Annotated in this window: 60 protein-coding genes and 1 riboswitch (2 of these 61 only partly in view); of the genes, 21 read left to right on the top strand and 39 right to left on the bottom strand. The window is 44.1% G+C overall.

The annotated features are described in order from the left end of the window. Both ASG85_RS19475 and ASG85_RS19480 read right to left on the bottom strand, forming a co-directional pair. Nucleotides 1-1,276 carry the 5' portion of a helix-turn-helix domain-containing protein gene (locus tag ASG85_RS19475; RefSeq protein WP_060647534.1) on the bottom strand. 1,052 nt of this gene lie to the left of the window's left edge, so 1,276 of the gene's 2,328 nt are visible here — the first part of the coding sequence; it begins with the start codon at nt 1,274-1,276; the stop codon falls past the left edge of the window. 285 nt (nt 1,277-1,561) lie between these two features. After that, nucleotides 1,562-4,726, bottom strand: coding sequence for an ATP-binding cassette domain-containing protein (locus tag ASG85_RS19480; protein WP_060647535.1), 3,165 nt, complete (start codon nt 4,724-4,726; stop codon nt 1,562-1,564). A gap of 483 nt (nt 4,727-5,209) precedes the next feature. Here ASG85_RS19480 and ASG85_RS19485 point away from each other — a divergent pair, with 483 nt between their 5' ends. The 3 genes from ASG85_RS19485 (at nt 5,210) to ASG85_RS19495 (ending at nt 8,912) form a co-directional block, all read left to right on the top strand. Then, a complete protein-coding gene (locus ASG85_RS19485) occupies nt 5,210-6,025 on the top strand; it encodes an SDR family oxidoreductase (protein WP_060647536.1) in 816 nt (271 codons plus the stop codon). A gap of 16 nt (nt 6,026-6,041) precedes the next feature. Beyond that, a complete protein-coding gene (locus ASG85_RS19490) occupies nt 6,042-7,802 on the top strand; it encodes an alpha-glycosidase (RefSeq protein WP_060647537.1) in 1,761 nt (586 codons plus the stop codon). A 150-nt stretch (nt 7,803-7,952) separates the two neighbouring features. Beyond that, complete coding sequence (locus ASG85_RS19495) at nt 7,953-8,912, top strand: cation diffusion facilitator family transporter (protein WP_060647538.1); 960 nt, start codon at nt 7,953-7,955, stop codon at nt 8,910-8,912. A gap of 66 nt (nt 8,913-8,978) precedes the next feature. Here the strand turns inward: ASG85_RS19495 and ASG85_RS19500 are convergent, their stop codons facing one another. Next, complete coding sequence (locus tag ASG85_RS19500) at nt 8,979-10,037, bottom strand: LacI family DNA-binding transcriptional regulator (protein WP_060647539.1); 1,059 nt, start codon at nt 10,035-10,037, stop codon at nt 8,979-8,981. An 83-nt stretch (nt 10,038-10,120) separates the two neighbouring features. On the opposite strand from ASG85_RS19500, the gene ASG85_RS39245 reads away from it, so the two are divergent. Both ASG85_RS39245 and ASG85_RS39250 read left to right on the top strand, forming a co-directional pair. Next, nucleotides 10,121-10,690 carry an EamA family transporter gene (locus ASG85_RS39245; protein WP_235550180.1) on the top strand — a complete coding sequence of 190 codons (570 nt, stop codon included), beginning with the start codon at nt 10,121-10,123 and terminating at the stop codon, nt 10,688-10,690. 60 nt (nt 10,691-10,750) lie between these two features. Beyond that, the gene (locus ASG85_RS39250) at nt 10,751-11,008 is read left to right on the top strand and encodes an EamA family transporter (RefSeq protein WP_268796129.1); all 258 of its coding nucleotides are present in this window, start codon (nt 10,751-10,753) and stop codon (nt 11,006-11,008) included. A gap of 402 nt (nt 11,009-11,410) precedes the next feature. Here the strand turns inward: ASG85_RS39250 and ASG85_RS19510 are convergent, their stop codons facing one another. The 3 genes from ASG85_RS19510 to ASG85_RS19520 are packed head-to-tail and all read right to left on the bottom strand — an operon-like array spanning nt 11,411 to nt 14,088. After that, complete coding sequence (locus ASG85_RS19510) at nt 11,411-12,220, bottom strand: ABC transporter ATP-binding protein (RefSeq protein WP_414858761.1); 810 nt, start codon at nt 12,218-12,220, stop codon at nt 11,411-11,413. Between the two features lie 3 nt (nt 12,221-12,223). Beyond that, nucleotides 12,224-13,042 (bottom strand): ABC transporter permease, encoded by an 819-nt coding sequence (locus tag ASG85_RS19515; protein WP_235549489.1) that lies wholly within the window; start codon nt 13,040-13,042, stop codon nt 12,224-12,226. Between the two features lie 23 nt (nt 13,043-13,065). Next, entirely contained in the window at nt 13,066-14,088 is a 1,023-nt protein-coding gene (locus ASG85_RS19520) for an ABC transporter substrate-binding protein (RefSeq protein ID WP_060647540.1), read from the bottom strand. A gap of 64 nt (nt 14,089-14,152) precedes the next feature. Next, nucleotides 14,153-14,261: riboswitch (guanidine-I (ykkC/yxkD leader) on the bottom strand. A 158-nt stretch (nt 14,262-14,419) separates the two neighbouring features. Here ASG85_RS19520 and ASG85_RS19525 point away from each other — a divergent pair. Further along, complete coding sequence (locus ASG85_RS19525) at nt 14,420-14,605, top strand: hypothetical protein (protein WP_057307530.1); 186 nt, start codon at nt 14,420-14,422, stop codon at nt 14,603-14,605. A 671-nt stretch (nt 14,606-15,276) separates the two neighbouring features. Here ASG85_RS19525 and sdhB read toward each other — a convergent pair. Genes sdhB through ASG85_RS19540 form a run of 3 tightly spaced genes read right to left on the bottom strand, consistent with a single transcriptional unit; the run spans nt 15,277 to nt 18,477 of the window. Then, complete coding sequence (gene sdhB, locus ASG85_RS19530) at nt 15,277-16,041, bottom strand: succinate dehydrogenase iron-sulfur subunit (protein ID WP_047680827.1); 765 nt, start codon at nt 16,039-16,041, stop codon at nt 15,277-15,279. A gap of 2 nt (nt 16,042-16,043) precedes the next feature. After that, the gene (gene sdhA, locus ASG85_RS19535) at nt 16,044-17,807 is read right to left on the bottom strand and encodes a succinate dehydrogenase flavoprotein subunit (protein ID WP_057307531.1); all 1,764 of its coding nucleotides are present in this window, start codon (nt 17,805-17,807) and stop codon (nt 16,044-16,046) included. Nucleotides 17,808-17,823: 16 nt separating this feature from the next. Beyond that, a complete protein-coding gene (locus ASG85_RS19540; RefSeq protein ID WP_029197341.1) occupies nt 17,824-18,477 on the bottom strand; it encodes a succinate dehydrogenase cytochrome b558 subunit in 654 nt (217 codons plus the stop codon). 288 nt (nt 18,478-18,765) lie between these two features. On the opposite strand from ASG85_RS19540, the gene ASG85_RS19545 reads away from it, so the two are divergent. Further along, a complete protein-coding gene (locus tag ASG85_RS19545) occupies nt 18,766-19,662 on the top strand; it encodes a LysR family transcriptional regulator (protein ID WP_057307533.1) in 897 nt (298 codons plus the stop codon). 80 nt (nt 19,663-19,742) lie between these two features. On the opposite strand, the gene ASG85_RS19550 is transcribed toward ASG85_RS19545, so the two are convergent. The 4 genes from ASG85_RS19550 to ASG85_RS19565 all read right to left on the bottom strand — a co-directional run bounded on the left by ASG85_RS19550 (nt 19,743) and on the right by ASG85_RS19565 (nt 23,853). Further along, nucleotides 19,743-20,480, bottom strand: a complete 738-nt coding sequence (locus tag ASG85_RS19550; RefSeq protein ID WP_057307534.1) for a response regulator transcription factor — start codon at nt 20,478-20,480, stop codon at nt 19,743-19,745. Nucleotides 20,481-20,573: 93 nt separating this feature from the next. Then, nucleotides 20,574-21,824: a cation:proton antiporter gene (locus tag ASG85_RS19555; RefSeq protein ID WP_057307535.1), complete on the bottom strand. Its 1,251-nt coding sequence runs from the start codon at nt 21,822-21,824 to the stop codon at nt 20,574-20,576. Further along, the gene (locus ASG85_RS19560; protein WP_060647541.1) at nt 21,824-22,486 is read right to left on the bottom strand and encodes a potassium channel family protein; all 663 of its coding nucleotides are present in this window, start codon (nt 22,484-22,486) and stop codon (nt 21,824-21,826) included. The genes ASG85_RS19555 and ASG85_RS19560 overlap by 1 nt, the downstream gene beginning before the upstream one ends. Nucleotides 22,487-22,500: 14 nt before the next feature. Beyond that, nucleotides 22,501-23,853, bottom strand: coding sequence for a TrkH family potassium uptake protein (locus tag ASG85_RS19565; protein WP_057307537.1), 1,353 nt, complete (start codon nt 23,851-23,853; stop codon nt 22,501-22,503). Nucleotides 23,854-24,127: 274 nt separating this feature from the next. Between ASG85_RS19565 and ASG85_RS19570 the strand changes: the two genes are divergently transcribed. Beyond that, nucleotides 24,128-25,699 carry a CPBP family intramembrane glutamic endopeptidase gene (locus ASG85_RS19570; protein WP_162257277.1) on the top strand — a complete coding sequence of 524 codons (1,572 nt, stop codon included), beginning with the start codon at nt 24,128-24,130 and terminating at the stop codon, nt 25,697-25,699. Here the strand turns inward: ASG85_RS19570 and uvrC are convergent. The 3 genes from uvrC to ASG85_RS19585 form a co-directional block, all read right to left on the bottom strand. Further along, nucleotides 25,659-27,617, bottom strand: a complete 1,959-nt coding sequence (gene uvrC, locus ASG85_RS19575) for an excinuclease ABC subunit UvrC (protein WP_060647543.1) — start codon at nt 27,615-27,617, stop codon at nt 25,659-25,661. The genes ASG85_RS19570 and uvrC overlap by 41 nt on opposite strands. A gap of 584 nt (nt 27,618-28,201) precedes the next feature. After that, entirely contained in the window at nt 28,202-28,516 is a 315-nt protein-coding gene (gene trxA, locus ASG85_RS19580) for a thioredoxin (RefSeq protein ID WP_057307540.1), read from the bottom strand. A 142-nt stretch (nt 28,517-28,658) separates the two neighbouring features. Then, the gene (locus tag ASG85_RS19585) at nt 28,659-29,042 is read right to left on the bottom strand and encodes a MerR family transcriptional regulator (RefSeq protein WP_057307541.1); all 384 of its coding nucleotides are present in this window, start codon (nt 29,040-29,042) and stop codon (nt 28,659-28,661) included. A 209-nt stretch (nt 29,043-29,251) separates the two neighbouring features. Between ASG85_RS19585 and ASG85_RS37050 the strand changes: the two genes are divergently transcribed. Then, nucleotides 29,252-29,395 carry a YqzM family protein gene (locus ASG85_RS37050; protein WP_082562634.1) on the top strand — a complete coding sequence of 48 codons (144 nt, stop codon included), beginning with the start codon at nt 29,252-29,254 and terminating at the stop codon, nt 29,393-29,395. 137 nt (nt 29,396-29,532) lie between these two features. Here ASG85_RS37050 and dnaI read toward each other — a convergent pair whose 3' ends face one another. From dnaI to ASG85_RS19600, 3 genes are all read right to left on the bottom strand, one after another. After that, on the bottom strand, nt 29,533-30,483 hold the full coding sequence (gene dnaI / locus ASG85_RS19590) for a primosomal protein DnaI (protein ID WP_057307542.1): 951 nt from the start codon (nt 30,481-30,483) through the stop codon (nt 29,533-29,535). Between the two features lie 118 nt (nt 30,484-30,601). Next, entirely contained in the window at nt 30,602-32,122 is a 1,521-nt protein-coding gene (locus ASG85_RS19595) for a hypothetical protein (RefSeq protein ID WP_057307543.1), read from the bottom strand. Between the two features lie 171 nt (nt 32,123-32,293). Then, nucleotides 32,294-32,650, bottom strand: a complete 357-nt coding sequence (locus ASG85_RS19600; RefSeq protein ID WP_057307544.1) for a winged helix-turn-helix transcriptional regulator — start codon at nt 32,648-32,650, stop codon at nt 32,294-32,296. A 126-nt stretch (nt 32,651-32,776) separates the two neighbouring features. Between ASG85_RS19600 and ASG85_RS19605 the strand changes: the two genes are divergently transcribed. Beyond that, the gene (locus ASG85_RS19605; protein ID WP_235549490.1) at nt 32,777-33,811 is read left to right on the top strand and encodes a zinc-binding alcohol dehydrogenase family protein; all 1,035 of its coding nucleotides are present in this window, start codon (nt 32,777-32,779) and stop codon (nt 33,809-33,811) included. Between the two features lie 61 nt (nt 33,812-33,872). On the opposite strand, the gene ASG85_RS19610 is transcribed toward ASG85_RS19605, so the two are convergent. Together ASG85_RS19610 and ASG85_RS19615 are read right to left on the bottom strand one after the other, a co-directional pair. Next, a complete protein-coding gene (locus ASG85_RS19610; protein WP_235549504.1) occupies nt 33,873-34,733 on the bottom strand; it encodes an alpha/beta fold hydrolase in 861 nt (286 codons plus the stop codon). Between the two features lie 90 nt (nt 34,734-34,823). Continuing rightward, on the bottom strand, nt 34,824-35,108 hold the full coding sequence (locus ASG85_RS19615) for a YuiB family protein (protein ID WP_057307545.1): 285 nt from the start codon (nt 35,106-35,108) through the stop codon (nt 34,824-34,826). 191 nt (nt 35,109-35,299) lie between these two features. On the opposite strand from ASG85_RS19615, the gene hemQ reads away from it, so the two are divergent. Then, a complete protein-coding gene (gene hemQ / locus ASG85_RS19620; RefSeq protein ID WP_057307546.1) occupies nt 35,300-36,046 on the top strand; it encodes a hydrogen peroxide-dependent heme synthase in 747 nt (248 codons plus the stop codon). Nucleotides 36,047-36,367: 321 nt separating this feature from the next. Here hemQ and ASG85_RS19625 read toward each other — a convergent pair whose 3' ends face one another. Both ASG85_RS19625 and ASG85_RS19630 read right to left on the bottom strand, forming a co-directional pair. Next, nucleotides 36,368-36,649, bottom strand: a complete 282-nt coding sequence (locus tag ASG85_RS19625; protein WP_057307547.1) for a hypothetical protein — start codon at nt 36,647-36,649, stop codon at nt 36,368-36,370. Between the two features lie 32 nt (nt 36,650-36,681). Beyond that, nucleotides 36,682-37,872, bottom strand: a complete 1,191-nt coding sequence (locus ASG85_RS19630) for an NAD(P)/FAD-dependent oxidoreductase (protein ID WP_047681609.1) — start codon at nt 37,870-37,872, stop codon at nt 36,682-36,684. A gap of 411 nt (nt 37,873-38,283) precedes the next feature. Between ASG85_RS19630 and ASG85_RS19635 the strand changes: the two genes are divergently transcribed. Continuing rightward, complete coding sequence (locus tag ASG85_RS19635) at nt 38,284-39,285, top strand: NAD(P)/FAD-dependent oxidoreductase (RefSeq protein WP_057307548.1); 1,002 nt, start codon at nt 38,284-38,286, stop codon at nt 39,283-39,285. Between the two features lie 311 nt (nt 39,286-39,596). Here the strand turns inward: ASG85_RS19635 and sda are convergent, their stop codons facing one another. Next, nucleotides 39,597-39,761: a sporulation histidine kinase inhibitor Sda gene (sda, locus tag ASG85_RS37055; RefSeq protein ID WP_373460170.1), complete on the bottom strand. Its 165-nt coding sequence runs from the start codon at nt 39,759-39,761 to the stop codon at nt 39,597-39,599. 330 nt (nt 39,762-40,091) lie between these two features. Between sda and ASG85_RS19640 the strand changes: the two genes are divergently transcribed. Beyond that, nucleotides 40,092-40,253, top strand: a complete 162-nt coding sequence (locus ASG85_RS19640) for a hypothetical protein (protein WP_057307549.1) — start codon at nt 40,092-40,094, stop codon at nt 40,251-40,253. Between the two features lie 48 nt (nt 40,254-40,301). Here the strand turns inward: ASG85_RS19640 and ASG85_RS19645 are convergent, their stop codons facing one another. From ASG85_RS19645 to ASG85_RS39255, 5 genes are all read right to left on the bottom strand, one after another. Then, the gene (locus ASG85_RS19645; RefSeq protein WP_060647544.1) at nt 40,302-40,982 is read right to left on the bottom strand and encodes a glycoside hydrolase family 73 protein; all 681 of its coding nucleotides are present in this window, start codon (nt 40,980-40,982) and stop codon (nt 40,302-40,304) included. A 149-nt stretch (nt 40,983-41,131) separates the two neighbouring features. Beyond that, nucleotides 41,132-41,410 (bottom strand): hypothetical protein, encoded by a 279-nt coding sequence (locus ASG85_RS19650; protein WP_057307551.1) that lies wholly within the window; start codon nt 41,408-41,410, stop codon nt 41,132-41,134. 80 nt (nt 41,411-41,490) lie between these two features. Next, nucleotides 41,491-41,838, bottom strand: coding sequence for a VOC family protein (locus tag ASG85_RS19655; RefSeq protein ID WP_057307552.1), 348 nt, complete (start codon nt 41,836-41,838; stop codon nt 41,491-41,493). Nucleotides 41,839-41,973: 135 nt separating this feature from the next. Continuing rightward, nucleotides 41,974-42,345, bottom strand: a complete 372-nt coding sequence (gene erpA, locus ASG85_RS19660; RefSeq protein WP_029194777.1) for an iron-sulfur cluster insertion protein ErpA — start codon at nt 42,343-42,345, stop codon at nt 41,974-41,976. 132 nt (nt 42,346-42,477) lie between these two features. Continuing rightward, nucleotides 42,478-42,669, bottom strand: a complete 192-nt coding sequence (locus ASG85_RS39255; RefSeq protein ID WP_235549491.1) for an aspartyl-phosphate phosphatase Spo0E family protein — start codon at nt 42,667-42,669, stop codon at nt 42,478-42,480. A gap of 413 nt (nt 42,670-43,082) precedes the next feature. Between ASG85_RS39255 and mqnE the strand changes: the two genes are divergently transcribed. Next, on the top strand, nt 43,083-44,186 hold the full coding sequence (gene mqnE, locus ASG85_RS19665) for an aminofutalosine synthase MqnE (protein ID WP_057307553.1): 1,104 nt from the start codon (nt 43,083-43,085) through the stop codon (nt 44,184-44,186). A 44-nt stretch (nt 44,187-44,230) separates the two neighbouring features. Then, nucleotides 44,231-45,295, top strand: a complete 1,065-nt coding sequence (locus ASG85_RS19670) for an NAD(P)/FAD-dependent oxidoreductase (protein WP_057307554.1) — start codon at nt 44,231-44,233, stop codon at nt 45,293-45,295. A 2-nt stretch (nt 45,296-45,297) separates the two neighbouring features. Here the strand turns inward: ASG85_RS19670 and ASG85_RS19675 are convergent, their stop codons facing one another. After that, a complete protein-coding gene (locus ASG85_RS19675) occupies nt 45,298-45,552 on the bottom strand; it encodes a YuzB family protein (RefSeq protein WP_057307555.1) in 255 nt (84 codons plus the stop codon). A gap of 95 nt (nt 45,553-45,647) precedes the next feature. Between ASG85_RS19675 and ASG85_RS19680 the strand changes: the two genes are divergently transcribed. Further along, the gene (locus ASG85_RS19680; protein ID WP_029194781.1) at nt 45,648-45,893 is read left to right on the top strand and encodes a NifU family protein; all 246 of its coding nucleotides are present in this window, start codon (nt 45,648-45,650) and stop codon (nt 45,891-45,893) included. A gap of 65 nt (nt 45,894-45,958) precedes the next feature. Here the strand turns inward: ASG85_RS19680 and ASG85_RS19685 are convergent, their stop codons facing one another. From ASG85_RS19685 to ASG85_RS19705, 5 genes are all read right to left on the bottom strand, one after another. Beyond that, nucleotides 45,959-46,750, bottom strand: a complete 792-nt coding sequence (locus tag ASG85_RS19685; RefSeq protein WP_057307556.1) for an SDR family oxidoreductase — start codon at nt 46,748-46,750, stop codon at nt 45,959-45,961. Between the two features lie 7 nt (nt 46,751-46,757). Continuing rightward, entirely contained in the window at nt 46,758-47,468 is a 711-nt protein-coding gene (locus ASG85_RS19690; protein ID WP_060647545.1) for a Cthe_2314 family HEPN domain-containing protein, read from the bottom strand. Nucleotides 47,469-47,504: 36 nt separating this feature from the next. Beyond that, the gene (locus tag ASG85_RS19695; RefSeq protein ID WP_057307558.1) at nt 47,505-48,458 is read right to left on the bottom strand and encodes a DMT family transporter; all 954 of its coding nucleotides are present in this window, start codon (nt 48,456-48,458) and stop codon (nt 47,505-47,507) included. Next, nucleotides 48,455-48,898: a UbiD family decarboxylase domain-containing protein gene (locus tag ASG85_RS39610; RefSeq protein ID WP_060647546.1), complete on the bottom strand. Its 444-nt coding sequence runs from the start codon at nt 48,896-48,898 to the stop codon at nt 48,455-48,457. Before ASG85_RS39610 ends, ASG85_RS19695 begins: the two co-directional genes overlap by 4 nt. A gap of 134 nt (nt 48,899-49,032) precedes the next feature. Next, nucleotides 49,033-49,932 (bottom strand): COX15/CtaA family protein, encoded by a 900-nt coding sequence (locus ASG85_RS19705; protein ID WP_057307737.1) that lies wholly within the window; start codon nt 49,930-49,932, stop codon nt 49,033-49,035. Nucleotides 49,933-50,177: 245 nt separating this feature from the next. On the opposite strand from ASG85_RS19705, the gene ASG85_RS19710 reads away from it, so the two are divergent. Beyond that, nucleotides 50,178-50,699 carry a general stress protein gene (locus ASG85_RS19710; RefSeq protein ID WP_057307560.1) on the top strand — a complete coding sequence of 174 codons (522 nt, stop codon included), beginning with the start codon at nt 50,178-50,180 and terminating at the stop codon, nt 50,697-50,699. A 94-nt stretch (nt 50,700-50,793) separates the two neighbouring features. Here the strand turns inward: ASG85_RS19710 and ASG85_RS19715 are convergent, their stop codons facing one another. After that, a complete protein-coding gene (locus ASG85_RS19715) occupies nt 50,794-51,138 on the bottom strand; it encodes a thioredoxin family protein (protein WP_057307561.1) in 345 nt (114 codons plus the stop codon). Between the two features lie 164 nt (nt 51,139-51,302). Between ASG85_RS19715 and ASG85_RS19720 the strand changes: the two genes are divergently transcribed. From ASG85_RS19720 to ASG85_RS19730, 3 genes are all read left to right on the top strand, one after another. Next, nucleotides 51,303-52,142, top strand: coding sequence for an SPFH domain-containing protein (locus ASG85_RS19720; RefSeq protein ID WP_057307562.1), 840 nt, complete (start codon nt 51,303-51,305; stop codon nt 52,140-52,142). A 13-nt stretch (nt 52,143-52,155) separates the two neighbouring features. Then, entirely contained in the window at nt 52,156-52,347 is a 192-nt protein-coding gene (locus ASG85_RS19725; protein WP_060647547.1) for a hypothetical protein, read from the top strand. Nucleotides 52,348-52,460: 113 nt separating this feature from the next. Beyond that, nucleotides 52,461-52,823 (top strand): hypothetical protein, encoded by a 363-nt coding sequence (locus tag ASG85_RS19730; protein WP_060647548.1) that lies wholly within the window; start codon nt 52,461-52,463, stop codon nt 52,821-52,823. A gap of 170 nt (nt 52,824-52,993) precedes the next feature. Here the strand turns inward: ASG85_RS19730 and ASG85_RS19735 are convergent, their stop codons facing one another. Together ASG85_RS19735 and ASG85_RS19740 are read right to left on the bottom strand one after the other, a co-directional pair. Beyond that, nucleotides 52,994-54,220, bottom strand: coding sequence for a hypothetical protein (locus ASG85_RS19735; protein ID WP_060647549.1), 1,227 nt, complete (start codon nt 54,218-54,220; stop codon nt 52,994-52,996). Between the two features lie 12 nt (nt 54,221-54,232). After that, entirely contained in the window at nt 54,233-54,715 is a 483-nt protein-coding gene (locus ASG85_RS19740) for a hypothetical protein (RefSeq protein WP_162257278.1), read from the bottom strand. 228 nt (nt 54,716-54,943) lie between these two features. Between ASG85_RS19740 and ASG85_RS19745 the strand changes: the two genes are divergently transcribed. Next, the gene (locus ASG85_RS19745; protein WP_156396695.1) at nt 54,944-56,212 is read left to right on the top strand and encodes a DUF2515 family protein; all 1,269 of its coding nucleotides are present in this window, start codon (nt 54,944-54,946) and stop codon (nt 56,210-56,212) included. A 16-nt stretch (nt 56,213-56,228) separates the two neighbouring features. Here ASG85_RS19745 and ASG85_RS19750 read toward each other — a convergent pair whose 3' ends face one another. After that, nucleotides 56,229-56,558: the final stretch of a polysaccharide biosynthesis protein gene (locus ASG85_RS19750; protein ID WP_060647552.1), read on the bottom strand. Its footprint extends 1,344 nt past the window's final position; 330 of the gene's 1,674 nt are visible here — the last part of the coding sequence; its start codon lies off the right edge, out of view; its stop codon occupies nt 56,229-56,231.

Consider the following 56,558-nt stretch of genomic DNA (forward strand, 5'->3'; position numbering starts at 1 on the left):
GAACAACCGCGACCCGATAGGACATTCCTTGCAAATCCATACCAACATACTTTAAAAGTGCATCTGCATCACGTGCCGAAATAAATTGCCCGTTCAACAGCCGCTGAAAATACGCAGCCCGCAGCAAAGGAACCTGCTGCTCGATCTCGGACTTCAATCTATAGTTATTATGGAACAAACCGGTTACCGTTTCTCCGATTAATCCAAAGGCGTCTCTCTGGTGCGAAATTACGTCCGCTTTTTCCAGAATCAAGTTTACGATATTCCGTAATGGTTTACTGTTGCGATAAGCCAGCACATACGCGATGAAGACACCCACGACAAGAAAGACGAACGTCAAAGAGAAAATGATTTTCTGAATATAACGAACCTTCTCCAGTACAACATAGGTCGGCTGTCCCACCAGATACGTCCAACCGTTATAGGAGGATTTCGTATACGTAATCATCATCTGCTTCGATTGCAGCGATTGCTCGATTACGCCTCTATCGCCAATCAGATCGCCGATCTCGATCGGTAAGGGGGCTTTACTCGCCGAAAGCTCACTAACGATCTTCCCCTCGCCATCCACAATATAAGCCCATCCCCCTTCGGAAATGTTCAGCCCTTGAAACAGCTTCTGGATTTCCTTCTGGTCAATCATGACAGCAATGGCACCCTGGGGATTGCCGGGGTACCCCAGCGATTGCATATACGTCAGCATGGAATAGGGCACACCCTGTACGATAACTTCCTCAGACGCAAAGGTTTTGCGTGTATGAAATTGCTTGGCGACGAAGTCATACCATGAATCATAATCATACTTGCTGTATTGAGCTACCCGATCAAAAAAATGCTGAAAAGAGTAACTAGCCCCCGGAGTTAACACCATTTCACTATTTTTGAACAAGACATAATAATCAAATATGAAATTGTTAGACATCCTGTAATCGTACAAGCTTTTATTCGTATCCAAAACCCGGTACGTATTCGTCCCCTCAAAAGGATCAGTGACAGACAGAAACCGCATAATTCTTGTATCTGCCGCTAACTGCTGGGTAATGGAGGCGATTTCCTCCAGTCTTCGATCGAGGATATCTTTACTCTGCTCCAACAGGTTCATATGGCTCGCGGTTGCTTCGCTTTCGATCAGCGCAGTCGTCTTCTGATAAATGACCCAGCCGATAATCATCGGCAGCATCAGAAAAACAAGATAAGGAACTAGAATACGCGCAAACACGCGGTGCCTTCCTTTGTTCACGTTAACATTAACGCTTCTCTCTCTCTTGAACAGCATAGTAAATGTCCCCATTTCCTTTACGATTCCCTGTTTCGATCATATCGAGAGTAATCCTTGCGCATGATTTGCATTTATGTATGCGTTTGCAATCTGTTGCGGCGTTCATCCCAAAAGGATAAGCTGTTACCTTAAGTATACCTTGCTAAGCGGGTAATCGGAAGCTTGAAATACATCGCTAGATATGCAATGAGACTTTTTTGTGCTTAACAAAAAAAAGGAACCCAGCCAACGGGGCGTGGGTTACAGATTTTGATGATTTTTAAAGGCTTGAGCTAGCGTATTTCACTTCAGGCAATGATAAACCGCCATCATATCTCGTTTATTCAACTCACGAATACGATTGAAGATAGGAATATCTGCAACTGCCTCAGTTAGTAAGTTTTCAGCAACAACATCACTTACTTTGCCAGTAAGCCATGTTTGTACATCTATACCATCGACGATTTCCTTGCGCCCTTCATCATTGATGCCACTTACATAACAGCTAACACATGGCACCGATAACTTAAATACGCCGTCATGAAGACCATCTTCTGAAATGACTTTCTTCCCGCCACAGAATGGGCATGGATGACTTGCTTTAATTTTATTAATCTGTGTAACAATTTTATTGTAACCAAACACTTCATAGACATAAGTTAGTTTTTTATATTTTCCATTGGTGAAATACTTATCAATAATGGTTTCTCTAGTTTCAGCAATATTGGCAAAGTCACAGATGGTAATCAAGTTATTACTGCTAATCGCCTCGAGGTTACCTTTAATCTTGTCCCAAAATGGTACGGCATTTTGTAAAACCACTTCATAGCCCACAAAGCTTGCAAGCTCCAGCTCCAGCATCTTCAGCGCAACTTGTGTTTCCCTTGGAAGTAAAGAGACATCTTCCGTAAGTGCAAGATCGCTGCCAACAATTGATTTTAGTTTTTCTAGTTCAGGTAACTTCCCTACGGTTTTTATCACCTGATCAATCGGCTGCTGAATAATCTCACGAATATCCGTGTCACCAAACTTTAGCTTTTTATGATGGTTTAACACGGTTCCATGACAAACTGGGCAGGTAATCATTTCTTTTGAGGCTTTCATTTGCTCTTTAAGAGGAATGTTCTTCGAAATAACCATATAACGCCCAAGGATGAGATTAAAGCCTTCCCATGTTCTCGAAGCCTTCCCTGCTTTATCATAAAATGATTTTTCCCAATAACCAAATAAGAAAGTACGCTTTTCTGCTTCTGACATCTCATTATAGCTTTTACTCATATCGTGACCCAGTTCATTCTTTATCTCTTCAAATAGGAAGTGCAATTTGGCATGTTGATAGTATTTCAAGACATCCATGACTTCTGGAAGTAACATACCATCCCAGAAAGGGACTGTTTTATCTTGAATGAGAACATCCATATCAAATTTCTCAATGACACGACGCCCCGAACAACTCGGACAGTGATTGTCTTGATAATAGAAATCGAAGCTTCTTGTATCTTTATTGGTCGGATGAGCAGCCACAATATGGTTGATCAGTCCACCTATTTCATAGAGAAAACTATATTGACTATACAGATGTCGTTCAAGATCAATGGCGATGACAGGTGCAATCTTTTCAGATTCATATTCACCATAAATCACATGGGCAATTGGCGATAAGCTCTTTAAGATACCACCCTTATAGACGTTTTCTGCCTTTTTAAAATAGTCCAGCTGATTTTCTTGTAAGTAGTGAATACCGTTTTGGGGCTTGAGTGTGGAAGAAATATGCATGGAGGCCTTGCTATCTTCCTTATCTTTTTGACGATAATAATCATCATGACTGACAACATCAAGCTGCTTCACAGGTTCAGGCTGCCTTTTTCCAAAATCAATGATAAAATCAGAGCTTTCCATCATATAGGCATTATGTTCAATCATCAGGATAGAGACAGATTCATCTACCAGAATGTCCCTAACACTATCAATGAATTGGTTTAAAATATTTTGTGATAAACCTTTTGAAGGCTCGTCAAAAATAAAAAGGGTATGTGGGTTTCTCGAATTAGCAAACAGCTCAGAAACTAAATGAACACATTGAAATTCACCCGTCGATAAGGACTGTGTTTTTCTTTCCAACGTCAAATAACCAAGTCCAAGTTTAATCAATAAACTCAATCGTTTATGAGCGATGTCTTCATTTGGCAGTTCATCAATAATTTCTTCAATCGAGCGCTGAAAAATATCATCAATATCCTCGCTATATTTGGTGAGTTTCTTTTTAATATCAAGAAAAGTCGCAACGGTCGACCTACTGGAAATCGATTGATTTCGATCTTGCCCAACCACGACCAGTTTATCTTTGGGATACCGCTTCTGAAAATCTTTAACCATACACTCATTGACAAGTGTAGATTTACCGCATCCCGACTCACCCGTAAAGGTTACAAGTCTATTCTTGGGAATCTGAATTTCAGCCATTTGAATATTACGGCAGTAAAGATCATGAAATTGATAGTATTCTGTTGGCATTGCCTTATTTAGATCACAATGGATTGGTTGTGGACGTGGTGATTCTTCAACAATTTTCCCACCGTATTTACCACTACCAGGTCCAAAGAACAATTGCTCATCCGCTGTGCCCAGCACGGTGTCAGAATGGTCAATCAGCCAAATTTGATTCTTATACCCCAATTGTTTAATCTCATCTAAAATTTTCAATAATGTTTGGTGATCAAGACCCACGGAGATTTCATCAATGATAATAACCGTATTTTCACTAGTTGCCATGAATTCGGCCAAGTAAAGTCGTGTTATTTCCCCACCTGACAATGTACCCATAATGCGATTTATTGTTAAGTAACCCATATTCATATTGATTATATTTTGGAGAATATGCTGCTTCGCTTCACTAATTTGTAATTCCTTTGCAAGAGAAAGGATCGTTTCAATGCTTAAGTTATTCATATCGGAAATACTATGTGGTTGATTTAACAATTCCATCTTATATTGCTCAACTTCTTGATTGTAGCGCCTACCCTTGCACTTGGGACAATCGACATTTTGGGTCATACTGCGCCCTTTACAATCTGGACACCAGCCTAAGGCATTATTAAAGGAAAAAACTTCTGGAGAAAGATTAAATTTTTCGGCAAGCGTTACACGAATCTCTTTAAACACACCCGTATGTGTGCCAATGGTTGAACGAGGATTGGATGAAATCGATGATTTTCCGAGAAAAAGGACTAAAGGCATTTCTTCCATCTTGATGGCACTGAAATTAGTTTCCATAATTTCAGGAAATAAATACTGATATTCAGCCTTTGGCAATAAAGAAACGAGACGCTTCTTGGATTCTTCACCAATGGTTTGACAAAATGTTGTTTTACCAGATCCTGATAAACCAGCAATTCCTAACGATTTATCTACCGGTAGTTCTGCATCTAATAGGTTAATATTGTTCGAAATTAATCGATTTATTTTCATACGTACATCCTCTCTATTCTTTTAAACTTAGTCTTTCCATGTTATCACAGAGTTAAATGTATAAACTGCTTTTTTTTCGAATCAAGAACTCGGCAGCTCCATTCTATTATTCTTTCACATTCTACCTTTTGTATTAGCAATTCATTGTGGTATGCGTATGGGTGAAATTCGTGCGTTGAGGTTCTTAGATATCGATCTGAAAAGGGGGATATATCCGTGAGGCATATTTTATAAGGGTTATTTGTCATACACAAAAAAAAGGAACCCAGCCAACGGGGCCGGGTTCAAAAGTTTATATTAAAAAGGGGGTCTTGGTTATTATAATACCTCACCAACATTATGAAACCATAACAGAAACATTTCAATTATGTTACAAATTAGAAAGCGCTTTATTCACTTCCCTTCTAACCTCTAAGATTCGATCCCTCAACGCGAGGGTAATGACCTTATACATGTATTCCATTCATTTAGGAGGCCTTTCCAATGACCGTACAAGAACAAAACCATCCAGAATCATACGATATTTCTAAGAAAGTCGCCATTGTAACCGGCGCATCCTCCGGCATTGGCTTAGCATCCGCTATACGTTTAGCTGAATCAGGGTTCAAAATCGGGCTGCTCAACCGCCCAGGCAGTGAGCTTAAAGCAGCAGTAGCCAAAGTGCAGGCTGCCGGTGGAGAAGCGATCTCCTTAGAAGCCGATATTTCCGTCGAAGAAGAAGTGAAACAGGCCGTTCAAACCGTCATGGACCAATGGGGTCGTCTCGATGTTCTGGTAGCCAACGCAGGGATTAACGGCGTTCTCTCTCCCATCGCACATATGGGACTAGAGGATTGGAACCAAACGATTAATATCAACTTAACCGGCACATTTTTGTGCGTCAAACATGCTATTGAGCCTCTTAAACAGCATGGTGGCAGCATCATCATTACTAGCTCCGTTAACGGCAACCGGGTTTTCTCCAATTTTGGGATGAGCGCTTACAGCACTTCCAAAGCCGGACAAGTGGCTTTCATGAAAATGGCTGCGCTTGAATTGGCGCGTTATAAGATTCGTGTAAACGCCATCTGTCCTGGCGCGATCGAAACGAATATTGATGAGAATACGGATCGCAGACCCGAGTTGGAAGAAATCACGATCCCTATTGAATTTCCCGAAGGAGATCATCCACTGAGACACAAATCCGGAACCGCTAGTCAAGTCGCGAATCTGGTGCTTTTTCTCGCTTCGGATCAATCCGACCATATTACCGGAACTTCCGTCTTCATCGACGGCGCCGAATCGTTAATCCACGGATGATAAAGGAGAACTTCCCATGCAGATCGAGAGCTTTTACCATTCCCCCCATACCAAATGGGCTTATTCCTATAACAAGGATACGTTTCATCTCCGAGTCCGTACCAAAAAGAATGATGTAGACCAAGTAACCGCGGTGACGGGCGATAAATATGATTGGGCGAATTATCACAATGATTATGCTATGAAGATAATAGCTACGGATCGCTATTTCGACTACTGGGCAACGGAATTGTCGCCGGCACAGAAAAGGTTCTCTTATGCATTTCAACTGCAATCTGGCGAAGAAACATTATGGATGAGCGAAGCCGGTATTTTCGAAGAGCAGCCGGGCCCGCCCGCAGGCTATTATGAAATGCCCTATATGCATGAAATCGATGGATTTAAGGCGCCAGAATGGGCAAAATCCGCTGTATTTTATCAAATTATGCCGGACCGATTTGCTAATGGTAATCAAAGCATTGATCCCGATGGGGTAATCGAATGGGGCGAACAGCCAACGCATGATTCTCATTTCGGAGGCGACCTACAGGGCATTATGGACCATCTCGATTACTTGACGGAATTAGGCATAACGGCCATCTATCTCACCCCGATCTTTGAAGCACCGAGCAATCATAAATACGATACGATCGATTATAAAAAGGTAGACCCTCATTTCGGAGACACTGCCTTATTAAAAAAGCTGGTTGAGGCTTGCCACGCAAGCAATGTGAAAGTTGTTCTAGATGCGGTCTTTAATCATTCGAGTGTAGACTTCCCTCCCTTCAAAGATGTGCTAGCTAAGGGTGAAAATTCTGCCTTCGTCGATTGGTTTCACATTCGTGATTTCCCGGTTGAAGTGAAGGAGGGTCCGCTCAACTATGCTACGTTCGGATTTTTCGCTTCGATGCCCAAACTTAACACCACGAATCCGGAAGTAAAGCAATATTTGCTGGATGTGGCTGAGTATTGGTTGAAGAAAGTGAACATAGACGGTTGGCGTCTCGATGTTGCCAATGAAATAGACCATTCCTTCTGGAGAGATTTCCGTAAAATGGTCAAATCGGTCAATCCTGAAGCCTACATCATCGGTGAAGCTTGGAGCGATTCGCTGCGCTGGCTTCTTGGTGATCAATTCGATTCGGTCATGAATTACCCTTTCTCTGAACGGGTAATGGCATTTTTCCAGTCAGATCAACCGAACGGTCTCTCTTTTGCCGAAAATATGAATCATATTCTTATGCGCTACCCGCTGCAAACGAATGAAGTTTTGTTTAATCTGCTTGGCAGTCATGACACACCGCGTGTATTGACTATGTTTAATGAGAATAAGGACAGACTAAAGCTTGCTGTTATTTTCCTTCTCACTTATATTGGAACTCCCTGCATTTTCTACGGCGACGAAATCGGCTTGAAGGGTCAGCAGGACCCAGACTGCCGACAATGTATGGAATGGGACAAAGCTAAGCAGGACAGGGACTTATTCGAATTTTACAAGCAGCTTATCCAGCTGCGCAACGACCATGATGTGCTTCGTTTCGGCCGATTCTCTTTCCTTCGGGCGGACGCCGAGGATGGCAGGATCATTTATGAACGTAAGAATGAGCAGGAACATTTTACAATCTGGATGAATCATTCGGAAAATACGGCCATTCTTGCCCATCCCGCGGACGCGGAAATGGAAGATTGGCAGGATGCGTTCAGCGGCGGGTCCCTGAAGCCTGTTGATGGTTTTATTCGTATGGAAATCGAGCCATTCGGCTATCGGATTTTATACAGATCCCTGCTGGAAACATAGATAAATAGAAGCCTAAGAAATCAGGCTTTTACTATGCCCGATGCGACCTCTCACACTCTTCATATACTCTTTACACAAAATCAGTTGCGCCTGACGAAGGTCTAGCATATAATAGTTTAATTAGAATAATTATAAATAAGGAGGAACCGTATGAGTATCGAATACGACTATCACCATCTCCATCATGTTAAAGAACAGAGCAAATCCAGAAAAACGTTATGGGTGACTCTCATACTGACCGCCTTTTTTACTATTGTAGAAATTGTTGGCGGGGTGCTTTCGAATTCCCTTGCTTTGCTATCCGACTCTGCGCATATGATCTCCGATGTTATCGCTTTAGGACTTAGTATGGTTGCTCTGAAGCTGGCTACTCGTCAGCCTAATGCGCGATTCACCTTTGGTTTCCTGCGGTTTGAGATTATCGCTTCGTTTCTAAATGGATTAGCCCTATGTATCATTGCTTTGGGAATTTTCATCGAAGGGATTCAACGTATCATTGACCCGCAGCCAATTAAATTGGCTCTTATGCTTGGAATTGCCTCCATCGGTTTCGTTGTCAATCTTGTGCTTACATTGGTTCTCCATAACAGTGTGAAAGAAGAGGACAATCTGAATGTGAAAAGCGCGCTGTGGCACTTTTTCGGTGATTTACTCAGCTCGGTAGGCGTCATTATCTCTTCTATTATCATTTATTACACAGGTCTTCTCTTGTTCGATCCACTGATTTCGATGGTCATTGGCGGCATTATTTTTACTGGCGGAAGCAAAATCATTCGAGAATCTTACCTGATTCTGATGGAGTCCGTGCCTGAACGCTTCAACTTAGATGAAATTCGCAGCGACATCGCGCGTGTTGAAGGCGTCGAAGATGTGCATGAGATGCATCTGTGGGCGGTTTCGACCGATCATTACTCTTTAACCGCACATGTGTTCATCAATCCCAACATTCAACCCTTCTGTGTTATTCTAGCGATTAATGAAACTCTGAAAAGTAAATATGGCATCGAGCACTCCACCATCCAAATCGAACATGCAGACATTAATCCACATGGAGATTATGGCAAAGAGTTCTTGAAGCATCAAAGACAAACGAATAGAAATGGGCTTTAATTGTAATAAGGGACATGCCAAAAAGACCGCTATACTTCTCATTTTAATGAGAGTATAACGGTCTTTTCATGTTGTTGTAGACTTACGGACAATCATCTCCAAATCAATCAACAGCTCATGTCCGTGAATACGCGGAAGGTGCTCTTCCAGCAGCTGTGTATTCTCCTCGTCCAAGTCTTCACCAATCTGCTGCATCAGAAAAGCGGCAACTAAGCTCGTTTGCAAATCGACAGGCATGTCGAAGCTTGTTATTGAGGGGAAGCTAGCCTTAGAAAATAGTTCATTGTCCATGCCAATCAACTGCACGTCCTCTGGCACGCGAATACCTCGCTCATGACACACAGCTAGAAGCTCCAATGCTAATGCATCATTAAAGGTGTAGATGCCGATAGGTCGCTGCTCGCCGCTTATGCGCAGAGCTTCCTCCAGTGTACCTTCAATACCGAGCTCTCCAGCATCTAGAAGCGCATGCACCGTCGACTCGGCATGATCACCTAGCCCTGCCATAAACCCTTGAATACGCTGCTCATTGGCCCCCATCCCTTTACGCCTGCCGGCATAAATAATGGAGCGGCAGCCGCTCCCGAGGAAATGCTGAACAGCTTCCGTCGAAGCCTTCGCGAAATCCAAATTAACCGCCAGTTTAACCATATCACTAGGCCAGCCCCAGCCATTAAAGATAACCAGCGGCGTGCCCTCACCGACTAATTGCTGGGTCGATTGCATACTCATCGCTAAACCATGGCTCACTAAACCGTCTACTCTTCGCTGCAGCAAGTGCTCTAGGTGACGCTTCTCGATCACTGGATCCATACCCGCTGCTGAAAATACGGATAAATGATAGCCGAAACTATGTACTCTTTGCTCCAGCTTCTCTGCAAATCGGCCATAATAGCCGCCGAAATGCGGTATGATAAGGCCTAACTCATAGGATCGGCGCCGGCTAAGGTTCGTTGCCATCACATTGCGGCGATAACCCAGTTGTACAACGGCTTCCTCCACTTTCCGTATCGTCTCCGGCGACATTGGCACCTTTCTCCGATTCAAAACATTGGAAACCGTCGCAATGGAAACGCCCGCTTCGGAAGCAACATCGACAATGGTGGGCTGTTTACTTTTCTTCATAGGAAATCCCTCATTCTTGAAATGCTTTAACTCATTTTATCGATAAGCAAATCGCTCGTCAAATTTCGATAATCTCACACATCATGTGGTTTATTGCAGCAGTCGGCAGTGCCGTACTATTTGGTCTAACCGGCTTTTTTATGAAAGTGAGTCAAATGCGCCAAGGCTCTACACCGCACCTATTACTCGGACTCTATCTCACAGGAACACTTGGCTTCGCTGTGAACAGCTTATGGGAAGGCTCCCTCTTCTTAGACGATTGGCGTGTTTGGTTAGCTGGCATCATCATTGGCGTTGGGTCAGGTTGGGGCAATGTTGTGTTCATGAAGGCTCTCGAGAATGGTCCGGCAAGCTTGACAGCGCCGCTAATGAACTTAAATATTTTGCTAGTCATTCTCATGTCCGTCACCATCTACGGTGAACACATAAATAGCGCGGAGGCTGGCGGCATCGTCCTGCTCATTGCTTCAGCGGTACTTGTATCGATAAAGCTCAAAGAGCCTCTCACAATCAAAGAGAAGAAATGGTTCGCACTCGTTGCGCTGGGCGGACTTCTGTTCTTCTTCCGCAATGGCGGTTTGAAAGTCACTGCCGAGCTAGCTTTAGCGAATACGCCTATTCTGCTCATCAGTTATCTGCTCTCTGCAATCTAGTTCGCCATAGCCGCAGCTAACCACACCAAGAAGCAGCAAAAGCCTGTCCAACAAGGACTCATAGCTACCTATGATGCGTTACCAAGTCGCACAGGATTTCTTTGGGGGCTGCTTTCGGGCTGCTTCTCTTACGGTGGCCTTCAGCTTTACTCCGTCGCGCTGCAAATGGGGCCAGGTTCCATCGTTGCTCCCATTTTCTCTACCTATGGACTTGTCGTCGTTATCGGCTCTGTACTGGTTTACAAAGAACGTCTTACCCTCTTTCAAACCATTGCCCTATTCCTTCTCTTTGCCGGTCTTATCCTGGTCAAACTGTAGCGTCTAGCTTGTTTTTTGTGCGTAGATCCGTCTGTGGCCTGTAGTCTGTAATCTGTGGTCTGCTCTTGCTGCTCCAGGATTCCCAATTAACTGCAATTTCTACATCTATATCTCAGGTTGCTCGTACTCAGGATGGATTACCTGCAAAAAGTGCAGCTAATTTCCTCCATAAGATCTAAATCCCTCATTCCCCGGGGGGTTTTAGATGTAGGAAATGCAGCTATTCCATCTAAATGGTGATTTGAGCACAATTAGCTGATCTTTTTACATCTAAGTAGGGTGGCGGGGTTGGGAATTCTCCGAGGCTCTGCCAGCTGCCATCTGCCGTCTCAAGGTAAACCACACTCCCCACCCCAAACGCAAAAAAACTCGGCCAATAATGGCCAAGTCTCTTTCAATTCCTTACTCCTCATGATCCCCGATAAGCGAAATAATTTGCTTCTTCAGCTTAATAAACGACTCCGTATCTTTACACTCCAAGGTCTCACGAAGTCCTTGCGGAATCACGATTTCTTGGCGAATCCTTCCTGGATGCGCCTGCATCACATACACGCGTTGTGATAAGAAGATAGCCTCCTCGATGTCGTGGGTAATGAAAACGACGGTGGTTTTTTCCTTTTCCCAAATACGTAATAACAGCTCCTGCATCGAGTTCTTCGTCTGCGGATCGAGCGCACCGAATGGCTCATCCATCAGCAGGACTTCCGGATTGTTCGCGAGGGCCCGAGCGATGGCGACCCGCTGCTTCATGCCGCCCGAAAGCTCCTTCGGCAGCGATCTGGCGAACTTCTGCAGCCCGACAAGTTCCATGAAGTGGTCGGAAATGGCCCTCTTTTCGAATAATGGTACGCCTTTTAGTGTCAGCCCGAACTCGATATTCTCCCTTACAGAAAGCCATGGGAATAAGGTGTACGACTGGAATACCATCCCACGGTCAGCACCAGGACCATCAATCTCATGTCCAGAGATGCTCAGCGATCCCGTCGTCATCGATTCTAACCCCGCAAGGATCCTCAATAGCGAGGACTTACCGCAACCTGAAGGACCAACAAAGCTAACAAACTCATGTGCATCTATGTGGAACGAAACTCTGTCCAAAGCAACAAACTGGGATTTCTTCGTGCTATATACCTTCGTTACATCCGTCGCCGTAATTTTACTCACAGCCATAGCTCTATCATCAGAGGGCGCCATATTATTCAATGCATGCATGATTTAACGCCCTCCTTCCAACCACGGGAAAAATCTGCGGTGACAATAAGCAAATGTGCGATCCGTTAGTAATCCAAGCAAGCCAATGGCGATAATCCCTACGAAAATCAGATCCGTATTAAGGAACCGCTGCGCTTTCATAATAGAGAACCCTAGTCCGCTGCTAGCCGCAACCAACTCAGCTACAACGAGATATGTCCAAGCCCAACCGATGATTAATCGCATCGTGTTCATTAAATCCGGCAGTAGAGCAGGAATAAGCACCCTCTCGATGACTTGCCAACGGTTCGCACCAAGGGTATAGGAAGTTTGAAGCAAATCATTGGATACCGAACGTGTATTATCGGCCACCATCAGCATGAGTTGGAAGAAGCAGCCGATGAAAATGACGATAACCTTTGCCCATTCACCGATCCCTGCCCAAACCATAATGAGCGGGATGAAAGCCGTCGCAGGCATATACCGGATAAACTCTGTCGGAGGAACGAGCAGCGCTTCAGCGAAGCGAAACGTACCAGCCAAAATGCCAAGCGGAATACCCAGTAAACAAGCAAGCAGAAAGCCTGCCCCTACTCGAAAAATACTAATACCAACATGGTTCCAGAAAACAGAGCTCTGTAGCTGAATTGCAAACTGACGGAGTACTTGATCCGGTGTAGGTAGGAACGTGCGATTTACAAAGTCACCATAGCTGAGCACACTCCAGAAGAGCATAGCTATCACAACAACAAGCACGACACCGGATGTATATGTTCTACGGCTAATATCGCCCCGTATGGCAAACAAGGTTGATTTGCGTCTTTTTTTCACCATGGTGTCCATTTAGAGCCCTCGCTCTCCAGTTGTTATTTCTTGCGTTCCTTCAGCACTTCTTCTACAAAGTGTCCATCTAAGAAGCTTTCCGCCTTCGGAATGGAAGTTAGCATGTCTAATCCCTTCAAGAACTCAGCTGTCTTCTGCGAAGTGAATTGCAGGGATTCTAAGTTATCACCTTTTTGAAAGGCTTTTACATTATCTTCAAGTTGGAAAATCTTAACGCTATCCACACCAGCTTTATATTCATCAACCGGCGTCTCTGCCGCTTTGGCCATAATTTTCAAAGACTCTTCAGGATTGGCCTTCCAGTAATCCAAAGCATCAAACCAAGCGTTGATGATTTTTTTCACATCTTCCGGACGATTCTTCGTTATTTCTTCTTTGAAAACTAGCAGATCAGGGATAAGTCCCGGTGTATCCTTGGAGGAAAATAATAGCTTGCCTTTGCCCTCCTGAATCGCCTTGCTTAGGAACGGCTCCCATAGCACCGCGGCATCCAAATTGCCTGAAATGAAAGCAGGTCCTGCATCGTTAACCGTCATATTCGTGTAAGCAACATCTTTCTCGGCAAGCCCCGCCTTTTCAAGTGCGGTAAGCATCAGAAGGTGATCAACCGTTCCCAGCTCAGTCGCTACTTTCTTACCCTTCAAATCCTTCAATGAATGAATGCTCGGCTTCACAACAACACCGTCTCCGCCATTGGAGTTATCGTTCACCAGCACAGCCTTGAGTTTAATCCCTTTACTTGCTGGAGCAAGCGTATCGCTTAAAGTTTGGCTGTTCGCATCGACTTTACCAGAAGCCAATGCCGATAAGGAATCACTGTATACCGGGAACCAAACGAGATCAACGTTAACCCCATTTTTCTCAAAGAAACCCTTTTCCTTCACTAAATACCATACAAACCAACCCGGCCATGGACTGAGTGCCAATTTAATCGGTTCTCCGCTTTTTCCTGTTGTCGTGCTTGTCGCCCCTTTGCTCGTACATCCGCTAACTACTGTAAAAACCAACAGCAACGCCATCATCAGAAATATTACTCTTTGTCTCATTCCGATCTCCCTCTCCATTTGTACTGGTAAAAAGAAAAACCCGGAACGATATCATATTCTGATATCCTCCCGGGCTTTTATCCCTCCGTGTGCACGATGAAGCTCACCGTGTGTCTTCTCTTGGACCTGACCAACAGCCTTCATTCTGTCGCGGAACCCTAGAAAACAAGTTTGCTATAAGGTTGGTACTTCGATGTCTTACATTTGTCTTAATCATACTTACATCCGACTTGTATGTCAATATATATAACACAAATAAATAATGGGTTGTCAAAATAGCTATTTGTGTAATAATATATAACATATATTGCGAATAACGGAGGTGTATACGATGTACTCGATTCATTTCCACATCACGATGTTAGATAATCAGCCTATTCAACCTAAACCTGTTGCATTAGCGGAACCTTCTGTTTCTGATATTCAAGAAGGACATCCCCTATCCGAGCATCCTCTCCTGATTTCCCCTATAAATAATCAAGCAGCCACCCAAGCTGATAGCCTGCCCGCTGACTAGCCTCATACCCCTACAAAGCCCATCAGGGAGATCCTCCTGATGGGCTTTTTCTGTGTGCGGGGTTTTATCGAAAATACCCAATTCTCCCTCTTTGTACAACATTTTGAGCCTTTTGTTGCAAAACGGTCTGTTTATGGCTGAATTGTTGTACATTAGAGACCGTCGATTCATTCATTCGCGGTAGAATACTGTTGTAAAAAGTGCAACAATTACTGCCTAGATCCAGCCTTTCACCTCTCGATGTTGAATATTGTACAACAATTTGGCCCAATATAGACGATTTCACAACAACTGTGCTCAAAATGTTGTACGAAATGCTACTTCAAGTTGCAAAATAGCCTTTTGGCGTGTGAATTGTTGTAGAAAATACAACATTGGTAATCACTATAGCCCAACTCCCTCACGAAAGCTGAATGACTCTAAAATCACATTTTAGAGTTGTGAATACCAGTTGTGAATCAATCGATAGTGTCCATTATGCAACAAAGTAGGGAGAGGCGCGATTGGTAGAAATATGACGATGGATTCCTATATAAGACACATCAGTGTAAAACAAAATTTGACGAATGAAATCCGTGGTTACACAGAGGTCTAGCTGAATTCTTCCGGCGTAAAAAAAGCCCGACACCCTGAAGATCAGGGTATCGGGCTTTATCCTTATTAAGCGGAGTTTACACGCCTAACCATTTTTTGAACATATGTTTCGTTGTATCTGCATTCAGTGCTGCGATCGAAGTCGTCAGTGGAATGCCTTTCGGACAGGAGCGTACGCAGTTCTGCGAGTTACCGCAGCCTTCGATACCGCCATCTGTCATCAACGTATCCAGACGCTCGTCTTTGTTCATTTCACCCGTTGGATGAGCATTGAACAGACGAACTTGTGAAAGCGCGGATGGTCCGATAAAGGAGTTCTTGTCGTTCACGTTCGGACAAGCCTCAAGACAAACGCCGCATGTCATACATTTGGAAAGCTCGTATGCCCATTGACGCTTCGACTCCGCCATACGAGGTCCTGGTCCAAGATCATACGTACCGTCAATAGGAACCCATGCTTTGACTTTCTTCAAAGCCGTAAACATGCGTCCACGGTCGATAACAAGGTCACGCATAACAGGGAACGTGCTCATTGGAGCTACGCGAATCGGCTGCTCCAGCTTATCAACAAGAGCCGAACAAGCTTGACGCGGCTTACCGTTGATAACCATGGAACAAGCTCCGCAAACTTCCTCGAGACAGTTGGACTCCCAGCATACAGGCGTCGTCTTGTCACCCTTCGCATTCTTCGGATTACGCTGTACTTCCATCAAACCGCTGATGACATTCATATTGGAGCGATAAGGAATTTCAAACTCTTCGGTATAAGGTTTGGAATCTGGACTCTCTTGACGAGTCACGATAAACTTCACTGTCTTTTGTGCGCTTAGTGTCTCAGCCATGATTAATGTCCTCCCTTTTTCTTCTCCGTGGAGTAGTCACGTTTCCGCGGTGCAATCAAAGATACATCGATATCTTCATAGCTGATTTTCGGACCATCTGGCGTCCAATCGGCAATTGTTGTTTTCATGAAGTTTTCATCATCACGCTCAGTGAATTCTGGCTTGTAATGCGCGCCACGGCTCTCGTTACGCAGCAAGGCGCCAAGTGTCATCGCTTCAGCCAACTCGAACATGTTCCAGAGCTGACGTGTGAAGGCAACCCCTTGATTGTTCCAACGAGCTGTATCTGTGATGTTGATGTTGTTGTATCTTTCTTTCAAATCCTTGATCTTGCCAATCGTATCTTCGAGACGATCATTGTAACGAACAACCGTCATGTTAGCATTCATCATGTCGCCAAGCTCTTTATGCAGAACATAGGCATTCTCCGTACCATTGTTCATTTTGAGCAAGTTCTCATAACGGTCTGTATGACGTTTCTTCTCGCGATCGTATACGATCGAGGACGTATCGTCAGCGTGCTTCTCTAAGCCGCGGATATACTCAACCGCTTTAGGACCGGAAACCATTCCGTCATAGATGGCCGAAACGAGTGAATTTGCTCCGAGACGGTTCGCACCGTGATGTTGATACTCACACTCACCAGCAGCGAATAAGCCGGGAATGTTCGTCATCATGTTGTAATCAACCCAGATTCCGCCCATGGAATAGTGAACCGCAGGGAAAATTTTCATCGGAATTTTACGCGGATCGTCGCCCATGAATTTCTCGTAGATTTCCATAATTCCGCCAAGCTTAATATCAAGCTCCTTCGGATCTTTATGAGAAAGATCGAGGTAAACCATGTTCTCGCCGTTAATACCAAGCTTCTGGTCTACGCACACCGAGAAAATCTCGCGAGTTGCAATATCACGCGGCACCAAGTTACCGTACGCCGGATATTTCTCTTCTAGGAAGTACCAAGGCTTCCCGTCTTTGTATGTCCAAATACGTCCGCCTTCACCACGCGCAGATTCAGACATCAAGCGAAGCTTGTCATCTCCGGGAATCGCCGTCGGGTGAATTTGGATCATTTCACCATTCGCATATTTAACACCTTGTTGATATACAGCACTTGCTGCCGTACCTGTGTTTATAACTGAGTTCGTTGTTTTGCCGAAAATGATACCAGGACCGCCTGTAGCCAAGATGACCGCGTCGGATGGGAATGTTTGAATTTCCATGCTCCGCAAATCTTGTGCTGCAATACCACGGCAAACGCCATCATCATCGAGAACGGAACCAAGGAACTCCCAATGCTCGAATTTCGTTACAAGACCAGCTGTTTCCCAGCGGCGTACTTGCTCATCGAGTGCGTACAAAAGCTGCTGCCCTGTAGTAGCGCCTGCGAATGCCGTACGATGATATTTGGTACCGCCGAAACGACGGAAGTCCAGAAGACCCTCTGGTGTACGGTTGAACATAACGCCCATACGGTCCATTAAGTGAATAATGCCTGGAGCCGCATCGCACAAAGCTTTAACAGGTGGTTGATTTGCTAAGAAATCTCCACCGTAAACTGTATCATCAAAGTGCTCCCACGTGGAGTCACCTTCACCCTTCGTATTCACCGCACCGTTAATGCCGCCTTGCGCACATACGGAGTGGGAACGTTTAACAGGAACCAAGGAGAACAATTGCACATGTACCCCGGCCTCTGCTGCCTTAATTGTCGCCATGAGTCCCGCAAGGCCTCCGCCGACGACGATAATTTTTGAATTAGCCACTTCTGTTCACCCTCCCTTAATGCCCCGTATGCGCTTCTACCGGAAGCTGAAATTGCGTATCTGTAAATGCAGTCAATGACATAATAAACATCACGGCCATGACAACGAACAAAGCCATCCAGATGATGGATGAAAAGCGCTGCGCGCGCGGTCCAATTGTAATTCCCCAGCTAACCAAGAACGACCACATGCCGTTACAGAAATGGAATGCTGCGGATAGCGTACCGATGACATAGATCGTAAACATAACCGGATTCGTCGCGATATCATGCATCGTCCTGCCAAGCTCTTCATGCGCTACGTTACCGAATGCAACTTGCAAGCGGGTCTCGAAGAAATGCCAAGCAACGAACAAGAATGTGATGACACCAGTAACACGTTGAAGCATGAACATTTGATTACGGAAATAACCATACTGCGAAACGTTGTTACGCGCTTGATACGCTACATACAGACCATATACCGCATGATAAAGAAGCGGTATCCAGATTCCGAAGATTTCTAGAAACAGCACCAATGGCAAGCCATTTAACCAGTTAATTTGATCCACGAACGCGCCTGGTCCCTTTGTTGCTTCATAGTTCGTGAGCAAATGCTCAATAAGAAAGAAGCCCACAGGAATTACGCCAAGCAAAGAGTGGATCTTTCGAAAGTAATACGAATTACCCATAATTGAACCAATTCCCCCCTCATAAAAATTCATTCATCATTTATCCGACATTATCAGACAAGACAAGCCACATACCATTGTACTCTCGCCGCAAACGAGCGTCAACCCATAATCATCCAAGCCTATTTTGCCAAATCAGTGAATGATTATACACCTTCGTCCAAGAAATGTGAATAAAAAGTGACATGTACATCGTACCTCTTTCATGCTTATAATGGAAGTGCCGTTTTTTTATATGCACTTATAACTAATACACATATGCATTGCGCTGAAGGAGACGATAGAAACATGGAACTCTTGGATGTTTTTGCTGTTGTTGTCGAACAAGTAAGCCTCAATAAAGCATCTCAGTTATTAAACATCTCACAACCGGCTCTCTCTCGCAAAATAATGAAGCTCGAGGAAGAGCTGGGCGTAGAACTTTTTAACCGTAAAGGTAAAAGGCTGGAGCTGACCAAAGTCGGTCAAATTTGCTATGACCATGCCTTAGAACTGCGTCATCTGGAGCGCAAGTTCAAGCAAGCGATCCAAACCTATAAAGCGGCGGGCAGCCACACCTCGATTACCATAGGAGCAAGCCTGACAACGCTGCAAACAACGCTACCGGATCTCATCACGGACTACTTGCAGGATTACCCACTGACAGAAATTAAGCTGCTTACGGGTAAGACGCACGAGATTGTTACCATGGCGAAAGAAAACAAAGTGGATATCGGTATCGTCGCTTCCCAAATTAATGCTTCCAGCCTCCATTGCGAGCCTTTATTCGATGATCACTTATGTCTGGTACTTCCTCTAGGGCATTCTCTTATCGATCACACCACCATCACAATGAACGACTTAAATGAATTGCCGATGATTCTCTTCTCCAAAGGCACTTGGTATCGCATTTTGATGGATGAGCTATTCAACCGTTATACCATATTGCCCAACGTACAAATGGAGATAGACTCCTTCGAAGCCATCATCCGACTCGTTTCAACCTGCAAAACGGCAACATTGCTTCCAAGATCCTATTTACGAGAAGATTTAATACGTAATAATGAATTGATTTTGCGCAATCTTGTCGAATTAGAACAGACCAAGCGAACGACTTCACTCATTTACTCGGACCATACAGCGGATAATATGACGTCTATGAAATTTATAAATCAGGCAATCAATTACTTCGCCAAGCAGAAATAAAACCTGCATTGGTTAATGAAAAAAAGCGGTAAATGGGGATTCACCCTATTTATCGCCTTTTCATCTTTATTTTAACCTTTCTAATAAACAAACTTGTAACCTACACCCCAAACCGTCCGAATCCACTTAGGTTCTTTGGGATTGTCCTCAATCTTTTTACGAAGGTTAGCAATATGCACATCAATGGCCCGGTCCGTCACCAAACTGTCGAATCCGCGAACCGTTTGCAGTAAATCTTCTCGGCTATATACGCGACCAGGATGATTCACAAAGCATTTCATAATTTCGAATTCCGAGTAAGTCGTCTCTACGAGAGTACCATGAACACGCATAGAACGCGTATTCGGATTGAGTGTAATTTTCTTATCGATATCCAAGACTGCCTCTAGTACCGCAGTTGTTGATCCCCCAGCTGCTCCCGTTACTTGACGAGTGTTCATACTCGATTTCAAATACAAGTTGGAGCGCCGAATAAGAGCGTGAACTCTCGCACTCATTTCATGCATACTGAACGGTTTACACATATAGTCGTCCGCACCTGCCCCGAGTGCGTTAACGCGTTCAACGACTTTATTTTTCATCGAGACGATCATAATAGGTATTTTGGAGGTTTCCCGAACTTGTCTGCATAAGGTAAGACCATCCATATCAGGCAGCATCAGATCAAGCAAAATTACATCCGGATTAAACTGAGAGACTGCTGCAATGCCTTCTGCCCCATTTGCTTTTCTTATGACATGAAATCCTTCTTCACTTAAATACATAGTGACCATATCGCCGATCATGGCATCGTCTTCAATTATTAATACCTTATACATGGGGAGTCCACCTTCAGTTAGAAATTCTCTTGTTGTATATGTACTCGCAAATTTATTAATTGAATAGTCGAATGGCGATCAAAGAAATTTATATTAATCATGGTTGTCGGGATCGTCGGGCTTTATTTCAAGACCCAGTTTACGCGCCACATAAGCAGTTGTGCTTGCCTGAAACAAAATGGTTATAAGCACGGCCATGAACGTAACACTGGCAATAAGATCACTGTGCTGAACGCCCATCCCAGCTACCATTCCGGATAACGCCGCGGGTATAACACCTGTCTCTCGAACCCAGAACATGAACAGAATTTCATTTCGTTTCCACTTTGCTTTACGATCCGGCCATGTACAGATCAGAACTGTAAGCGGCCGCGCGATAAACATAAATACAAAGATAACGCCTAGGCTTGTCCAGAAATGCTCAAAGATTAATGGGAAGTTCACTTGACTGCCTAGTAAGATGAAAATGAGCATGCGCATGATGACCGTAATATTTTCTGAAAAATGCTCCATTTCAAGCTGTTTATCATTCATTTCCAGCTTAAAAGTACCTGCATTCCCCCAGATCAATCCCGCTGTAAAGGTCGCCATAAAACCGCTTACACCAATTGCTTCTCCCGCGATATAAGCACCAAGTGAAGTCACAACCATCGCTATTGTTGCATAGTCTCTTAGGTGACCAAGCTTCAAATGTGCCGTCAGGAAAGTCATCACATACCCAATGACCGCACCAACTAGAAGCCCCCCCAGTGCTGTCTTCACAAAATCAATGACACCCGAAGCAACAGAAACCTCTTGTGTACCCAGAATAATCGCTAATAAAGAAAAAGTTAGAATCGAAGCCGTCGCGTCATTAAAAGCAGATTCACTTTCAACCGTTTCACGCACTTTCGGACGGATTTTGACTTGTTTAAACACTGGGATCAGGGTTGCAGGATCCGTTGAAGCAATAATAGCTCCCAGCAATAAGGCATAAAGCCAAGGCAAATCCAGCAGCAAATGCGCGACTACCGCTACTGCGCCGCATGTGATAAGAACGCCAGGAACACTGAGTAAACTTACAGTAAGCCATACCTTGCGAAGACCAGAGAGTCTGATATTGCGCCCTCCATCGAAGAGGATTAAGGTAGAGCCAACGACAAGGATGAATTGATTCGTAAAAGATGTGCTGGATTCTGTAATCCAATGAAAGGCTTGTCCCACCAGCATACCTGCAATAAGGAACAGAGCAACGTCAGGAAGCTTCAACCATTGTGCCACTTTCCCAGATATCATGCCCAATCCAAAAATAAGCACAAGCAAAATAATAACATGTTCAATTAGGATCGAGGTTGTATTTTCCATTATCCGATGACTTCACTTTCAAATTTATCAATTTGATTGTTGGTTCCGATGATGACCATCACATCATTCTCATTCACGACATCACCCGCTGTAGGTGCAATGATAATCCCATTTTGTTTATTGATAGCCACAATGCTGCAGCCATACTTAGCACGAGGGTCCAGCTCTCTAAGAGCAAAGCCACATAGATTCTTAGGGACAGACAATTCCACGATCGTATACTCTTTGGAAATCTCAATATAGTCCAGAAGGTTAGGGGACACCAGTTGATGGGCAACTCGAATTCCCATATCTCGCTCCGGATAAATGACGCGGTCAACACCTAGCTTATTCAGTACTTTGCCATGCAATTCGGACAATGCCTTAGCGACAACCTTTTTGATCCCCAAATCCTTAAGAACAATGGCCGCTAGGATACTCGATTGAATATCATCCCCAATGGCTACAACAGCGCAGTCGAAATTTCGTACGCCTAATGATTTCAATACCTCTTCATCCGTCGCATCCGCAACTACCGTATGGGTAAGCACAGAACTCAGCTCATCAACGACTTCTTCATCTTTATCAATACCCAACACTTCATAACCAAGCTTTATGAGTTCTTTGGAAATACTGGCTCCAAAACGACCCAGCCCGATTACGACATATTGATTTTTTTTCATGTTTCTAGTTCCCCTTATCCAATCGTGATTTTACCCTCTGGGTATCTAAATAGTTCTTTCTCTTGCTTTGGCTGTAAAGCATAGGCTAGTGTGATGGGTCCTAGTCGCCCAGCAAACATCGTCAAACTTATGAGGATCTTCCCAAATGTTGTTAATTCAGGCGTCAAACCCATAGTCAAACCTACGGTCCCGAAGGCGGATGTCACTTCAAACAAAATTTTCAATAACTGTGCATCCTCTGTCGTCGATAAGAGCATCGTGACAATGATAACTAAAAATAAAGCCATCATTGTTAAGGTAATAGCCTTGAGAATACGATCCTTAGCCAAACGATATCGGAAAATAACAATATCCTCTTTCCCACGGATCATCGTCACTATAGCACTAATTAGAATCGTAAATGTCGTTGTTTTAATGCCCCCGCCTGTTGAACCGGGAGAAGCTCCAATAAACATAAGAATGACAATGAAAAATTGAGAAGCTTGGCGAAGTGCCCCAATATCAACCGTATTCGGCCCAGCCGTACGAGGGGCAACCGATTGGAAGAAGGAGGCTAATATTTTCCCGCCTAAATCCAGCGAACCCATGGTTCTGATATTGGTATATTCGAATATAAAGATGATAATAGCTCCAAACACAATAAGAAAACCTGTCATGCTAAGTACCACTTTGGAATGCAGGGAAAGCTTCTTCTTAGTCTTATAGTCCATCAAATCAGACATAACAATGAAACCAATCCCCCCAAGCACGATAAGCGCCATAGCAACAAAGTTTACTACGAAATCATTCACATAGCCGGTTAGGGATACGAATGGCGCATCGACCGTCCCAAATAAATCAAAACCAGCGTTATTAAACATGGAGATGGCGTGCCAAATACCGAAGTAAAGGGCTTTTGTAAATCCCAAGTCAAACGTCCAACGAATCGTAAAAATCACGGCTGCAATCGCTTCAATCGATAACGAATAAATAATTACTTTACGGATGAGTCGAACAATACCTTCCATACTGCCTTGGTTAAAAGCCTCTTGCAGAACTAGCCGTTCTTTTAACGTGATTTTTTTACGGAAGGCAAAAGCGATTAGAGTCGACATTGTCATGAAACCCAATCCGCCGATTTGAATCAAGCTCACAATGACGATTTGCCCAAACATCGTGTAGGCACTCCCTGTATCCACGACGACCAAACCTGTCACACATGTTGCCGAAGTCGCTGTAAACAACGCATCAATGAAAGCAATCGAATGTCCCGTTGCCGAAGCAAAGGGAAGCGTCAAAAGCCCTGCTCCTAAGAAAATAATCGCAGCAAATCCGAGAACGAGAATTTGTGGAGGCGTTAATCGCCAAATATTCATTTTTTTAATCATAATGCCTCCTGTGTTTGCAAAAACGACATAAGGATTTCCAATACGTTAACGGTAGGGTTCCCCCGTTATTATTTAGAAATTCCGAACGTATCCAATTGATAGGTATTATATAATTGTTTTTAATTCTTTACCACTAAATTGGCTTTCTTTTTAAACTATGATAACGTGAAAGATGTGATTTCAGAATCGGAAATGTAGAAGGGAACTCACTATGATTAGGCCAAAATTAAATCGTTTTCTCCTCTTCCTTGCATGCATTGGAGTTGCTCTTTACTTGGGAATATCCGCATTATACGGCCTTCAGGCCGAAGAGCCGACGGCAGCAGACAACCCTTCTATCACGAAGCAGCAGGCTGCGGATCATGCAGCTCAATTTGTAAGTGAGCGCTACAATTTGCATAACCCGCAAACCTACGTTGTTTATCAGTCCAAGAAGGACCGAAGCGGTTATTTGCAAAAGGAGCATTTGTTAGAAACCTATTTGAAGGACTATGGGGAGCGTTACCCCATTGATTATTATCAAGTAAGCGTAGAAGACACCAAGACCAACCGTCAATTTGAAGTTGAGATTAATTACATGAATGCTTCCGTTATTGGATGGCGTGAAACGCAAAAAACCTCCGATCAAGCAATCATCAGTAAGCAGAAAGCAGACATTTTGGCCAAGCAGGAGATTCGGCAGCAAGGATTTGAACCGGAAGACTTTGCACTCATAGATAAACGGACTGCCGAAGACGACCCAAACCATGGAACAACCTTATTTTATGAAAAGCAAACAAAACCGCTCGGTGAAGCAAAGTTACAGGTTCGAGTTGATTTCGATGACAAAAATCTGACCGGTTTTAACGTGTTGTTCAGCTTACCTGCGTCACATCAAGTCTGGATCGATCAGCAGGATCGCTCCGCATCTATCATGACTTGGATTTCCATGGGCTTCACACTCATCATGACCATTGCCGCGATTGTATTTGCCATCATCTATAGAAAACATATGAAATTCAGTAGAGGCCTGCTATTAACAGCCATTTTTTTAGCCATTTATATCACCAACAACTTTAATATGTACCCTGCTTTTAGATCTATGAGTGGAGCTCTGAACGATCAATTCGCAACATGGGCTGCTATTATTTTCATGAATGTAGTGACTGTCCTGCTCGGCATCTCTCTCTACCTAGCTCTTGTAGCAGGTAATGGATTGTGGAATTCAATCGGAGAGCGGAAATGGCCGGCTTGGAAGGAATCATCGTTTGGAGCTGAGGTTTATAGCGGCATGGGGCGCGGCTATTTGCTGGCTTTCTTCATCCTGGGCATTCAGCAGGTGCTCTTTTACACAGGTGAAGTGAATTTTGATGTTTGGGCTGTGAACGATCCGTCCGATTCTGTTCTTAATATGGTAGAACCTCGATTCTTCCCGCTTATGGCCTGGGTTGCTGCCATATCTGAAGAGGCGACCTACAGGCTGCTCGGCATCATTCTATTCAAAAAGCTGTTTCGCTCCAACTTTATTGCGATTGTCATTCCCAGCGTGATTTGGGCGGCAAGTCATACCCAGTATCCTATTTATCCAGTCTATACTCGGCTAATCGAGGTCACCATCATAGGCATTATTCTAGGTTATGTCTTCCTAAAATATGGTTTCATTACCGCCGTTTTCGCCCATGCCTGCATGGATAGCATCCTCATGGGGATGTCCCTCTTCTACCTCGGACATGTAAGCGATGTGCTTGCTGGTATTTTCTACATCCTGCTGCCTGGTTTGATCGGCTTGCTGCTAGCCTGGCTGCATGCAAAAAGGCGGGGTCCCCTTATTCCTGGGGAGCCGCCGCCTCGCCTTGAAGCGCTTTGAGAATTTCGTTAGCTAATTTCTCACCTATACCCAGAGGCTTGAAGTCTTGAACTTCAGCCTCTTTTATTTTGCGCACGGAGCCAAAGTGCTTAAGCAATGCCTTCCGGCGCTTCTCCCCGATGCCGGGAATCGCGTCGAGCTGTGAGACAACCATCGACTTCGCCCTTGTTTCGCGGTGGAACGTAATCGCGAAGCGGTGAACCTCGTCTTGAATCCGCTGCAGCAAGTAAAACTCCTGGCTATCACGCGGCAATGGCACAACTTCTGCGGGATCTCCGATCATGAGCTGCGCTGTTTTGTGCTTCGCGTCCTTCACGAGTCCACAGATCGGAATGAACAGACCTAATTCATTCTCCAGCACGTCGACTGCCGCTGAGATCTGCCCTTTCCCTCCGTCTACGACGATCAGATCAGGCATTGTTAGATTGTCCTTAAGCACACGCTCATACCGCCGGCGAATGACCTCTCGCATCGTTTCGTAGTCATCCGGGCCAACGACCGTTTTGACTTTGTACTTGCGGTACTCTTTACGATCGGGCCTGCCGTCCACGAAGACGACCATTGCCGAAACCGGGTTCGTCCCTTGTATGTTCGAGTTATCGAATGCTTCGATGCGGCGAATCGTTCCCGTGCCGAGCCACTCTCCAAGATTCTCGACCGCCTTGGTCGTGCGGCGCTCATCGCGCTCTACCAAGCGGAATTTCTCATCCAACGCATTGCGGGCGTTGTCTTTGGCCATATCGACCATTTGCTTCTTCAACCCTCGTTGCGGAATATGCACCTTGACCTTGAGCCAGGATTCCAATGCTTCGCGGACATCCTTCTCTTCGGCCTCTACTTGAGCTACAACTTCGGCAGGGACCTCAGCTGGAATGTCAATTGTGGCTTCAGCGGGAGCTTCAGCATCAGTAGGAGCAGTAGTAGGAGCGACTGCCACCTGTACCGGCATCGTCGGCAGGAAGATCTCCTTCGGCAGCGCGGGGTTATCGCTGTATACCTGAGTAACGTAGGTGATGAAGTCATTGTACTCATCACCGTAATATGGGAACAGCGAGACGTGACGCTCGATGAGCTTCCCTTGACGCATGTACTGGATATGCACAGCCATCCAGCCCTTGTCGACCGCGTAACCAAAGACATCGCGGTCTAGTGCATCTGCCGTCGTGATCTTCTGTTTCTCCATCACGGCGTCGATGTTCATGATATGATCGCGCAGTTCCTTGGCGCGCTCGAAGTTCAGTTCCTCTGCTGCGGCTAGCATTTTGGCCGTCAGCTCTTCCTTAATAACGTCGTGTCCCCCGTTCAGGAAACGGCTGATCTCTTGCACCATCCGCTCGTTCGTTTCGGCAGATACGTCGAATTCGCAAGGCGCCAGACACTGCCCGATATGATAGTATAGGCATACTTTCTCGGGCATCGTCTTGCACTTGCGCAGTGGATAAAGCCGATCCAGCAGCTTCTTCGTCTGCTGGGCCGCAAAGGCATTTGGATAAGGGCCGAAGTACTTGCCCTTATCTTTAAACACCCGCCGCGTGACTTCTAGGCGCGGCTGCTCTTCATGTGTAATCTTGATGTACGGGAACGTCTTATCATCCTTCAAGAGTACGTTGTAGCGAGGATGATGCTGCTTAATCAGATTACACTCAAGAATCAAAGCCTCCATGTTCGAGGAGGTAATTATATATTCAAAGTCGCGGATTTCGCTGACTAGTTTTTGCGTCTTCGCACTGTGGCTGCCCGTGAAGTAGGAGCGCACACGATTCTTCAGTACTTTCGCTTTTCCAACATAAATGATCGTACCTTCGCGGTTTTTCATGATATAGCAACCTGGCTTATCCGGTAATAAGCTCAGCTTGTGTTTAATTATTTCCAGACTCTGTTCGCGGACTCCAGCGTCCTCATGCTCATGCTCGGTCATGCATCCAATCTCCTCTCGCACAAAAACTTACCCCATATTTCCCCGTTAAGTTCGTACTTTCTAAGCCCTCTAAGTTAGTTCTAAGTTCTAAGTTCACAATTCCTAAACTCCAAGTTCCTAAGTTCCCAAACTCCTAAGCTACAAGTTCCCAAGTTCCCAAGCTCCTAAGTTCCAAGTTCCCAAGCTCTTAAGCTACAAGTTCCCAAGCTCTTAAGCTACAAGTCCCCAAGTTCCCAAGTTCCCAAGCTCCTAACTCTTCCTAAGTTCCTAGGTCCCCAATGTTGTACTACGTACAACATTTACACCTTAAAACAAGCCATTCCGCTGCTAATCTTGCATTTCATACAACATTTTCAGCTAAATATGAGAGTTACAGAGGAATTGAGCCATTTTTGTTGTACAAAATACAACATTCGTCCATAAATGCCCATACACTCGAACAATTGTTGTATTTCGTACAACATAATCGTCTAAGCAGCCGCCAATTATAAACGCTCCCCTACAGAAAACAAAAAAAAGCTCCTTTTCAGCATAGCAGAAAAAGAGCTTTTTCTCACGAACAATTGTTTCTAGTTTGTAACAAATTATTGATGACGAGAAACCACATTTTTCAGTGCTTCTTTGGATTGGAAACCAACCACTTTATCAACAGGCTGTCCGTCTTTGAAAACGATCAATGTTGGGATACTCATAACACCAAAGCGCGCAGCAGACTCTGGATTGTCATCCACGTTTACTTTTGCGATTTTCAAGGACTCAATTTCTTTATCAAGCTCTTCCAAAACGGGAGCGATCATTTTACAAGGTCCGCACCAAGGTGCCCAGAAGTCTACAAGTACTGTACCTTCTCCTTCAACTTCGGCTTTAAAGCTGTTATCAGAAACATTCACGATTGACATGATAGTTCCTCCTTCTAAGAATGGATTTGATTTATAACATCAAGTAGTACCTAGCTACCGATGAACGTCAACATGTAAAGTATACCACACCAGTGGGTCATTTCAACCAAGCCATAAGTTAGCAAAAAGGTTGAAGTTGGATCTACTTAGCTGGTAAACCTACAGGCAGCCCCTGAAGTCTTTGCTGCTCAATATAAGCAATACGATCCTTCAAATTAGCTTGCAGCAGCTGCAGCATTTGCATCTGTTGTTCGATTTCTTCGAGCTTCTCTGTGTAGAGTGGCAGCAAATCATCGCACATCGACTCCTGATTTTTCATGACACAGTTGAGAAAGCTTTCAATCTGTTCGGTCGTAAAGCCTAAGCTCAAATAAAACTGAATGGTCTTCACGCGCTCAACAGCCATCTGGTTGAACACCCGATATCCGTTTTCTTCACGCTGCGTCGCGATTAGCCCCTTCGCCTCATAATACCGCAAAGAACGAATACTGGCTCCGGTAAGCTTGGATAACTCACTAATCCGCATGGCCTTCACCTTTTTCCTTTTCCTTGATCAAGTAAGGATGATTTCATTGTAAACCATGACACTAATGTTAGAGTCAAGTCTTATTTAATACTTTCCGCTACTATCTGTTATTGTTTGCACAATTGTCACTTTGATTAGCTTTACAACTTTCGACGAATTTGGGTATACTAAACTTAAACATACGAATGTCGGACGTAGGGGGTAACCACATGAGCGATCCTAAACACCCTGAGCTTCACGTGTACGAAGAACCGCGTAATGATTTCATGGATGTAGGCATTGGCTTTGGCGCTTTCTTTGGCTTTTTGTTTCTAATTGCAGCCATTGCAACCGTGATTCAAGTTATGAAATAGGAATGTCCAAGCCTGCAAGAGAACCGCTTTGCACTCCGTGTGAAGCGGTTTTTCATGCAGTTTTCATTTGAAAAAACTTATACTTTCTTATTTGATCAAAAAAGCTGCACAGATGAACTCATCTGTACAGCTTTTTATTATTTCCCACGCTTGTTCGTACCTGTTACCACAACCACATCGACAAAAGGACGAATACGGTCCATAATCCGCTGTCCCTTGTACTCCTCGTCACCATCTTTATTCGTGAAGCTGAAATGCTTCTCCAAATCAGAGAGCGCATAATTGGATGTGAAAAAGGTCGGTTTACGATTCATACGATGATTCACGATAGCGCCAATGACATGATCTCGCAGCCACGGATTCAAATTCTCCGCGCCAATATCATCGAAAACTAATAGATCCGTTTCCTTCAGAAGATCAATCGTTTCCTTCAGCTTGTAGGGCTCCTGGAACATCCCCTTCAAGTCCTCAGCAAAATCCGGCATATAGACGATTGCGCCTGTCATACCGACTTTGGCCAGCTGATGCAGCATATAACCCATCAGGAACGTCTTCCCCGTCCCAAACGATCCGGATAAGTAGAGTCCTCTAGTCTGAAGCCCCTCTTCCATCGTCAAGCTGACATAGTCGTTAATTTGCATAACGGCTTTCGCTCGATCCAGATCCGTTTCAAGGATATCTCCAAAAGAGTAGCTGCGCGAAATCATCCGCGGATCCACGTGAAAGGTGCGGATTCGGCTGCTTATGGCATCCTGCAGCTGCTTCGCGTTGAACTTCTTGCAAGCTACCTTTTCCTCATGAACAAACGGCTTTTCATTGACGGAGTCGGCTGTTAACATCGTATAATGCCCCGTCATATCATTCGGACAATTTTCTAAACCTGGACAGTTCGAACAGTTTTTGAACTCTGTCACATATTGATACAGCTTGTTCATATTAATCTTTATGGTATAGTCATCAACAAATGGGTACTTTTGGCGAAATTTGTGAACTAAGACGTCGTCCATGACAACTTTAATTTTCGCTTCTGCCTTCCGTCTCCATTCAGACTGCGGCATTGATTTGAGTAAGTGAGACAGGGAATCCATGCTTCCTGCACCTCCTTATGATTCTCTTGTACGTTGTTTAAAACAGCATTCTCCGTTACTTTTCTTTACGCTTGGGTTAGTTTTCTTTACATCAAAGGCAGTGTGAGACCTATAACCATCAGCTCTTCCGATTAAAGCGCTCGTCCAGCTTCTGCGCCATCCTTCTCGCGGCTTCCAGCTCTTCATCCGTCAGCCTTGAAGCCGCTGCTGTGCCGGCATCTGGAACAACGATCGGAATGTGAGGCTTCTGCGTCTTGCCTTGTCGGCCTCTAGTTACAGAACCACCGCTAGCTTTAGCGGCCTCCACCTTGGATGCTGCCTTTTGTTTGTAGCTGATTTTCTCACGCACATATTCCACCGCTTGTTCGTAAGTGATAATTTGCTTGCCCAGCATATCCGATGCGACTGCTTCAATCGAGGACTTGGCCCACGAGCGGCGGTCGATATGTAGGAAGTGGATCAAGACATTAATGACTTCCTCTTTCAATCTATAATTCAAATCAATCTTCTCAAATATATTAAGTACACCGTCCGGAATGGAGCCCTGAGTGAAGAACATTTTCAGAACTGCCGTGTACGGCTCATTTCGCATAATGTAATTGTATTGATGATCTGTACATTCCCCGCGCAGCTGCTGCGGCACTTCTAGGTAATAAGCCATTTCAACTGACTTGTCTCCAGATGTGTCTAGCGCATCGTCATTCGCTTCACCTTGTGACTTCTCTTCCGATCTAGACAACGTGCGCTCTCGTTCCTCATCCCGCTTCTTGCTCTGTCTGTAGAACAGATTCGCATTATACTGCATAAGATCCATTTGCAGCTCACCCTCTTCGGTGAATGCGCCATCCTCATCCAGCAAACGGCATGTTTCCTGTAGCGATAGGTTGTACTTCTTCGCCACAATATTAATTGCAGCCATCTGATCCGGTTTATGTTTGAGAGCCTCAACGAAAACACGATTGCTCGCTCCTCGCGGAAACCTCATGATAATATCCGCATACTGGAAGCCTTTGGTTGTCACGTCCATACGAGCGTCTCCCTGTTTACTGGCAGAGGCCTCATACAGGGCTTGCTCCAGCTCATAATCAACCACCTGGGTATTGAGACGGAATAGATCATAGAACGGAACAGACAGGTTCTCTTCACTCGCGTCACGACATTCTTCCGGCTCTGACGAGAGCAGCTCTTCCCGAAGGGACAGGAGCATGAACTTGCCGACCTTATCGCGGAGCAGCAGCGTCAAATGCTGATTCCGGAAAAACTCATTGGGGCCAAGTGGAGGGAACAAGGTGTATACGAAGACATAGTCTTCTTCGCCCGGCAGAAACTTGCGAGTGGTCTGCAGGAGCCCTATGGCTTCAAGCTTCGAAGATTGCTCAATGAGATATTTGCGCCCTCGCTCCCCCTGCTCAAGCTCGAGCAGCAGAAACAGCTTTCGCTGCTGTTCCAGCGGCGAATATCCGACTTTTTCTGCACTCATCTGCAGATAGAGTGCTTGATAGAGGCTAATAGCCAATCCGCCAATCATAGGCTGATACATAATAGCTAACATTTTATAATCCAGACTGCTCAAAGAAAACTCACGGTTCACACAAAACCTGTGGTTCTCGGTGAAATGCAGCATATTCGTCATTCTCATTCCGTTACAGCACCATCCTGCCTCAACCGATTGAAGCTACGAAAGCTTCTCGGTTTCTCTCTATTAGTCTACCACAAAAATCGACACGCTTGGTATCTACGAGAGAAAGATAATATTACCTAATATGAAAAAACCAACCTTTCGGACGGCAAAATTCCGACAACTTTGCCGTTAGAGGCGACATTCCGACTTGTTTTTGTAAGCATTGCCCCATTCTTTCATAAGTAAAATAATAGGGACCAATGTTTGCCCGAAGTCAGTCAACGAATATTCGACCTTTGGAGGCACTTGATGATACACCTCGCGGTGGACTATGCCGTCCTCTTCCAGCTCCCTTAGTTGTAGGGTCAGCATTCTCTGAGTAATGGACGGACAGATTCTTTTGAATTCATTAAATCTTTTGGTCCCTCCAATGAGGTGATATAAAAGGACACCTTTCCATTTGCCCCCAATAACATCCAATGTATATTCAACTGGACAGCCCTCATCATTATGAAGGTTGCCGTACCCGCTTTTACGATCCCGCATTCACATTCAACTCCTTATAGTATACAAATTGATACTACATAACACGATTGTGCGTACTTACTATTTTAAAACGGAACGATTAAACTAACAACATAAAAACAATTATTTAAATGAGGAGATGGGAAAATGATTGCAAGAGAGACTATGAAAGCAGTAGGTCTATATAAGTATTTAAAAGTGGAGCATTCGGAAAGCTTGATTGATGTGGAAATTGAAAAGCCGGTTCCTACAGGTAAAGATCTACTTGTTAAAGTTAAGGCTATTTCTGTAAACCCAGTCGATACCAAAGTAAGGGCTCCAAAAGATAAGACGGAGGCATCACCAAGAATCTTAGGGTGGGACGTCGCGGGAATAGTGGAACAAACAGGACCGGAATGCACATTATTTCAACCAGGCGATGAGGTTTATTATGCAGGCAGCATTACACGCCCGGGTGGAAATAGCGAGTTTCATCTCGTCGATGAACGTATCGTCGGAACGAAACCTTCAACGCTTGATTTCGCTCAATCCGCAGCGCTGCCTTTAACAGCCATCACAGCTTGGGAGGCACTTTATGACCGATTGGGTGTGTCCCACAATAAAGACATGAACGCAGGTAAGGTTATTTTGATTATAGGTGCTGCTGGAGGTGTAGGATCCATTGCAACACAACTGGCGAAGTATGCCGGCCTGACGGTGATCGGTACGGCTTCCCGCCCCGCATCAATCAATTGGGTGAAAACAATGGGCGCAGATCATATCATCAACCACTACCATTCTTTCATTCCTCAATTGCAAGCTATCGGATTACAGAATGCCGACTATATTTTTTGTTTAAATAGTACAGAGCAGCACTGGCAGAACATGGCCGAATCGATTGCGCCGCAAGGCAAAATTTGCTCCATCGTTGAGACAGACCAACCACTGAATTTGACTTTGCTTAAAAATAAAAGTGTAACGTTTGTATGGGAATTAATGTTCACTCGCTCCATGTTCCAAACAGCCGATATGATTGAACAGCATAAGCTGCTGAATGAGGTTGCTAGACTAATCGATAATGGTACCATCCGTACCACTTTGGCCGAAAGGTTGGAGCCAATCGATGCTACGAATTTGCGGAAAGCCCATGCTATGATTGAAGCAGGCAACACAGTTGGAAAAGTGGTTTTGGAACATTTTTAACATGTGATAAAAATAGAGCCTGTTGAGTTTCCTCAACAGACTCTTCCTTCTATCAGCTGGTTTAATGAAGCGGCAGCTGACTTACCTGAACATCCTGGCCATACATGACCGGATTCAACTTCTTTGCAATCGCTAAGTCCAATAGTAGACGCTGTGTCTGATTATCTTCCAGGCTTTCCACCCAAAGCCGGATTAAGTCATTCATCTTTGAAGGGTTTTTAATCGGAATTTGATGCTTAGCATCCTTTATGAAATAGAGGGAGCTATGCGGCAGCTCTTCATGGAGTATGTTCGCATACCGATGAAATGTGCGGTCCTTTTGACCATAAATCAATAGGATCGGATGCTGGATCCCCCGAAGACGGCGCGTACAGGTGTAGGTAAGGGCCTGTTCATAATACGGCTTCACATTTTTTGCATCATCGCTAACGGAGCTTTGGTACAGTTCCTGATAAGTAGCAGCATTATCCGCATTCCCGAAGGTGATCGCTTTTTTCAACAAATTCATAAAGAGACCAGAACCGGCCATCTGCGCGGCGAGCCATACCCTGCTTTTGTTATAAGGATCTGTTAACTCGGACATCCCGCTGACCACTATTCCCCCTAAGAAACGTTTCGGATATGTAAGCAGGGCTTCCAGCAGCACCGAGCTGCCTGTGGAATAACCACATAGGAACGCTTTTTCAATACCCAGGTAATCTAGCATCTGCCTTATATCTTCAACGATGAGCGCATAGCTAAATGCACGTTCTGACGACTTGCTCGCGCCGTGCCCTCTGATATCAAAAGTAATGACTTGATAATGGTCCGAAAGCTGCTCTCTTTGATAAGCAAAAGTCTGTAAGGTTAATAAAGGTGGATGAATAAAGACGATTGGGGTACCAGTCCCCGTAATCTCAACATTCAATTGGGTTCCGTTCACATGAGCCAAGGGCAAAATAGTCTCCTCCGAAAGGTCAATTTAGGCAACTCAACCTTAGAATGACCAGTTCTGCCTTTTTCTATGAGAACCTTAAAACATTTTGAAGCCTCTAATCCGCAGGGCTTTAATGGCCGATCCACTTAAAATAGCGCCAATTAAACCACCGATAGCTGGAATAATATCAACAATGGTGAAGCTATCTCCGCTGGAAAGAAAAGACGCCTCTCCAATTGAACCATAAATAACAACACCGATAACCAAAGCAATAAAAGCATAAAGCGGAAACCATGTTGTTTTCATTAGCATATTTAATATAAACCCGATCCCAAAAAATAACACTATCATTAAGACAGTGGCAATGACCATTTGTAACAATGTACGTTCCCCCTTAACAATGTAAGAAGCCTGTTCATCTATCTGACTTCCTTATAATTGTAATCCACGAAATGTCACAGGTAAAGTGTACACAAATTGAACATTTCCTTCTTCACCCTTTGTTCATTTGCCCTTTCCCCATGAATTGGATACAATGTAGGGGATATTAGCCCTTGAATGGAGGAAAACCAATGAGTGAAGCCGTACAAACGCTGGAAGGCTGGTATGCGCTCCATGATTTCCGTCTGATCGACTGGAACGCATGGCATGCTGCAACCCCGCAGGAGCGTAAGCACGCAACGGACGAGCTGAATACATTTCTGTCCCAGTGGCAGCAATTCGAGAATGATAAACTAGGCAGTACTGCCGTTTATAGCATCGTTGGTCAGAAAGCCGACTTTGTATTCATGCAAATGCGCGAAACGCTTGAAGAACTGAATGAATTGGAAAATACGTTTAATAAATCAAGCTTCGCCGCTTTTACAATCCCGGTCTATTCCTACGTATCCATTGTAGAATTAAGCAGTTATCTGGCAAAGCCAGGCGTGGATCCTTCGGAAGATCCGGATATTCAAGCCCGCTTGAAGCCTATCCTGCCTAAATCGAAGCACATCTGCTTCTATCCGATGAATAAGCGTCGCGATGGCAATGACAACTGGTACATGCTCCCTGCCGAAGATCGCAAAACGATGATGCGCAGCCATGGCATGATTGGACGCACATATGCGGGTAAAGTTAAACAAATCATTACTGGTTCCGTAGGACTGGATGATTGGGAGTGGGGCGTAACCCTGTTCTCCGACGATCCTCTCCATTTCAAAAAGCTTGTTTATGAAATGCGTTTCGACGAAGTGAGCGCACGTTTCGGTGAATTCGGCGACTTCTACGTCGGCAACCTGCTGACACCTGATAAATTTGCTAAATTAATTCAAATTTAAGATAATCATACAAACCCCACTGGCGCTAGAATAGAAGCCTCTAACAGCTTCTATTTGTACAAAATGCTGCCTTTTCGGTAAAATAAGAGTCCCTAGGGACTCTTATTTCTGTAAATTTGGGCTTAGACCCCCATGGATTAGCAGAATAGAAGTCTTTAGCAGCTTCTATTTTTGCAAAATGCGATACTTTCAGTAAAATATGAGTCCCCAAAGACTCTTATTTCTGTAAATTGGGCTAAAACGCCCACTGGCTAGCCACTAATGGCATTAGCAAAATGAAATAAAGAAGCTTCGCTCATAAGAGCAAAGCTTCTTCGTCTTTTATTCCTCATCCTCGTCGTCACGCAGGGCAGCCTCTAATTCAGCTTCCATCTGCGCTTTACGAGCCAGATACACTTCCGTATCACGGTCACGCTGACGACCTTTTTCCTTCAAGCGTTCAATCGCAGGAAGAATGAGAATATCAATTTCCTTTTGCACAACAGCTACATGATCATAACGTTTCTCAGTCTCTAGAAAGTGACCGACCTCGATCAGGGCATTGTAACGATCCAGTTCATCCCGGGTAAGAAGTCCTCTTACTTGGACACTGCAGTGCCGCATGGCGATCCCCCCGTTAAATAATGATGACTAGACTAGAAACGTCCCTTACGTATAACAAGTGGAATACCGCCAATAATGTAGAGGTATCTCATATCAACCACTTTTTTCATCATGGCTGCAACGTTACCTTTGAGTTTACGGGATCCTACGATACCGATGGCTTGACCTTTACCTAAGGAAGCAACAGTACCTTTGTTGGAGTATTTGAAAGTTTTCATTTGCGAACCGCGAATGGAAGCAATCAGGTTGTGCGCAACAGCTTCACCTTGCTGCATAGCGATTTGAGCTGTTGGAGGGTATGGTCTGCCTTCATCGTTCATCACGATGGAACAGTCACCAACGACATAGATGTTATCGAACCCTGGCGCATGCAGGTGCTCATCGACTTTAATTCTGCCGCGCATCGTTTCGAAGCCAGCTTCATCAAGCATATGGTTACCGCGGATACCGCCTGTCCAAACAACTGTAGCAGCTTTGATAAACTCATCGCCAGCAATCAGAACACCCTCAGGCGTACATTCTTTAATCGCTGTACCGATTTTGAAAGTAATGCCTTTGTCAGTCAAAACTTTCATCGCATACTCAACAAGCTCAGGATCGAATCCTGGAAGTGCCGTTGGAGCTGCTTCAATATTATAGATCTTCACAAGGGAAGGATCGACGTCGAACTCTTTGCAAAGCTGTGGGATACGGTCAGCAAGCTCACCAATGAACTCGATTCCAGTAAATCCTGCTCCACCGATAACGAATGTCAGGTAATCTTTGCGGTCTGGCTCACGCTTGTACTTCGCGAATTGATACTCAATATGTTCACGAATGAAACGAACGCTGTTGATACTGCGAATGTTCAATGCGTTTTCTTTAAGCCCAGGAATACCGAAAGTTTCAGCTTCGCCACCAAGACCAATAACCAAGTAGTCATAGGAAAGCGTACCGTCTTCGAGAATAACCTTTTTCTCGTGCGGACGGATTTGTGTAACTGTGGATTTCACGAAATCAACTTTAAATTCATCAATCAATTTCAAAATGTTCACGCGTGCATTTTCAGGATTATCGGTTCCTGCAGCAGGCATGTGGAGATGGGTAGTAATGTAATGATAATCATGCTTGTTTACAAGCGTTACATCGGCTTCATTGTAGTTTAATTCTTTTTGCAAACGAATTGCGGATAGGATTCCGCCATAGCCTGCTCCTAAAATAACGATTCTTGGTATTCTACTCATTTCTCTCTCACTTCCATATCCGTATTTATAGTCCTATGGTTTCTCTATCTTGTGAAAAATTACACAAACAGCTTCAAAAGTAGTATACTGCCTCTAGTTTGCACCCAGCTGCAGCGAATTATGATGAAACAGGATGAAATTAGTCACAACATGCGTAAACCGATTCTCATGATATAATATAATTTTCATAAGTAAATATCAAGTGCTATTTTGGCTTAAAATAAGGCATAAGGGCCTTTCTAGCTTGCCCAACTATTGCAAACATAATTTATCGTATCTATAAGCGATTTATATAAAGAAATCTCATTTTTCTGTTTCCTTCAATAGAAGAGACGTTTATAATGAAATAATGATTATGGCAATACACATATATTTACCACATCAAAAGTACTGAATCGGAGGAGTCTAAGAATGAACGAGAGAGAAACAAATCAAGATATCGTTGATATCATAGTAATTGGTGGAGGCCCTGCTGGAATGTTCGCATCTTTCTATGCGGGTATGCGCCAAGCGTCAGTAAAAATTATCGAAAGTATGCCGCAGCTTGGTGGTCAGCTTGCAGCTTTATATCCTGAGAAATACATTTATGATGTAGCTGGATTCCCGAAAGTAACCGCACAAGAATTAGTGGACAACTTGTTAGCTCAAATGAAACACTTTCAGATCAACACTTGCCTGGAAGAGAAAGTACACCAAGTCATCAAAAAAGAAGAGCGTCTCTTCGAAATAACAACTGACAAAGGCACACATTTCAGCCGCGCCGTTATTATTTCAGGCGGGGTTGGCGCATTCGAACCGCGCCGTCTTGAGTTACCCGAAGCCGCGCAATTCGAGAAGAAAAACCTGCATTACTTCGTTAGCGATTTGAATGCTTTCGCTGGCCAAAAAGTGTTAATCAGCGGTGGCGGCGATTCAGCAGTTGACTGGGCCTTAATGCTTGAGCCTATCGCGGATAAAGTCACACTTATCCACCGTAGAGATAAATTCCGTGCACATGAGCACAGTGTAGAAAACCTGATGAACTCCAAAGTAAACGTTGTAACTCCAACGGAAATCACCAAACTTCACGGTAATGACCGCATCGAGCAAGTAACGCTTAAAGATATCAAATCGGGCGAAGAAACTGTACATGATGTCGATGCTGTTATCATTAACTTCGGCTTCGTTTCTTCCCTTGGACCGATCTCCGAATGGGGCCTTGAGATTGAAAACGGCTCAATCGTTGTTGACTCCAGAATGGAAACAAACATTCCAGGCATCTTCGCTGCCGGGGATATCACAACTTATCCGGGAAAATTGAAACTGATTGCTGTTGGCTTTGGTGAAGCACCTACTGCGATTAATAACGCTAAAGTCTATATCGACCCTAATGCAAAACTTTCACCAGGACACAGCAGTAACTTAAAATTTTAATCTTCTTAAATAAAATGGGGTATTCTAAACCTAATCTACGGATTAGGAGGAATACCCCTTTGTCATATATATGTCCGGTTTGCAACGGCCTACAGGAGCTAAATACCGTGTGTCCTGTTTGTTCACAACAGATGAATGATTGCGGGAAATGGAGTGACTATCTAGGTCCCTACTCTCCTTACAGAGAGATTGATGATATCTCCATGTCAGATGGGACACTAGGCTCACAGAATAATCAATGCCTTCATCTGGTAAACTGCGCTGACTGCCACCAGAATTTTACCATTGAAATAACTACATGAAGAAACGCTCTAGTTTAGTGGGGTTTCATCTTTGATGTAAACGTGAAGTTTTAAATTACGTCTCTGTATTTCTGCGAGCAACAGGTCAACAAAATCTGATTCCAATCTCAAATCCAATGCTTTGTAATAAGAGTCGATCAATGTTTCGTCACTAATTTGTCTCACTGAAATCACCTTTATTCTATAATTTGTAATTATATTATCATGGGGGCAAAATTAGAACAAGCGTTCCGTTATCCACAGATACCTGTGCATATCCTGTGGGTAGATTGTTAATATGTCCCATAAACACGCTGTATTTATAGGGGATACTGTGCATAAAGTTATGCACACGCTAAACTCTCAGTCAGCCGATAAAAAAAATTGATCGAAACATCGGAATTATTTTACTCTCAGTTAACAAATCCTTAAGCTTGTTCACACAATTGAAAAGAAATTTTAATCGTGACTTAATATTCATAGCCTACAATGATAGTAGAAAGACAAAATAAAGGAGCGAATGACATGATCGTTTACGATATTGTACTAAATGGTGAAATTAAAGAAACGATTAAACCTCGTAAGAACCGTTTGAAAGAGATTTACACATTCATGCTAGAGCAAAGTAAGCTCATGAAAGCCAAGTATGGTGATAATGTTAAAATTAAAGGCCGCATGGTGTATTAGGGATAAAGAACCCGTTATACACTAGCGGCCTTTTTTTCTTCCATGCCATTAGATGATCCCTTTCCGATGCAGAACCGTTAATAATCGATAGAAATCATAGCTCCCTTTCTCCGGAGTATCGATTAATGAGGCTTGGATCGCAGCGTCTACAGCAGTTTTCGCCCATTGCGGTACGACCTCCATCGCTGCTTGCTCCTCTAGGGAACTAACTCTATTTTGTAAGGCTGCAATTTGTTCCTCCAGTTTCTCTAACATACGCACGACCTCCTCATCAAAGTGAATTAAACCATAAGATTGAATTATCGCATTCAGTTTACTTGCATAAGAGGGATCCGATGCATAACCACTGCTTTGCAAAGCTTTCACTTGCTCACCAGGACTTCTCGCCATCCTGACGCTAGCATAACGAGGGGATCCAAAAAGGTAATCCTGATCACGAAAACCTGCCTCAACCGTAGGGTATGCGCGAAAATCTCCTGGTACGTTATCATAGCGTATACTCCCAATAACTTCCCATGTCGTTGTTGAAACGCGATCTCCCTGCCAATATGGGGTCAGTATGCCATTACCAAACTTATAACCGACTAGATTGTTCCACGCGTTCATATTGCCCCCAGTCTCCTGAATGGCTTGCGCGATTCTCACTGAAGGATAGATCGGTGAGTTCTCTAGACGAAGCTTCACAGCAATAGGCGCAATGATCTCAATAAATTCCTGCCTAGTTGCCATAGACACACCTCCTTCTTATATCACTAGTAAAGTAAACCTTTCAATCTATTCTATTCTCTCAATGCTTAAAAGGGTTCCGCTAGTTTTTTGTTTTTTGCGAATAATGTAAAAAAGGCTCCCGCAAGTGCAACGATCCTGCACTCGGGGAGCTAAAATATCCAATGACCAAGCAACATCATAAGTAATCCAAATATAGCCGAATATCGCTTTATCGTTCGGTTCGTCTTCGGGTGAAACAAAAGCAGCCAAATAATAAATCCAATAGGAATTAAAATACCAACTTTTAAATTGAATGTACCTAGAATGTAATATCCAACTAATTTCAACCCTAAATATCCTTCGTCCTCATCTCTATTTCTGTAAAACAGTATTAATACGAAAATGACAACAATTGTAGAGATGATTGAAACATTAAAATTCCAATTCACTTATAGGATACAACTCCTCTCATCAACTGCAGGAATTCCTTTTTATGTATATTATATCATTTGAAATTACATGCATAAGACTAATCCTTGATCTCTATCCTGTTTCCTTCTGGATCAATGAATACGCCAATTTTCCCCCAATTAAATGAATGTACATCAACATTCACACCGCGACTTAATAGCTCCGAAATAGTATCTTCAAAATCATTTACGTTGAACCTTATCACTGTTGGATTTTGCGCTCTAGTCTTTTGTGTTGTTGATGCAGTGCCATTATCCTCAATCATTAAATAACTGCCACCAAAATCAAGTACAGCTAAATTACTTTTTTGTTCACGAATAGGAAGACCAATTTTCTCCGTGTAAAAATTTAAGGCTCGTTCGTAATCTTCGCAAAATAAAATGACACCAGATTCGCGTAGTTGCATGATTTAATCCTCCACTTCCCTATTTATCCCTATTGTACCATTCGACACTCTTCTTTCTTTGTTCTTTAACATAAAAAAACCTCCAAGCTTCTGTGTATTAACATCGCACATAAGCTTGGAGGTCGTAATCACGTATTAAGCCTCGACTTTATCGTCGCACTTCTCAACTAAGCCCTCTTCATCCTTCACTTTGAAGGAAGAGCCGCATCCACACGATGCTACGGCATTCGGGTTATTGATGGAGAACCCGCCGCCCATGCCTGCGTCTGTGTAGTCAATTTCAACACCGTATAAATATTTGGAGCTATCTTCGTCCACAACGACCTTGAGGCCATGTATGGTGAATACTTTATCGTCATCCTTCTGCTCATCATCGAAGCCCATGCCGTAAGAGAAACCGCTACAGCCTCCAGCTTTGACTCCTAGACGCAAGAATAGGTTCGGTGACTCTTCAGAAGATAGAAGCTCTTTAATCTTATCTGACGCTGATTCACTAATGTTAATCATAACGGAAATCCCTCCCTAAAGTTCTCCTTATGGAAAACTGGCATTATACTAAGTTTTCGTAATGCTTACTATCAAGTATACTCCTATCTGACGCATTGCTCAAGGGCAGTTGCGCAGTCATTCATAGCCATTTCAGCCATAAACTTTACGGTTATGTCTTATCGCATAATATTGTAACAGCAATTGATCGAGCTCTCGACTGCACTGCTGCACTTCTGGATGAAGGAAGCCGTATGCCGTACCTAAGGAAACCATATGGCCTCTAAGCTGTTCTATTTCTATATTTAATCGTTCCTGTGGTTCGGTCACGAATACTGATATCACGATTTAATCACCTTTAGCCCTACGTAATCACATTGCAATAGTATACAGGAATTTGTTAATATTGGGAATAACATTTCCTCATATAGCAGGAAAAATAATGTCATATTTGTATATTGTCAATTTATCTCCATCTAATGATATTGCCCCTCCCAACACGGAGGTTTATAATGGATGTGATGGATTACACGTATAATAGAAGAAACAAGACGAAGAGACTTTGAACTACGCTCAAAGATCCCTAAGCAGAGAGACTTTAAACTCCGTTTAAAGATCCCTATATTAAGAGTGTGAATTCCTGACCGAACTGGATGAACAGGTACGCGAGCGTCTCACACCACATAACGCATTTAGTCCTTATCTAGCTGAATGCGTCGATTCAGTATGGACTTTATTTACTATTCAGAGGAGGAATAATGATGAGTGTTGTCACTACAGACCCGGTCAAACGGATGGCCGAAATTGCAGACAAAGTTGAGAATGGTCAACGTCTATCTATGGAAGATGGGCTATTTTTGTATGAATCGGACGATTTGCTAACCATCGGTCAATTAGCGAACAAAGTAAATACGCGAATGAACGGAAACAAGGTTTATTTTGTCCAAAATATGAGTTTGTACTTTACGAATGTGTGCGAGGAGCATTGTGCTTTTTGTCATTTCCGCCGCGACGAAGGTGAAGAAGGCTCATACACACTGACACCTAGTCAAATGTTAGATTATGTAGCTGAAAATTTTAATCCAGAAATTAAAGAATTTCATATTAGCCAAGGGCATAACCCGCATTTGCCTTTTGAATATTACGTGGATTGCATCCGCCAACTGAAGCAAGCTTACCCTGACGTTACGATTAAAGCTCATACAGCGGCTGAAATTGAATTCTTCTCGCGTATCAGTGGTCTTAGCTTCCGAGATGTCCTCAAGACGCTAATGGATGCAGGTTTGTCCACTCTTCCAGGAGGAGGAGCCGAAATTCTGACGGAGCGCTACCGAACGAAAATGAAAGTAGAAAAAGCATCCTCGGAGGAATGGATTGACGTACATCGTAACGCTCATTTGCTCGGTATGAAAACTCACGCAACGATGCTGTACGGCTCAATTGAAACGAAAGAGGAACGCATTCGTCATATGATGCTGCTGCGTGAGCTTCAAGATGAAACAGGCGGCTTCTTAGTATTCATTCCTAATTCCATTCAGCCAGCAAGCAAAAACGCAGGCCTCAAACATCGGGTAGCAGCTTGGGATGAACTGAAAACCATTGCGATTAGCCGTTTGATGCTGGATAATTTCCCGCATATTAAGGCTTATTTCATCAACATTGGTACGAAATTGACCCAGCTATCCTTCACTTTCGGTGCTTCGGACGCACATGGTACGATCGTGAAAGAGAAGATTTCCCATGCTGCCGGCGCATTATCACCAGAAGGTCTTACACGAGATGAGCTCGTTTATCTTATTAAAGGCGCAGGACGCATTCCTGTTGAACGTGACACCTTTTATAATGAAATCAGGGTATATTAGTCATACTAGAGAAGAGATATTGTTCAGAAGGGATATTGGATGGGATGAAAAAGTTTGTAATTCTCGGAGGCGGTTATGGCGGTTTGACCATAGCCTTAAACATGCTGGAGAAGGATTTGCCAGAAGATACACTGCTAGTACTTATTGACCGAAGCCCTTTTCAAGGATTAAAAACGGAATATTATGCATTAGCTTCAGGTACGATTGCTGAAACACATATTCGTGTTGCCTATCCGAATGACCCGCGGTTGCTTCTAACATTCGGTGAGGTTTCTAGCGTCGATTTGAACAACAAGCAAATTCATTTTGAAGATCAAGAACCGCTATCGTATGACTGGTTAGTTATCGGTCTCGGCTGTGTGGATAGTTATCATGGAATTGTCGGTGCTAAAGAGTACTCTTCCAGCATCCAGACTCTTTGCCAAACACGTGCTACCTACCAGCGCATTAACGACATTGCGCCATATGGACAAGTCTCCATTATTGGAGGAGGTCTAAGCGGAGTTGAAATGGCAGCTGAGCTCCGTGAAAGCCGGGCTGATTTGAACATTCGATTGATTGATCGTGGCCCAAGCTTACTTTCCGCTTTCCCGAGCAATCTGCAGCAGTACGTCCGCGAATGGATGACGGAGCATCATATTGAACTCCGTCCGGGGGTATCGTTAGTCCGACTAGATGGTGGAGATTTGTACAACGGGGATGAAATTATTAAAACCGATGCTACAATCTGGACAGCAGGCATTCAGCCCAATCCAATCGTTGAGGCATTGAATGTGCCCAAAGACCGTCAGGGCCGTATCATGCTTAATGAGTATCATCAAATTCCAGATTATCAAGAAGTGTTCGTCGTAGGGGACTGCGCTTCCCTGCCGTTCTCTCCAAGTGCGCAAGCGGCGCAAGCCCAAGGCAAGCAGATTGCCGAAGCCATGCTGTCGATTTGGAAAGGCGATACGCCTCGTCTTGGTAAAATTAAACTCAGAGGTACGCTCGGTTCTCTGGGTAAAAAGGCCGGCTTCGGCATCATGGGTAAACGTACGTTAATGACGGGCAAAATCGCTCGTGTGCTCAAAAGCGGTGTACTGTGGAAGTCGAAACGCCACTTCGGGTAAGATTAGTCTCCAAGAAGTTCGTACATTGCTTCAATTTCTTTAATGCGGTTTAAAATGCGCTCGTGAAGAGCATCGGCGCTTTCAGCTGCAATGATTTCGCCATTCACAAGCGCATAAGGTTCCATATAGCACTGTCCGCAATTGCCTAGACAGCCGTATTCCATGACGTCGAAGTCAGGATTTTGTTCCAAAGCTTTCATGACTTTATCGGTTCCATGATGCATATTACTGGCACAAAACTCAATGATTGGTCTCATTATATAAATTCCACCTTATGTTGATATTCAAGTTGAAAACCATTTTCATTTAATCATTATTGTAATATAATAATAGAAGAAAGGAGATGAATCAAATGACTGAAAAAACAAAAGAAGTAATTTATGATGAAGTCCTTGAAGTTTTAGATAAACTCCGTCCTTTTCTACAACGCGATGGCGGTGACGTAGATCTCGTTGATGTAGAAGACGGTGTTGTGAAGCTGAAACTGATGGGTGCCTGCGGCAGCTGCCCAAGCTCAACAATCACGTTGAAAGCTGGTATTGAACGCGCATTGGTTGAAGAGGTTGAAGGCATAACAGAAGTCGTACAGGTATTCTAAATACGACTATATCATAAGAAAGAGCTTACCTCTATGGTAAGCTCTTTTTGGCTATGTATTAAGGGCTAGTTTTTACGCTGGTTAAGCACTGGCAAAGGTTGGATCGGATCGAGCCCACCAGAAATATCCATTATATTTCCAGTAATGAAATCAGATGCAGGTAAACAAAGGAAATCAATTACTCTAGCTACATCTTCGCCCGTCCCCGGTCTTCCTACCGGTGTTTCCCCATCAACCTCCAGACGAGCTTCTTGCATCGTCCGTTCTTTGTTCTTACCTCGAATATCGCCAGGACATATCATATTGACAGTGATCCCATGGCTCGCCTCTTCTTCGGCCAACGTTTTCGTGAAGGAAACTAAGCCTACCTTAGCCGCCGCGTATACGGCGCGATGCGTCCAGCCCCTTGCTTCAGCCGCCTTACCGAATCCAAAATGGATGATTCGCCCCCATCGTCTCTCCCGCATCATAGGCAGAACCAGATGATCAAGCTCCATGACGCCGAGCAAATTGCCGCGCATCAGATACTCAATCTCATCGACGTTATAATCAGCGAAAAAGCGCCGCTCTCTGAAGAAAGGTCCAGCATTATTCACGAGAATATCAATCGGACCGAGCGCAGATGTTGTTTGTTCCACCATACGTATAATATCATCGCGTTTGGCGACATCCCCTTGGACGGCCACGCTGCGAACACCCAGATCTTCCAATCGAAGGACGAGCTCAGCAGCTTCCTTTTCACTATTTACATAATTGACAGCTACCTGACAGCCCCGCTGCGCTAGGGTGATCGCGGTCATTTTCCCCAAGCCCTTGGCGCTGCCTGTAATAAGAACCGTTCGGCCTCTTAATTCCATGGTCCTCTTACCCCTTTGCAATACTTGCCGTAATATAAGAGAAAGCTATTGTTAAGGTTCGGCACACCATTTCAAATCCCTGCTGCAGATCGGCGATATTTGATTTCACATTTTCAACGTGAATACGCTCACCGGGAATCGGCTCTTTTTGCATAAGATCATCCAGCATTTCAGCGTTAATATAATGAATCTCCATATTCCGTTGATTGCGCAGTCGATCTAGCGACGATTTATAATCCATTTTGAGATTATAAAGCTGGAGCTCTAGTGAACCGTGGATATGCTTTTCATGCATACGGCGCAGTACAGTAAAGTACGAGAAACGAGACTTAAGCGTCTCTGTTTTCAGCTCGAAAAGATCATTCATAAACGTGCCCAATTTGTCCAAGATCGAAAACAAGCGAATGAAGGCATTTTTATAAAAATAAACAAATCGATGATATTCTTCGATCTCTTGCGGATTCATTTCCTCCAAGAATGCCTTACAGATATGCTCAGCGTAACGCTCACAGCAATATTTGCTCTGTTCAAGCTCATCCAAGGCATCAATAAACCCCTTGCTCCAGATCGCCCGTCTATGATACTTGGGATACTCTGAAGCTAGGCGGCTATGCTCCTTAGATTCCAACAGCTCAATATACGTTCTAACCGCGTTGCCGGCTTCTAGAAGAAGTCCGCTATCTATTCGTTTCGGTTCATTGAACAATACTCGCAGCACGGGCACACCCCTTTTTCATCTAGCAAATTTGTTCGGTTATAGACTTGTTGTTTGTTCGCTTAGGGTCTGTTTCACCTTCTGTGAACGATCCCGCTGTACCAAATACATAGCTGCCAAAACCCCAACACCACCCAAACATTGATACAGGGAAATCGACTCATGCAAAAAGATGTAGCCCGCAATAGCTGCAGTTACAGGAAGTAAGTACCCATAAGCAGAAGATTTGAACGGCCCTAACTTAGCTAAGCTCCAGTTGTGTATAGAAAATCCTAATGCAGTAGCCATCAAGGAAGTATAAATTAAGCTGATCCAGCCTGTCGAAGAAATGGCCGCAAAATAGGCGGCGTCAGCACGCCAGAGAACGAAAGGCAGTAGCGAGAGCGCCCCTGCTGTCATTTCGAGTGAAATCAGCAGCGGCAGCGGATAGCGCAACACAAGTCGATTCATACCGATGAGATAAATGGCTCCCATAACACTGCGCATCAATAATAGAATATCCCCTCGGAACGTTTCTCCTCCAAGATGGAATCCATCAACTCCGCCTGAGACAATGACGATTACACTGCATAAAGCTAATGGAATTCCGATAAGGATGCGCCATGTGAGCCTCACTTGACCGGCAATTAAAGCGAAAAGAACGGTTATGACGGGCATGAAGCCGCGCCCTAAAACAGCTCCATTCGCGGAGTTAGAGAACTGCAAGGCATACTGCAGAAGAGCTTCCATGCCAATGGCATTGAGAATGCCTAACCCGCATATAAGGAGCAGATCTCTACCGGCAATCTGCATCTTCAGCGAACGCGATCGATAATAAAAGTAAGTATAAACCCACAGCAACGGAATCATACTCGCGAAGCGTAAGCCGTTAAAAACGAGGGAATCCCACTCTCTTCCCCCAATCTTCAGCGAAGCTAGATTAATGCCCCAAAGGATATACACCAGAACAAACCCTGCATGTGGATAAAAGGAACGGAACCGATACTCATTCATGCGAAATATTCCTTCCAACGGCGATCCACGAGTTCCACGATATCTTCCCGCGGGAACAACTCATCTGGATATCCTGGTTTCATACGAGCATCAATCACAATCGGAACCTCGTAGGCGATATGATGACGATTCACGCTGGACTGCGCGTACATGTCACTTGCCGGATTGAAACGAGTGAACACGGTCCATAAGAATTTGGTTTGGTCGTTCGTGATGCCGCTGGCGTCATCCACTAAGAGGACCAGCGGCCACTCGGCTAAGCGGCTGGCTGCATTCACCAGCAGACGTTGTGGCAGCTCCAAGGCTGGACCTTGCTCGTCGATGACTCTCCGATGAATCTCGGCAAGTTCTAGATTGGGGTCTACTGGAGCCGAGATTTCAATCAGTTGATTTTCGCGGCGCAAAATGTCTAGAAAAGCTCGTAAATTCGTAGGTACCATGTAGGTTCCACCTTTGACTGTGGGATTGTAGATGAGTAATTGTAAGTAAAAAGGAAATAGCCTTCCGCGTCAGAAGGCATCCTCTACCGCAAAGATAGCCCTGCCGTGCTTCCAAGGAGCTCGTCCGTCAGGTATTAAGCTTTGCGGTCATATAGCGTAAGTACGCATAGATAACATAAGAATCCAAACATGCAAGAAACAATAACCGCGTGAATCATGCCGGTAAATAAATAAGCGACTTCATTCCCCATTGACCAGGTCACAACGGCTCCGCTAAACACTTGCAGAGACACTAAAATTAGCGCCCATTTGCTGCCAAACCTCAGCTTGTCTGAGCCCTGATAATAACGTTTGGCTTGTAAGTAAAGAAACAAAATACATATAAAGAGCAGTAATGCCGCTACACGGTGGGTAAAGACAATACCCGTTGCCCCGCTGAGTTCAGGGACTACTTCCCCATTGCATAAAGGCCAGCCCGAACATCCGCCTGATGAAACCGTGTGACGAACGAATGCACCCAGATAAACAACGACATAGCTGTATATCGTCGTTATCCATACAAGGGCTTTAAAACTGCTGCGAATGGCCGTATCACGCTGGAATTGCCCCCATGGCGTAAAAACAATGGCTAGCAGCAAAGAAAAAGCAAAGGCCAATAAGGATAATCCGAAATGTAAGGCCAAGACGAGTGAAGATTGCGGCCATACGACAGCCATAGCCCCCATTGCTGCTTGAATGAGCGTCATCAATACCGTAGCGGAGATAAAAAATTTGGCATCTCTACGTTTCACATAACGAAATACAAGAATGAATGTAGCAACCAGGATTAACGTCACAATGCCTACCACCAATCGATGGCTGTACTCAATTAGTGAAGAAATCGTATGTGCCGGGACGAATGTCCCATGACACAGGGGCCACTCATCTCCGCAGCCTCTACCTGCGTCAGCCTTCGTAACTAAGGCACCCATTGCAAGAATAAGAAACATGCCAATGGCCGAAAGATTCGCTAATCTTTGAATCAATTTTTGCATGATTGCACCTACTTTTATGTCATTACTTCTGTTAATCATGTCGAATGATGTTGCTCCGCTTTCAATTATAGCTGTAATAAGTAGGCAAATCCATTCGCAATTGTTACAAAGCTCCGAAACCGCGCGGAAGGCCGTCCTGAAGTTCAAAAGTCATTCAATGTTTCAACTTTTGGGACGAGGGTAAATAAAAGATGAGCACCAAATTATTGCTGTTCAACCAAAATCGATTGCAGGAGGTTTTATCTATGGGTAAGCACATTATTGGAGTATTCAATTCGGAAGAAGAAGCCATTCGCGTGATTAACCAACTCAAGGCAGAAGGCTACAGAGCAGATGATATCTCAGTTATCGGCAGGAATAACGAGGGTTTAAGTCAAATCGAGGATGAAACAGAAACCAAAGCGGAAGAAGGACTAGCAACCGGTGCTGCTGCTGGCGGTGTATTAGGTGGCGTTACGGGATTACTGCTGGGTATTGGTGCACTTGCCATTCCAGGTATAGGCCCTATCATAGCAGCCGGCCCTATTGTCGCGACATTGACCGGCGCAGCCGTTGGCGCGGGTGCAGGCGGCCTTGTCGGCGGCTTAATCGGTTTAGGTATTCCCGAGAATGAGGCCAAAGATTATGATAATTACGTCAAGGATGGGAAAATTCTAGTCCTCGTCGAATCTGACTCCACCCGCGATCATAAAGCCTATGAAACATTTCGCAATAACAAATCGCTGAATGCTAACACCTATACCCCTGAGTATGGCTATCGATCATAAATCATAAATATATGCTTGGTTATAAAAAAATCTCTCTTTGGTTAAATGGGGTCAATCTTGACCCCATTTAACTCAGAAGAGAGATTTTTTGTGCTTACGACTTTAACGCATCGGACACTTCGATTGCACGGCCCAGGAACTCCTCAATTTCTTCGCGTGTTTTACGCAATTTACTGACGAAACGAACCAGCTCTTGGCCTTCACGGAAAGCAATAAAACTTGGAATACCAAGGATATTCAACTGCTCACAAAGATCAGGCACTTCGTCGCGGTCTAACTCGATGAACGTGATACGTCCAGAATAAGCTTGCTCCACTGCCGGCATGAAGGGTTCGATATAGTGGCAGTCTTTGCACCAACTTGCTTTGAATACAGCAATGGTCAACGTGGGCTGCGAGATTTGTTCTTGAAAAGCTTGTTCATTGGATACTTTAATCATGACGAGCACCTCATTGCTTAGAATTTATTAACTTATAGCATGTCCAAACAATTGTATCAAGATTAAAGATAGGCTGCAATTTATTTGAAATATATTTACAGTAAAAGTAAAAAGTGATATCATATAAATATCAAAAAGATATACTTTGAAAGGGTGCTGCAAGAATGAAAGAAACGAATGCTTGGTCGTTAAATGGTTTTCTCGGTTTATTGTTATTTATTATCGGCGGTGGGATTGGCGTTTTCCTTCTTACGCAGGAACGAATTGTGCCGGGCATCATCCTTATTATTCTGGGACTGATATTCGTCTCGACAATCACTGCTGTTAATCCGAATGAAGCTTCTGTCATCACTTTCTTCGGCAGCTACTTGGGTACAATTCGCAAGAACGGCCTATGGCTCATTGTTCCTTTTTCAAACAGAAAGAAAATTTCATTGCGGGTGCGCAATTTTAACAGTGTGAAACTCAAAGTAAACGATATTGAAGGAAATCCTATCGAGATCGCGGCCGTCATCGTGTTTAAAGTAGTCGATACCTACAAGGCCCTCTTTGATGTGGACAGCTACGAAAAATTCGTTGAAATTCAAAGTGAAACGGCGCTGCGTCATGTCGCCAGCAAATATCCTTATGACCGTTTTGAAAGCGAAGGCTACTCGCTTAGAGGCAATGCAGATGAGGTTGCCGCTGAGCTTAGCCTTGAACTGCAGCAGCGTCTGTCTGTAGCAGGTGTAGAAGTCATTGAGTCTCGCCTGACCCACCTCGCCTATTCGACTGAAATTGCCAGTGCTATGCTTCAACGCCAGCAGGCTTCTGCTATTTTATCCGCTCGCCAAATTATTGTTGATGGCGCTGTGGGTATGGTTCAGATGGCTATCTCTCGGTTGGAGTCCGAGGGCTTGCACCTAGATGAGGAAAGAAAAGCGGCTATGATAAACAATTTGCTTGTTGCGATTGTATCGGACCGCTCAGCGAGCCCGGTCATTAATACCGGTTCGTTGTACTAACGGGACCAGGGCTATGGCTCCTAAGAAGAATTTCCCGCTCCGACTTGATCCTAAGCTGTACGAGGCTCTGGAGCGTTGGGCGGAGGATGAATTCCGCAGTGTGAACGGTCATATCGAGTATTTGCTGCGTGAAGCGCTCCAACGAACTGGACGTATGATTAAACCCGGAACAGAGCAAGCCAATTCGGAAAAGACGGATGAGTGATTTTTATTATGACCTTGCGATTAAGCCTCGCAAGGTTTTTCTAATTTATAAAAGTTTCTAGACATCGACTTCGGGGTAAATAGTAATAAAGATGAGATAAGGAGTGATACAGCATGCCAAGAACAACATATTGGGTTAGCGTCGGAAGGCAAGAAGTCGTTCCTGCCAGTGAGGGGCTCATTCGAGACCATTATGAGTTCGAGATCCACGCCGATGAGGCAGAGCTTCTCCGGCTCGTTGAACAATTCCGAGAAATCAATCTTGTAGATAAGCAATTGGTGAAAAGGGCAAGTACACCGTATGAGGCGTTCCCGGAAAAAGACCAGGATATGAAAAATCGCGCTTATGATGAACAGCTTAAGGATATTTATTTTCTTGTGTACCAGCTAGGTACGACTGAAACCAAGAAGCATATTGAAGCTATGAATCTGGGGGATTTACCGGAATACCAGAATATCAACAGCAAACCGGAATAGTTAAAATAAACGGTTTACGCCATAGTCATTTAACAAATAATTATGCATATATATCCACAATCTCACTTAGCTTGCAAAAATCCGTAACTATCTAGCCTAAATAAACTTTTATGATGAAAAATGGGGCCTCACGGCCCCTTCCCTATCAGTTAAAGTATTAGGCAACAGTGCTACCTAACTGATATATTTTCAAATGATAACCTATTGCTTCCTAATTCGTCTTTCCTTTCAATCACACCCTGATACACGATCTTCCCTGTATCCAAGTCAGCAATAACTACCCCCGGATCTTTCCTTCCTAAAGCGAGCATGTATAAACGATTATTGGCAATTTGGGTGTTGTGTGCTCTGCCCCATTCTGTTTGCCAATCTTGAAGAGTAAGCTTGACGTCATGCTTAAGCTTATTCTCCACTAACTGGTACTGAAGAACTCGAGATTCCGAAAACTCTGACAACAAGGTGAGAAAGAGATCATCGCCAATATATCGAATGGACAGGTTTTCCGGGTTTCCCTTCATCAGCATGTCATGTACCGGATCGCTTTGAATCGTCGTCATTTGACCATTCCATATATCATAAACAAGAATATCACGGTTCACGATTACTTGATTTTTTGCCTCTGCAGTATCCTCTTTCGTACCGTTTAGTTGGTATGAGGTTCGATCAAAGATTGCGTAGTTGCTCGGCTTGATCAAGCCGCTTGACCAGATATTGGTAATTATTGTCCGTATCGATTTGTCTTGGGTGGTAACGGCTGCAACCAACTTCTTCTCCACAATACTCTTCTTATCGAGGTCCAGTGTATACATATAGTATTCTGAATTATTGGGTGTCGAATATTTACCTGACTGCTGATATTGAGATATCATCAGCTTCATCGTCCGCTCTTTCACCTGAACATCCAAGATACTGACGTACTCATCTTTATTCTTCTGCACCTTCACCTGGAAGGATTCGCTTTTTTTAGTTCCTTTTTGATAAAACGAGATGTCGAGGAGATCCGATTGAATTTTGTCCAAATCGAACTCCGTTTCAAAACCTACGTAAGCAATACCTTTTTCATCTTCAAAAAATGCATTCACATTCCTTTTCCCTCTCAGGAAGGAGCGATGTTCTTCGAGTAGACCACCTAATTCCTCTAAATAATAGAAGGATGAATCCAATCTTTTCATATAGGACTGCTGTTCGCTTGGATAGCTGCTCCCGTTCGTTTGAATATCAACCCTCTCGTTTTCATATCGAGCTTGAACGGTCATAGGTAAAGCTTCTTTTTCCTCGCCCCCAAGCGTTTTCAGATAATAATCTGGCTTAACATCCTCAGCAGCTGTAACGTAATACATACTAATCGACAAGGCAGTAAACGGAATAAGCAACGCAAGTATCCAGTAACGTTTCATGGGCGCACCTCCTTAAATGGTCACTTTTTTTCGTAATAAGTAGGAACTGAACCACAAAGAAAGACCTGTGACACAGATACCAATGATAATTTGTAGAATGAGAACCTCGCTGGGGAATATGTAATCCCGAAGCCAGTCTTCCGCAAGTAGGATGGGGATTAACATAAGCAGAAGAGCCGCGCCGCAATAAACAACTCCAGCTGCGATGCCTTTATATCGGAAGCTGCGTTCTAGTAAAATCACCGTAAAGAGGATAACCACACCCATCACACCCGCTCCGTAATAGAGGACAAATTCAATGAAATAGGACGGCAGCAGTGTTTGCAAAAAAGGATGGCTATGGATTAGAGACGAGATGGTCACCGCTTGTTTGAATTCACCTGGAATCATTGCGTCAAATACGGCCATTTGAATAGGAATCAACATTAATTGAAAGGCTACAAGCCCTAATACGAACAGGACAATGGTGCTTAACTTAGCCAGATATACATTCATTCTGGATGTGGGGAGCATGAGAAGTCGATAAGCAAACGTACTTTTACCGAACCATTCCTTTACACTTCATACACTTAGTCTGTCAAGAGATGATTGGAAGCCATAGCCATAATTGGCCGCGTTCCCACATACCTGTAAGTGAATAAGCAAACACTAGAGGCATGGATTTCTTGAAGGTCGGGGAGGTAATTGGTGTTGGGAGGAACAGTTAAACCAAGAGGTAAGAACATGAAAGGTGTTCTAAGCAAAATGAGAGGACTGCCGAACGCAGTTGCACAGCTGTTCAAGCAGCAAGCATCGCTTCTTTTGCATTCCACTGCTAAAATAGTTGGCCCTTTGGAAGAAATTCCTGTCTCGACAGCATTCATAGGACGGTTGGAAAAGGGTTTAAAACATCAATTAGATCTGCAGCAAAGCGGTGTCGTAAGTGCTCCTCTCTCGACAGATGAGCGGGCGATTGTCCATCGAATTAAGGAACGAACCCAGCGGGAAAATCGAAATAATGTGACACGAACTAACGCGTATTGGTCTTGTTATCAGGATCATCCGGAGCTTCACTGGGCACTGCTTGCCCATATGGTTTCACGCAACGGGGGCTGGTGCATGACCGATCTTCGCGGGGAGCTGCTGCCACATTTGATAAGCAATGAATTGGCTCAGCATCTATTTTCTTTTCTGGAAAGAGCGAACGGTCTTATTTTTCAAGATGCTTATCCTCAACTACTGCTCTACGGCGAAAGCAAGAAGCGAAAGATGAGTTTGTTTCACCTCCTGCCGCATATGAATATTTCGTCCTGGATGGTCCCTGTTTGGAGCGACTTCTGGACGAATCAAGAATCGGCCGCCCTAACAATTGCACTTATTGTTAATGAACAAAACTACATCGAACAACGAATCGTAAAGAATAAGCAGATTCAGCAGAACGTGTTGAATACGCCTTTGTTCAAAACACAAGCATGGTTGCAATTGAATCAAATCGGGTTTCCCTTTTTTCCCGCTTCCGACCAAACCCACGCACCTCAGCCGCATCTGGCTGGACTTATACTTGAGAATTTTGCTAGCTTAACAGAACGCATCGAATTCGGAAAAAGCTTGTATGCGATACTTTTCGGAGCACGGGAAGTACTTCAAGGCGTACTTAGATTTGCGGCCGCAACTCCCCATACTGGATCACGTTCCGATTATTGGCCACACCTGTTTGCCCAAATAAGAAAAACCCCTCCCGATATAAAATATCAGGAGAGGTTGGATGGCAGCGCCCTTAAGAAAGGAACACAGCCGTTTTATAGTCCTAAGCTTACATCGGTATGGCCTGACAGGAGCTTGGCCCCTGTAGAGCCTGGTGACTGGTTCACGAGTGTGAAGGAGCCACTGGTGCATATGCGCTCCATTCCTGTACCGATTCCTTATGATTTAACGAAAGAAGTGTACTTTGGTTTAAGCAAGATTGAGTTAGGCATTGTAGCTGCCCAAGCGATTAAGAAAGTGATCCGGTGACTCAGCTTGTCTATGACTAGGAACGTTTGATAAGACGACTCACTTTGCCGATTAGCTTTTGCACAGGGGATGGGAAGTTTTTCACATCGTCCTTCGTTACAACACGTGTTACCATCAGCATCAATGGATACAAGGCAGCCGAGAAGCCACAAACAAGTACTGCATTTATTCCTTCATTTAGTCGATACCAGCTAGTAGGATGCACATACGTATGTGTGAGCCATTCTGCCCCTAGACCAAGGATACCAATGACAACGATGGAAAACAGTAATCCGATGAAACGACGTCCGAGGATCGTAAAGTCGACTTCTTTACGAAGCGAGCGTAAATTGAGCCAAGACATGAC

This window comes from Paenibacillus sp. Soil724D2, assembly GCF_001427935.1.
Classification (GTDB): Bacteria; Bacillota; Bacilli; order Paenibacillales; family NBRC-103111; genus Paenibacillus_E.

What these genes read in the sequence shown, in the direction of transcription:
- ASG85_RS19745 (WP_156396695.1), top strand. Translation starts at nt 54,944, where the DNA reads ATGAAAGGTGTTCTAAGCAAAATGAGAGGACTGCCGAACGCAGTTGCA.
- ASG85_RS19720 (WP_057307562.1), top strand. Translation starts at nt 51,303, where the DNA reads ATGAAAGAAACGAATGCTTGGTCGTTAAATGGTTTTCTCGGTTTATTG.
- ASG85_RS19645 (WP_060647544.1), bottom strand. Translation starts at nt 40,982, where the DNA reads ATGGCAACTAGGCAGGAATTTATTGAGATCATTGCGCCTATTGCTGTG.
- ASG85_RS19550 (WP_057307534.1), bottom strand. Translation starts at nt 20,480, where the DNA reads ATGTATAAGGTATTAATAATTGAAGACGATGCCATGATCGGCGATATG.
- ASG85_RS19680 (WP_029194781.1), top strand. Translation starts at nt 45,648, where the DNA reads ATGACTGAAAAAACAAAAGAAGTAATTTATGATGAAGTCCTTGAAGTT.
- ASG85_RS19695 (WP_057307558.1), bottom strand. Translation starts at nt 48,458, where the DNA reads ATGAATGAGTATCGGTTCCGTTCCTTTTATCCACATGCAGGGTTTGTT.
- ASG85_RS19600 (WP_057307544.1), bottom strand. Translation starts at nt 32,650, where the DNA reads ATGCGGGATCGTAAAAGCGGGTACGGCAACCTTCATAATGATGAGGGC.
- ASG85_RS19585 (WP_057307541.1), bottom strand. Translation starts at nt 29,042, where the DNA reads ATGCGGATTAGTGAGTTATCCAAGCTTACCGGAGCCAGTATTCGTTCT.
- ASG85_RS19605 (WP_235549490.1), top strand. Translation starts at nt 32,777, where the DNA reads ATGATTGCAAGAGAGACTATGAAAGCAGTAGGTCTATATAAGTATTTA.
- ASG85_RS19655 (WP_057307552.1), bottom strand. Translation starts at nt 41,838, where the DNA reads ATGCAACTACGCGAATCTGGTGTCATTTTATTTTGCGAAGATTACGAA.
- ASG85_RS19555 (WP_057307535.1), bottom strand. Translation starts at nt 21,824, where the DNA reads ATGGAAAATACAACCTCGATCCTAATTGAACATGTTATTATTTTGCTT.
- ASG85_RS19485 (WP_060647536.1), top strand. Translation starts at nt 5,210, where the DNA reads ATGACCGTACAAGAACAAAACCATCCAGAATCATACGATATTTCTAAG.
- ASG85_RS19510 (WP_414858761.1), bottom strand. Translation starts at nt 12,220, where the DNA reads ATGCATGCATTGAATAATATGGCGCCCTCTGATGATAGAGCTATGGCT.
- hemQ (WP_057307546.1), top strand. Translation starts at nt 35,300, where the DNA reads ATGAGTGAAGCCGTACAAACGCTGGAAGGCTGGTATGCGCTCCATGAT.
- ASG85_RS19540 (WP_029197341.1), bottom strand. Translation starts at nt 18,477, where the DNA reads ATGGGTAATTCGTATTACTTTCGAAAGATCCACTCTTTGCTTGGCGTA.
- ASG85_RS39610 (WP_060647546.1), bottom strand. Translation starts at nt 48,898, where the DNA reads ATGGTACCTACGAATTTACGAGCTTTTCTAGACATTTTGCGCCGCGAA.
- ASG85_RS19635 (WP_057307548.1), top strand. Translation starts at nt 38,284, where the DNA reads ATGAACGAGAGAGAAACAAATCAAGATATCGTTGATATCATAGTAATT.
- ASG85_RS19670 (WP_057307554.1), top strand. Translation starts at nt 44,231, where the DNA reads ATGAAAAAGTTTGTAATTCTCGGAGGCGGTTATGGCGGTTTGACCATA.
- sdhB (WP_047680827.1), bottom strand. Translation starts at nt 16,041, where the DNA reads ATGGCTGAGACACTAAGCGCACAAAAGACAGTGAAGTTTATCGTGACT.
- ASG85_RS19685 (WP_057307556.1), bottom strand. Translation starts at nt 46,750, where the DNA reads ATGGAATTAAGAGGCCGAACGGTTCTTATTACAGGCAGCGCCAAGGGC.
- ASG85_RS19595 (WP_057307543.1), bottom strand. Translation starts at nt 32,122, where the DNA reads ATGAGAATGACGAATATGCTGCATTTCACCGAGAACCACAGGTTTTGT.
- ASG85_RS19565 (WP_057307537.1), bottom strand. Translation starts at nt 23,853, where the DNA reads ATGATTAAAAAAATGAATATTTGGCGATTAACGCCTCCACAAATTCTC.
- ASG85_RS19640 (WP_057307549.1), top strand. Translation starts at nt 40,092, where the DNA reads ATGATCGTTTACGATATTGTACTAAATGGTGAAATTAAAGAAACGATT.
- ASG85_RS39245 (WP_235550180.1), top strand. Translation starts at nt 10,121, where the DNA reads ATGTGGTTTATTGCAGCAGTCGGCAGTGCCGTACTATTTGGTCTAACC.
- ASG85_RS19520 (WP_060647540.1), bottom strand. Translation starts at nt 14,088, where the DNA reads ATGAGACAAAGAGTAATATTTCTGATGATGGCGTTGCTGTTGGTTTTT.
- ASG85_RS19735 (WP_060647549.1), bottom strand. Translation starts at nt 54,220, where the DNA reads ATGAAACGTTACTGGATACTTGCGTTGCTTATTCCGTTTACTGCCTTG.
- ASG85_RS19710 (WP_057307560.1), top strand. Translation starts at nt 50,178, where the DNA reads ATGGGTAAGCACATTATTGGAGTATTCAATTCGGAAGAAGAAGCCATT.
- mqnE (WP_057307553.1), top strand. Translation starts at nt 43,083, where the DNA reads ATGATGAGTGTTGTCACTACAGACCCGGTCAAACGGATGGCCGAAATT.
- trxA (WP_057307540.1), bottom strand. Translation starts at nt 28,516, where the DNA reads ATGTCAATCGTGAATGTTTCTGATAACAGCTTTAAAGCCGAAGTTGAA.
- ASG85_RS19490 (WP_060647537.1), top strand. Translation starts at nt 6,042, where the DNA reads ATGCAGATCGAGAGCTTTTACCATTCCCCCCATACCAAATGGGCTTAT.
- ASG85_RS19500 (WP_060647539.1), bottom strand. Translation starts at nt 10,037, where the DNA reads ATGAAGAAAAGTAAACAGCCCACCATTGTCGATGTTGCTTCCGAAGCG.
- ASG85_RS19545 (WP_057307533.1), top strand. Translation starts at nt 18,766, where the DNA reads ATGGAACTCTTGGATGTTTTTGCTGTTGTTGTCGAACAAGTAAGCCTC.
- ASG85_RS19740 (WP_162257278.1), bottom strand. Translation starts at nt 54,715, where the DNA reads ATGAATGTATATCTGGCTAAGTTAAGCACCATTGTCCTGTTCGTATTA.
- ASG85_RS19675 (WP_057307555.1), bottom strand. Translation starts at nt 45,552, where the DNA reads ATGAGACCAATCATTGAGTTTTGTGCCAGTAATATGCATCATGGAACC.
- ASG85_RS19480 (WP_060647535.1), bottom strand. Translation starts at nt 4,726, where the DNA reads ATGAAAATAAATCGATTAATTTCGAACAATATTAACCTATTAGATGCA.
- ASG85_RS19725 (WP_060647547.1), top strand. Translation starts at nt 52,156, where the DNA reads ATGGCTCCTAAGAAGAATTTCCCGCTCCGACTTGATCCTAAGCTGTAC.
- ASG85_RS19730 (WP_060647548.1), top strand. Translation starts at nt 52,461, where the DNA reads ATGCCAAGAACAACATATTGGGTTAGCGTCGGAAGGCAAGAAGTCGTT.
- dnaI (WP_057307542.1), bottom strand. Translation starts at nt 30,483, where the DNA reads ATGGATTCCCTGTCTCACTTACTCAAATCAATGCCGCAGTCTGAATGG.
- ASG85_RS19515 (WP_235549489.1), bottom strand. Translation starts at nt 13,042, where the DNA reads ATGGACACCATGGTGAAAAAAAGACGCAAATCAACCTTGTTTGCCATA.
- ASG85_RS19560 (WP_060647541.1), bottom strand. Translation starts at nt 22,486, where the DNA reads ATGAAAAAAAATCAATATGTCGTAATCGGGCTGGGTCGTTTTGGAGCC.
- ASG85_RS19715 (WP_057307561.1), bottom strand. Translation starts at nt 51,138, where the DNA reads ATGATTAAAGTATCCAATGAACAAGCTTTTCAAGAACAAATCTCGCAG.
- ASG85_RS37050 (WP_082562634.1), top strand. Translation starts at nt 29,252, where the DNA reads ATGAGCGATCCTAAACACCCTGAGCTTCACGTGTACGAAGAACCGCGT.
- ASG85_RS19495 (WP_060647538.1), top strand. Translation starts at nt 7,953, where the DNA reads ATGAGTATCGAATACGACTATCACCATCTCCATCATGTTAAAGAACAG.
- ASG85_RS19630 (WP_047681609.1), bottom strand. Translation starts at nt 37,872, where the DNA reads ATGAGTAGAATACCAAGAATCGTTATTTTAGGAGCAGGCTATGGCGGA.
- ASG85_RS19525 (WP_057307530.1), top strand. Translation starts at nt 14,420, where the DNA reads ATGTACTCGATTCATTTCCACATCACGATGTTAGATAATCAGCCTATT.
- erpA (WP_029194777.1), bottom strand. Translation starts at nt 42,345, where the DNA reads ATGATTAACATTAGTGAATCAGCGTCAGATAAGATTAAAGAGCTTCTA.
- uvrC (WP_060647543.1), bottom strand. Translation starts at nt 27,617, where the DNA reads ATGACCGAGCATGAGCATGAGGACGCTGGAGTCCGCGAACAGAGTCTG.
- ASG85_RS19705 (WP_057307737.1), bottom strand. Translation starts at nt 49,932, where the DNA reads ATGCAAAAATTGATTCAAAGATTAGCGAATCTTTCGGCCATTGGCATG.
- ASG85_RS19625 (WP_057307547.1), bottom strand. Translation starts at nt 36,649, where the DNA reads ATGCGGCACTGCAGTGTCCAAGTAAGAGGACTTCTTACCCGGGATGAA.